The organism is Pseudogemmobacter faecipullorum (assembly GCF_020539525.1).
Taxonomy (GTDB): Bacteria; Pseudomonadota; Alphaproteobacteria; order Rhodobacterales; family Rhodobacteraceae; genus Pseudogemmobacter; species Pseudogemmobacter faecipullorum.
The window spans coordinates 54,818-111,717 of record NZ_JACDXX010000009.1; the positions used below are offsets into that span (position 1 = coordinate 54,818).

The following is a 56,900-nucleotide window of genomic DNA, read 5'->3' on the forward strand; positions in this document are numbered from 1 at the left end:
TGCGCGATCTGGCCGAGGCGGTTCTGGCCGATCTGAACGGCGAGCCTGAGCTGCTGCTGGATGCGCCGGGCGCGCATGATCTGGCCTGGCGTGACTGGGTTGATCCCGCCCCGGAGGAGGTGCGCGATGAGGCGGGATGTTTTGACGATGAGGGGGTCTCGGATCAGCTGGATGAGCTGCTGCTGCCGCGCGTCGGTCTGCCCGGCGGTGGTCATATGCAGATCGAGCCGACCCGTGCCCTGATCGCGATCGATATTAACACCGGCCCCGATACCTCACCCGCCGCCGCGCTGAAGGTGAATATCGCCGCCGCCCGTGAGCTGCCGCGCCAGCTGCGGCTGCGCGGTCTTGGGGGGCAGATCGTCATCGACTTCGCGCCGATGCCGAAACGCGACCGCAATATCCTCGAGCAGGTGATCAGGGCCGCGTTTAAATCCGGTGGCGAGAGCACGCTCTCGGGCTGGACCGGACTGGGTCTTTATGAGCTGACGCGCCGCCGCGACCGGCTGGCTCTGAGCAGGCTCTGGACATGAGCTGCCCGATCTGCGGCAAACCGGTGGAACAGGCCTGGCGGCCCTTCTGCTCAAAGCGCTGCGCCGATCTTGATCTGGCGCGGTGGCTGGGCGGGGGCTACCGGATTTCCTCGGGCGAGGACGAGGCGGAAAGCCTGCCAGATCAAGAGGATGGCGGAAAAAGAGACGAAAGCTGAAATTCATTCACTTTCCCTCTGGACACCCCCCACCACCCTCGCTAGAACGCCCTCATCGAAAGGCAAACGCCTGAAGATGAAAGTGCCCGGATAGCTCAGTTGGTAGAGCAGCGGATTGAAAATCCGCGTGTCGGCGGTTCAAATCCGTCTCCGGGCACCACTTTCTTCCAGAAAGTAATTCGCCAGGCAGCCCGTCTCTGACGGGCTTTTTGCTGTCTGAAGCCCGGCAGTCACCGCGCTTTATTTTTGCCGGGTTTCTGCGCTGCAGGTGGGGGAAGCTGGGGGCAGGGCTGCGCTGCCCCGGCACCGGCGGCGGTCCCGGACCGAGGCTTTTCAGAATCACTTCGCAGAATCAGCATGATGGAGAGAATCGCTGATCCTGCGATGCTTTCGCAGTCTCGCAGCCGGGCGCAGCGTTTCAGGTGCCCGGCCGGAAGTTCCTGTTCAGAGGCCCGGTTGCAGATCCTGTTTCAGCGCGCCCGTCGCATCGAAGATCAGCAGCCGGCCGCTTTCGGTGACCACTGCCGTCCAGCCTTTGCCAAAGGTCACAGCCCCGGCCTTCTCGCCTTCGGGCAGGCGCAGCGCGGCGGGCAGCTCCGGCAGGGCTGTGCCTGGCGCGTTCAGTCGGGTGACAAGCAGCACGGTCACCGCTATGACACCGGCGATCATGCTGAGCATCAGCACGATCACCAGACCTTTCAGAAAACGCAGCGAAGGCGGCAGCGCCATGTCTTCGGGAACCTCGGCCATGATGGATGAACCTTTCGATGACGACAGCGCCGGTGGCGCAGCAGGGGAGGTGATCCGCATCACCCTTGAGGATGACACGCCTGCGCGTCTTGATAAGGCGCTGACCCTTGCAGTGCCAGAGGAGGCGGCTTTGTCGCGCTCGCGTCTGGCAAGGCTGATCGAGGCCGGTGCGGTGTCGCGTGGCGGTGTGGTGATCACTGATCAGAAGGCCAAAGTCACCCCGGGCGAGATCTGGGAAATCCGGCTGGGCCCGGCTGAGCCGGTCGAGACCCTGGCCGAAAATATTCCGCTCGATGTCATCTATGAGGATGACGATCTGATCGTCATCAACAAACCGGCCGGCATGGTGGTGCATCCCGCGCCCGGCACGCCCTCGGGCACGCTGGTCAATGCCTTGCTCTACCATTGCGGCGAGACCCTCTCGGGGATCGGCGGCGAGCGGCGCCCGGGCATTGTGCACCGGATCGATAAAGAGACCTCGGGTCTGCTGGTGGCGGCGAAATCCGACCGCGCCCATCACGGCCTTGCGGCGCAGTTTGAGGCGCATAGCGTGACCCGGCATTATCTGGCGATCTGCCATGGCGTGCCCGAAGGCTCTGACCCGCGGCTGCGCGGCACGCGCGGTGTCAGCTTTGAGGCTGCCGGGGTGATCCGCGTGGCGACCAACCTGGCGCGCCACCGCACCGACCGGCAGAAACAGGCGGTCTGCTGGCCGCCTGAGGGCCGTCATGCCGTGACCCGGGCCCATGTGGTCGAGCGGTTCCAGGGCCAGGCGGCGCTGATTGACTGCTGGCTGGAGACCGGGCGCACCCATCAGATCCGCGTGCATCTGGCCTGGGCCGGGCATGGGCTGCTGGGCGATCCGACCTATGGCGGGCGGCGTAAGCTCTCGGAAAAGCTGGTCGGGGCCGGAGCCCAGGCGGCGGCGGATTTCCCGCGCCAGGCTTTGCATGCGGCCAGCCTGGGCTTTATCCATCCGGTGACCGGGGCGCAGATGGAATTTGAAAGCGATCTGCCTGAGGATATGGCGGCCTTGCTTGCGGCTCTGCGTCAGGGCGTTTCCAGCTGAGTTTTTCAGGCGGCTGCCGGGGAAAAGCCCGGTTGCCGCTGACATTGCTGTGATTTTCCGTAACAACCTCTTTTCTCAGGGAACAACCGCCCCCATCTCGCGTTGGTATGCCATCAGTCCCGCCCTGTGACGGGGGATTGGTGGATGAGATTGCCAGACGAAATTGAGACGGTCCGCCGGGGGCTTAAAGCACCGGCAAGGAACAGGGGGCAGATCATGAGCACCTATACCAACCTTCCCGCACCGAGCCCCGAGCAGGGGCTCAACCGTTATCTGCAGGAAATCCGCAAATTCCCGCTGCTTGAGCCGGAACAGGAATATATGCTGGCCAAGGCCTGGGTCGAACGCCAGGACAGCCAAGCCGCGCATCAGCTGGTCACCTCGCATCTGCGGCTCGCGGCGAAAATCGCCATGGGTTATCGCGGCTATGGGCTGCCGCAGGCTGAGGTGATTTCCGAGGCCAATGTCGGCCTGATGCAGGCGGTCAAACGCTTTGATCCGGAAAAAGGCTTCCGCCTTGCGACCTATGCAATGTGGTGGATCCGCGCCTCGATCCAGGAATATATCCTGCGGTCCTGGAGCCTGGTGAAAATGGGCACCACCTCGGCGCAGAAGAAGCTGTTCTTCAATCTGCGCAAGGCCAAGGCAAAGCTCGGCGCGCTGGAGGAGGGCGACCTTCGTCCGGAAAACGTCGCGCAGATCGCCAAAGATCTTTCGGTCACTGAAAGTGAAGTGATCGAGATGAACCGCCGTCTGGCGGGCTCGGATGCCTCGCTGAACGTTTCGGTTGGTTCGGACGGCGATAGTTCCAGCCAGTGGCAGGACTGGCTCGAGGATGAGAACAGCGATCAGGCCGGCGCCTATGCCGAAAAGGATGAGCTGGATGCGCGGCGTGAAATGCTGGTCAGCGCCATGTCGGTGCTGAACGAGCGCGAGAAAGACATTCTGATGCAGCGCCGCCTTTCGGAAGAGCCGGTGACGCTGGAGGAGCTGTCGGAAAGCTATAAGGTCTCGCGCGAACGGATCCGCCAGATCGAGGTCCGGGCTTTTGAAAAACTACAGGCGCGGATGCGCGAGCTGGCCCGGAGCAAGGGCATGACCATCCCGGCCTGATTTTAGCGCATGACCCCGCCAGAGTTTCTGGCGGGGTTTTTAAATCTGCCGCTCCCGGCCGGCGGCCCGACCTGGCGCTGCTGCGCCTCTCGCACGCCAGAGGGCGGGGAGAGGCCGGGCGGGGCGGAGCCTCTTTCCTTCTGTTGCCGCAAGCCTCGGCAGGGTTTAGGAGAGGGGGCAAGAAAACCCGCCTGTGAGGAAAATCCATGCGAATGATCGACACTTTCGTTAAGCCGATGCATCGCGAGGGCATCCCCTTCGTTGCGATTTTCGCCGCCATCACCCTGGTGCTGTTCCTGGTCTGGGAGCCGCTGGGCTGGATTGGTGCCGGTCTGACGGTCTGGTGCTATTATTTTTTCCGCGACCCCAAACGCGCGGTGCCGGAAAACAAGGGCCTGCTGGTCAGCCCGGCCGATGGTATTGTCTCGATGATCACCAAAGCCGTGCCGCCGGTCGAGCTGGGCCTTGGCCCGGAAGCCCTGACCCGGGTTTCGGTTTTCATGTCGGTGTTTAACTGCCATGTGAACCGCGCGCCGATTTCCGGCAAGGTCACGGCTGTTGCTTACCGCTCGGGTAAATTCCTCAATGCCTCGCTCGACAAGGCCTCGGTCGATAATGAGCGCAATGCTCTGGCGATTGAGCTGGAGGATGGCCGTCATATCGCCGTGGTGCAGATTGCCGGTCTTGTAGCCCGCCGCATCGTCTGCTGGTCGCGCCCGGGCAGCTATCTGCGCACGGGTGAGCGTTTTGGTCTGATTCGTTTCGGCTCGCGCCTTGATGTCTATCTGCCCGAAGGGGTCGAGCCCCAGGTTGCGCTTGGTCAGACTGCGGTTGCCGGGGAAACCGTTCTGGCGGTGATCGGTGAAACGGTTCCGGCCCGTCACGCCCGGATGGAGTGAACATGAGCTCTGGCCCCGATATGCCTGAGGCGGAAGGCGATCTGGCCGCTCCGCCGGCCGCGCCGCCGCCGGGCCGTGAGCCCGAGCGTCAGTTGCTGCTGATCCGGCTGTTGCCGAATCTCGTCTCGATCCTCTCGCTCTGTGCCGGTCTGACGGCGGTGCGCTTTGCGATTTCGGGCCATATCAGCACCGCGGTGCTGCTGATCGTGCTGGCGGCCTGTCTCGACGGGCTCGACGGGCGGCTGGCGCGGATGCTGCATTCGGAAAGCGCCATCGGGGCCGAACTCGACAGCCTTTGCGATTTCGTGAATTTCGGCGTGGTGCCGGCGCTGGTGCTCTATTCCTGGGGGCTGCGCACCGATGCCTCGATGGGCTGGATCGCGGTGCTGATCTATGCGGTCTGCTGTATGCTGCGCCTCGCGCGGTTCAATGTGGGCTCGCGCGCGGCGGTCCCGGCCGAGAAGACCGGTTTTCTCGGTGTGCCCTCGCCCGCGGGGGCGATGCTGGCGCTGACGCCGATCTATTTCTCGCAGGTCACGCAAAGTTTCCTGCCGCCGGGCATCACCTCTTTCTGGATGGTGGGCGTGGGAGCGATGATGATTTCGCGGCTGCCGACCCCCAGTCTGAAGCGGGTGCGCATCCCGGCTTCGGCGGCCCCCTTCGTTCTGGTGGCGGCGGTGGCCGGGGTGGCGCTGGTGATCACCTGGCCCTGGTGGACACTTCTGTTGTTCTCGCTGTGCTATTCCTCCATGCTGGTCTGGTACATTTTGCGCTGGCTGCGCCAGCGTGGTACCGGGGCGGCCTGAACGGTTCTCCCCGGCCTGAACGTCAGGGAGTAAACCATGAATACGATCAACTGGGGCATCATCGGCGCGTCGCGCTTCGCGCGTGAGCATATGGGCCCGGCCATCCATGCGGCAGAGGGGGCGCGGCTTTGCGCCCTTGCCAGCTCTGATCCGGCGAAAGCTGCCGGGTTTCAGGCCTTTTGTCCCGATCTGCAGCTGGTGCAGGGCTATGAGGCCCTGCTAGCCGATCCCGGCATCGACGCGATCTATATTCCTTTGCCCAATCACCTGCATGTCGAGGCCAGCCTGCAAGCGGCAGCGGCGGGCAAACATGTGCTGTGCGAAAAGCCGATGGGGCTGACGGTCGGGGATTATGACCGGCTGATCGCGGCACGCGATGGCGCGGCACTGCAGATGGCCGAGGCCTTTATGATCCTGCATCATCCGCAATGGCATCAGGTGCGCGACTGGATCCGGGCCGGCGAGATCGGCGAGATTATCCATGCCGATGCCGCCTTCAGCTTCCGGCTCGAGGACAGCGGCAATATCCGCATGCGGCCCGAAACCGCGGGCGGCTCGCTGCGCGATATCGGGGTCTATACCTTTGGCGCTCTGCGCTATGCCACCGGGGCTGAGGTCGATCCGGCAGGCCTTGTGGCGCGGCTGGGGCTTGAGAATGGCGTCGATACTTTTGCCCATGTCTTTGGCGAAATGGCGGGGCCGGGGCGGCGCTTTACCTTTGCCTCGACCACCTCGATGCGGGCGGCCAAGCGCCAGACCGTGGTGATCCAGGGCACGAAGGGGCTGATCCGGGTCGATGGCGGCGCGTTCAATGCCAATGTGCATGATCTGGCGCGGGTCGAGCTGCAGCAGGGCAGCCGTACAATCAGCGAACGCTATCCGGCGGTGAATCAGTACCGCCTGCAGGTAGAGGCCTTTGGCCGCGCCATCCGGGGCGAGGCTGACTATCCGGTGCCGCTCGAATTCTCGCGCGGCACCCAGGCGGCGCTGGATGCGGTGTTCCGCATCGCAGGCTGAAAAAATGCCTGCCCGGGGTAAATCCGGGCAGGCCCCGGCTCAGGCCAGTCTGCGCCAGAACAGAATGGCTGTGGCCCCACAGAGGCCGACAGCCGCGAAGACATAGAAGCCCCAGGGATAGGCAATGCCCCAGGTGACCAGGGTGCCGCCGACCAGCGGCCCCATGATGGCGCCGACGCGGCCGATCCCGGCCGAAAGGCCAAGCGCGGTGGCGCGCACGCCCGGCGGATGGCTGGCGGCGGTATAGGCATAGACCAGCACCTGGGCCGAGAAGACGAAGCAGCCGGTGATGAAGACTGCCGGATAAAGCAGCAGGGGCGGCATACGGAACGACAGCAGCGCCAGCAGGAGCCCACCGATAAAGAACCACAGCAGGGCGGCGTTTTTCAGCCCGATCCGGTCCCCGATCCGGCCGGCAAAGACCAGGCCGGTGATCGCGCCCGCATTGAGCAGCAACAGCAGCCACAGCCCGCCGGTCAGCTCATATCCGGCCGAGACCATCAGCTTCGGCAGCCAGGTGTTCAGCCCGTAGACCAGGATCAGCCCCATGAAGGAGGCGGCCCAGATCCCCAGCGAATTGCGCAGCCAGGGGGCGCGAAACAGCTCTCTCGCCGAGATCTGCGGCGCTTCGGCCCGGGGCTCGGGCAGGGTAAGACCGTAAGCATGGGCGATGGCTTCGGCCTCGGCCCGGCGGCCTTTTGACAGCAGGAAAGCCGGGGATTCGGGCAGCCAGACAAACATCGCCGGGGCAAGGATCAGCCCCGGAATGGCCCCGGCGAAGAACAGCGAGGCCCAGCCATATTCGGCGAGAAACACCAGCGCCAGCAGCGCGGTGCTGACCGCGCCGACATGATAGCCGGTCATCACCGTGGTGGTGGCCTTGCCGGACTGGCCGCGCGAGAATTCATTGACCATGGCAATCGCGGTGGGCAGGCAGCCGCCGAGGCCAAAGCCTGCGATAAAGCGCCAGAGGGCAAGGGTGCCGGCGCCGCTGCTCAGCCCGCAGGCGAGGGTGGCGAGCGAAAAGCCGAAGACTGACCAGATCATCACTTTGCGCCGGCCCAGATAGTCGGTGGCCAGGCCAATGCTCAGCGCCCCGAGCGTCATGCCGACGAGGCCAATGGTGGAAACGAATGTGGCTTCGGCCGGGGTCATCCAGGGGCTGTCGCCGCCGGTCAGGGTGGGGATCAGCGCCCCGAGCACCACCAGATCAAAGCCGTCAAGCACGACGGCGATCCAGCACATCACCAGAACCGCAACCGCTGAACGCGAGGCCGCCGGCCCTGCGGATAAGAACTTATTCACCATGGTTTCTCCTTCACGGGATCGCCACGATGCTCCTCACCATGCGTCCCGAGCCTCTCAGAACGGCGCGATAAGAAGGGAGTGAGATAGATGTTTCAAGACATAATGACGCAGCATTATGATGCATTTGGTTATATTTAAGGCGTAATTCATAACATAATCAGGCGGTAGCATATTTAAAAAGTTATGAATAATGCCCTCTGGCCGATCTGCAGGAGCTGCTGGCCAGGGGCTCTGCCGTTTCGTGTCAGGCGGCCAGAGCGGGGTCCGGATGCAAAAGGCCGGCAGAACAGATCTGCCGGCCTTTTCAGGTGCATCGCAGTGGGGCGTGATTACTCCATCGCCTCCAGCTCATCGATAAAGCCCGCGATCATTTCGAGGCCTTTGTCCCAGAATTTCGGGTCCGAGGCGTCAAGGCCGAAGGGCGCGAGCAGCTCTTTATGATGTTTCGAGCCACCGGCTTTCAGCAGCTCGAAATATTTCTCCTCAAAGCCGGGCAGGCCATCGGCATAGGCCGCGTAAAGCGCATTCACCAGCCCGTCGCCGAAAGCATAGGCATAGACGTAGAAGGGCGAATGGATGAAATGCGGGATATAGGCCCAGAAGGTCTCATATCCATCCATAAAATCGAAGATCGGGCCGAGGCTTTCGGATTGCACCGACATCCACAAAGCATTGATCCCGTCCGGGGTCAGCTCGCCATCCTGGCGCGCGGCATGCAGTTTGCACTCAAAATCATAAAAGGCGATCTGGCGCACCACGGTGTTGATCATATCCTCGACCTTGCCGGCGAGCAGGGTCTTTTTCTCGGCCGGGGTCTTTGCCTCGTCGAGCAGTTTGCGGAAGGTCAGCATCTCGCCAAACACGCTGGCGGTCTCGGCCAGGGTCAGCGGGGTGGAGGAGAGCAGTTCCCCCTGGCCCGCCGCCAGCACCTGATGCACGCCGTGCCCCAGCTCATGCGCCAGCGTCATCACATCGCGCTGTTTGCCCAGATAGTTCAGCATCACATAGGGGTGAACCGTGGTCACGGTCGGATGGGCAAAGGCTCCGGGCGCCTTGCCCGGTTTCACACCGGCATCGATCCAGCCCTTTTTGAAGAAGGGCTCGGCCAGTTTCGCCAGCTCGGGGTGGAAGGCGGCATAGGCTTCGGTCACGGTTTTTTCGGCCGTGGCCCAGTCGATCACCTTCGGCGTTTCGAGCGGCAGGGGCGCGTTGCGGTCCCAGACCTGCAGCCGCTCCAGCCCCATCCATTTCGCCTTCAGCGCGTAGTAGCGGTGCGAGAGTTTCGGATAGGCGGCGACGACCGCATTGCGCAGCGCTTCGACCACTTCGGGCTCGACATGGTTCGAGAGGTGACGCCCGGTCTGGGGCGTGGGCATTTTGCGCCAGCGATCCTCGATCTCTTTCTCTTTGGCGAGCGTGTTATGCACCCGGGCGAAGAGTTTGATATTCTTGTCAAACACCAGCGCCAGCGCTTTGGCCGCCGCCTCGCGCTTCTCGCGCAGGGGATCGGTCAGCAGGTTCAGCGTTGCCTCAAGGTTCAGCTCTTCCTCTTCGCCCTCGACCCTGAACATCAGCCCGGCCATGGTCTCATCGAACAGCTTATTCCAGGCCGATGCGCCGACAACCGACTGATCGTGCAGGAATTTTTCCATCTCATCGGAAAGCTGATGCGGCCGCATGGCGCGCATGCGCTCAAACACCGGACGGTAGCGCGCCAGATCAGCATTCCCGGCCAGAAGCGTTTCGAGATGGCTGTCTTCCAGCCGGTTGAACTCAAGGCTGAAGAAGACCAGCGCCGTGGTGGCATCGGTCACCTCATCCTGGGCATCCGACATGAATTTCGCGCGCTCGGAATCCATGGTGTTCTGGTAGTAGCGCAGACCGGCATAGGACATGATCCGCCCGGCGGTCACGTCGATCGCCTCATAGTCCTGCACGCAGCCCAGCAGCCCGGCGGCAGAGAGGCTGGCCAGTTTACCCTCATATTTCGCGGCGAAATCGGCGCAGGCCTGGATCAGCCAGTCCATATCGCGCTCATATTCCGGTGCATCCGGGCCGGGATAAAGATCGCTCAGATCCCAGTCCGGCAGCGAGCCGAGGCCTTTGCCTGAGGCGCCGCCAGCGGCGGCATTGGCATCAAACAGCGGGCGAGGCGGGGAAAAACGCATCCGGACATCCTGTGATTAATCTGCCCGGGGTCGCGGGGATGCGGGCCTCAGGCTCTGACTGATATCTAGGCGCGACCAGGGGCAGGCTGCAAGGGGCGCAGCCCGGGTCGGACCCGGCAGGCCTGATGTGGCGGGCTGTCTCTTTGCCGGTACCAGCTCTTATAAGATGCCAGCGGCCTGGCCGATGCGGCGGCCCATGCCGGGGGCGGGGATCCATATCGATGGCCCCGGCCGGGTTGATTCTTATGTCGCCAGTGGCTGCTGCCCGGATGAGCGCTCTATTCGGCTGGGCATGGCCTTGACGCCGGTGATACCGCGCCGATCTGCGGGGGTTGCGCGGGGCGGAATTCGGGGGGCAGCTGCGCAAACCCTGGATGTCGCGGTTGCGATCCTTGCGGCCGGTCACTAGGCTCGCCGCATATGCTGACTGGTGATCGATGACATATTGCGTAGGCCTGCTGCTGAAGGACGGGATGGTTTGCCTGTCGGATACCCGGACCAATGCCGGGCTCGATAATATTTCCACCTATCGCAAAATGTTCACTTTTGAAGTGCCGGGGGAGCGCGTCATTCTGATCATGACGGCAGGCAGCCTTTCGGTGACCCAGACCACCATCGCCCGGCTGCATGAGGCGATGGATCAGGAGCCGACGCCGGAAAGCTCGATCATGCTGGCGCCGAGTATGTTGAAAGTGGCGGGGATCATCGGCAATACCCTGGCCCAGGTGCGCCTTGAGATCGATGAGAAACTGTCGATGAGCCAGGGCGCCTCGGCCTCTATGATTGTGGCGGGCCAGCGCCGGGGTGGCGGGATGCGGATGTTCCTGATCTATCCCGAGGGCAATTTCATCGAGGCCACCGAAGACACGCCCTTCCTGCAGATCGGTGAACATAAATATGGCAAGCCCATTCTCGACCGGGTGGTGCAGCGTGAAACCTCGCTCAGTGACGGGCAGAAGGCGGTTCTGCTGTCGATGGATTCGACCTTGCGCTCGAACCTCTCGGTCGGCATGCCGCTGGATCTGGCGGTGATCGCCAGGGATGCGCTGCAGGTGAGCAGCTCGCGCCGGATCGAGGCCGGGGATGAGGGGTTTCGCGCCATGAGCGAGGCCTGGTCGGTGGCTCTGCGCGACGGCTTTGGCCGCATCACCCTCTGAACGCCCGCTGAGCGCCGCCGGACCGGACCCTTTCGCGCTGTCCGGCAGATCTGCATCTTCACCCGCCAGGCCCCGTTCCGGGAACCCTCCTGCTGCTCTGTCGTTCAACCCAAGGGGGCATGGTCTCTTGCCGGCGGATTGGCCGGCAGCTTTGCCCTGCGGAAGGCCTGCCCTGTTCTGTGCCGGGGTGGCGGTGTTTAGAGACGGGTGTGCCTATGGAACTTCAACTGATCCGCAGCTTTCTGGAAGTAGCAGAAAGCGGCTCTTTCGCGGCGGCCTCGGACCGGCTGTTCGTGACCCAGTCTGCGGTATCACTGCGTATCCAGCGGCTTGAGGATCAGCTGGGCCAGCCGCTGTTCAGCCGCTCGAATGACGGGGTGGCGCTGACGACGGCGGGGCGCGAGTTTCGCGGCTATGCCGAAACCATCCTCGGCCACTGGGAACAGGCCCGGCAACGGGTTTCGGCCACCGGTGAGGCGCGCCAGAAGCTGGCAATCGGCGCGAAATCAGAACTCTGGAGCGGGCTGGGCTTTCGCTGGCTCGATCTGCTCGGCGCGGCGCGGCCCGATCTGCAGATCGAGGCGCTGAGCGACCGCAGCGAGGCCCTGGCCCAGGCTTTGCTCAGTGATATGCTGCAGGTCATCCTCAGCTATACGCCGCTGACGCGGGCAGGGGTGAGCAGCCTGCCGCTGTTTGAAGAAAAGATGATCCTCGTCTCGACCGAGAAAGGCATCAGCGCCGCTGCGCCGGGCGAGGGCTATATCCGGGTTGAGGCAGGCGAGGATTTTGCCCGCTTTCATCAGGAAGAACTGCCGCATCTGCAAAATCCCTCCCTTGTTATGGCACTGGGCGGACTCACCCGGGGGTTTTTGCTCAGCCGCAGCGCGAGTGCCTATCTTCCGGAACGTGAGGTGCATGACGATCTGCGCCAGGGCCGGCTGTACCGGGTCGCACAGGCCCCGGTTTTCACCCGCCAGACCTGGGTGATCTGGCGCGAAAGCATGGACCAGAAGATCAGAAATGTTGCTGAAGCGACACTGAACACTGCTCTGGAAGACATGAAAACAACCGCAGACCGCCACTGACTCGGCGCGGGATCACCCCTGAAATGAGCTGTAGTTGTAGCCGTAACTCATTGAGTTGCGGCTATTTTTTTTTATTACTATGCCGGATGGAACAGGGGGGTGACGCAATCCGCTTCTGGTTCCTTGAGTAATACTGGAGGCGGCATCAAGTTTCGCAAATGTTTTGGATTCCTGCTCCAGGCCCCAGATCACTCTCATGCGGACAGGGAGGGATGAACCTGAACTGTCTGGCAGGTGTGAAAAGGAGTAGGTATGAAAAAGGTTGCACTTCTGGCCTCGGCCTCGGCCCTCAGCTGCGCCATGGCGGCGCCGCTTTTCGCCCAGGACCTCTATGGCACCACCGCGCTTGATGACCGTATTGAAGATATCGAGCGTGATGTGAACCGTGATTTTGAGCGTGCTGAGGATTCGGCTCGTTTCGGCTCGCCGGAAGGCCGTCAGGGCCTGTCGGGTTCGGCCTCGCTGGGTTTCTCGGGTAAAACCGGTAATAACGAATCGCAGGACCTCTCGGTTGGTCTGCGCATCCGTCACGCCGAGGGTCCGTTCCAGCAGACCATCGGTGCCGTGCTTGATTATTCGGAATCGGATAACAGCTCGACCAAAGAAGATGTCTTCGTCGTCTATGACGCGAACTACTATTTCAATGACAACTTCTACGGCTTCATCCTCGGCCGCGCCCAGTCGGACGGCCTGGCTGATGAGCTGACCGCTTCTGAAACTGCCAATGGCGTGACCGTTGCTGAAAAGGTCAAGCGCGATGGCTTCCTTGGCTTTGGTCCGGGTTACCGCGTGGTGAACACCCCCGATATGGCATGGCGCGTCCAGGCCGGTGTGGGTATCAGCTACCTTGAATATGGCGATGGCCGTTCGGTCACCGAAGAAGCCGCGATCGCTTCGTCGCGCTTCTACTACAAATTCTCGGATAATGTGTTCCTGACCAACGACACCGACGTGCTGAACTCGTCGGAAGCGCTGCGTGCGAACAACGATTTCGGTGTGAACTTCAAGATCACCGATGCGATGTCGACCCGCGTCAGCTACCTGTCGGAATATAACGAAAGCCGCGCGATCCGCACGGATAACAAACTGGGCGTCTCGATCGTCTTCGGCTTCTGAGCCAGAGATTTTCAGACCAGCAGTACGGAAAGGGGCGGAGCAATCCGCCCCTTTTTGCCGTCGCCCGGATCTGCAGTACAGATCGGCCACAGGCGCCGCCTGCGCGGCGACACATCTGTCCGAAAAATTCAGGGGGAGAAGGTGGCGGGCCCGCAGCGACCGTGGGCGGTCGGGGATTCCCGAGAGCCAGAGGTCTCAGGGGGGCACCAGATAACCGGACCAGGATCCGGCCAGAGCCAGCACCCTTTCAAGTGCTTATAGGCCAGTGGGAAAAGGACCCCACACGTGAAGAGCAGCACCCGCCGGGATCCAATTTAGGGCCGCGGGCGCGGCTGCGCAAGATCTGCCGGTGGCCGCATCGCTCTGAGGCAGCCTTCTGGTCTGTTTCATCTGTCCTGAAATATCCCCGCCGGAGGCATAAACCGCTGCCACCGGGCCGCTGGCTTGCACAGCGCCGCGCAAGTTGCGAGAACATGGGCCATGGACCTTTTCGAAGACAGCCCCGCCCCTACCACCGGCAACAGCCCTGAATTCACCGTCTCCGAGCTTTCGGGCGCGGTGAAGCGGGTGATTGAGGGCGAATTTGGCCTGGTGCGGGTCAGGGGCGAGATCGGAAGGGTGTCGCGTCCGGCCTCGGGCCATCTCTATTATGATCTGAAAGATGACCGCTCGGTCATTGCCGCCATCACCTGGAAGGGCCAGGCTGCAAGGCTGAGCGTGCGTCCCGAAGAGGGGATGGAGGTGGTGGCCACCGGGCGGATGACCACTTTCCCCGGCCAGTCGAAATATCAGCTGATCATCGATGATATCGCCCCGGCGGGGGCAGGCGCGCTGATGGCGATGCTCGAGCGCCGCCGCGCCGCCTTGCAGGCCGAGGGGCTGTTTGACCCGGCGCGTAAACAGCCGATCCCCTGGCTGCCGAAGGTGATCGGCGTCATCACCTCGCCCTCGGGTGCGGTGATCCGCGATATTCTGCACCGGCTGCGCGACCGTTTCCCGCGCCCGGTGCTGATCTGGCCGGTGCCGGTTCAGGGCGAGCGCTGCGCGCCGGAAGTGGCGGCGGCGATCCGTGGCTTCAATGCTTTGCCGCAGGATGGCCCGATCCCGCGCCCGGATCTGCTGATCGTCGCACGCGGCGGCGGCTCGCTTGAGGATCTCTGGGGCTTTAACGAAGAGATTGTGGTCAGGGCGGCGGCAGAAAGCCGGATCCCGCTGATTTCGGCGGTGGGCCATGAGACCGATACCACGCTGCTGGATTTCGCCGCAGATCTGCGCGCGCCGACGCCGACGGCGGCGGCCGAGCTGGCGGTGCCGGTGCGCCTTGAGCTTCTGGCAGGGCTTGAGGGTCTGTCGGGGCGGCTCTTGCATGCGGTGGTGCAGCGCGGTCAGCGCCAGCGCCAGCGGCTGAGTGATCTGTCGCGCGCCTTGCCCCGGCCCGAGACCCTGACCGGCCAGGCGGCCCAGCGGCTTGATCATGCGGCGGGGCGTCTGGGCGGCGGGCTCGGGCTGATGGCGGCGCGCAAACGCTCAGAATTTGAGCGGGTCGCGGGCCAGATGCGGGCCGGGCTGCTGCTGAGCCTCGTCTCGCGCCGCGGCGACGCGCTGGAAAAGCGCGAAGAGGCGATGGCGATGCGCTTTGAGCGCCGGCTGGAGCGGGCGCGGGATGGCTTCCAGGCCTGGTCTTCGCGGCTGGCACCGGCGCTCGGGCGGGTGATTGCCCAGAGCAGCCGCCAGGCCGGGCTGGACCGCCTCCGGCTGCAGACCGCCGCTGCGCGGCTGGATCAGGCTTTGCTGGCGCAGCATCAGCGGCTTACGGCGTGGATCAGCGGCTTTGAGCGCGTGCTCGAGACGCTGAACTACCAAAAAACCCTGGAGCGTGGCTTTGCCGTGGTCCGGGCCCGGGGCGAGGGCGGGGGCGAGGTGATCACCTCGCTCGCCGGGGCCGCCGGGGCTGGGCTGATGGAGATCCAGTTTGCCGATGGCCGGGTTGAGGTTCAGCCCGCCGGCAGCCCCCCCGCCGCTGCGCCCACAGGTGCAGCACCCAGAGCAGCGGCACCCGGAGCAGCTGCAGCTGCGGCCAAAGCCGCGCCTGCCGCAAAGCCGACCGCGCGCAAGGGGGGCAGCGCTGATGAGGGCGGGCAGGGCAGCCTGTTCTGAACGCTCCGCCCGGGGCGCCGCGCCCTGACCCGCATCAGCGGGCGTCAGGGCGGGCCTATGCGCCGATAAATCCGTCACAGACCAGCGGCCCCTGGGCGGGGTAGAGCATGATCGGCACGCTGTCGCGCCGCCCCTCGTAAAAGCCCATCAGCCAGCCGCCGCGATCATGATAGGTCCAGCAGACCGGGCGCCCGGGGTTATCCTCATAGAGAAAGCAGATCTGCTCGCCGACCTGCTCCCAGCTGCCATGCATGCAGCGCTCAGCATCGCGCCAGATCACCCTTTTGCCCGAAAGAAAGGTCTCAACCCCGTAAAGCCCGATATCGGCATCATGGGTATCCATGGTCCGGCCCCGGGTCAGCGCGTCAAATTCCGCCGCAGTCAGCGGCGGATCACTGGCCGCGTCACCGGGTCCGGGTGGGGTCACAGGCGGGCTTTCAGCCCGCGCCGGGCTGGCGATGGCAAGGCAGAGCAGGAGGGTCAGGCTCAGTCGTTTCACAGTTACACTCCGACATCCGGGGCCGGGCAGTCGAGGCCGCGCGGGCTCTGATCCACCTCGGTCAGCGCCGTCTCGGGGGCGGCACCCTCGGCCAGGGCCTTCAGCACATCCCCCTCGCGCCAGAAGCTCCAGCAATGTTCTTCAGGGTTGTATTCATAGACGAAACAGATCAGCGCGCCCTTCTGAAACCAGCTGCCATACTGACATTCGCCGGGCGAGGTCATCCAGCGCACTTTACGCCCCGGCAGATATTCCTCAATGCCAAAGCCCTGGCCATACTGGTTGTAGGTCAGGGTTTTGCCGCTGACATAGGCCTCAAATTCCGCGGCCGAAAGCGGCTCTGGGGTCGCGCCGGGGGCCGGGGTCGCCAGCCAGAGACTGATGAGCGCGGCAGGCATGAGCCGCAGGTTGGGGCCGGGCAGGGGAAAACGCATGGGACACCTGTTTACTTAAAGGGGGTACTGTCAGTCGCGGCCCGGGAGGAGATCGCCGGGAAAGCCTGGCAGAGCGGCGAGGCTCTGACCAGTCAGCTCTGCCTGACCTGCGGCGAAGCGGGACCGGGCGAAGCGGGACCGGGCGGGGCGGTGCCACTGGCCTGCCAGCGCCGCAGATGCGGGCGCATCAGCCGCCGCCAGGGGCCGGGCAGGAAGGCCAGACAGCAGGCCAGGGGCAGGGGCCAGGGCAGGCGCGGCGCGATATCCCCGGCGGGCAGGCGCAAAGCCGGATAGGGCCGCGAGGGGTGGCTGTGATGATCCGAATGGCGCGGCGCATTCAGCATCAGCGCCGAGGAAGCCCAATGCGCGGTATTCCAGGAATGCTGCGGCCCGACCGGCTCGAGCCTGCCATTTTCCAGCCGCGCCCGGCGCAGCCCGTAATGCTGCACATAATCCGAGACCAGCACCTGCATCTGAGCGTAAAGGCCGAGCAGGATCCAGATCACCAGGCCATAAACCCCGCCGGTCACGAGCGCGAGCCCAAGGCAGAGCGCACCGCCCGCCAGATAGACCGCATAGGGATGCAGCCCCGGCCTGCCCCGGGCGCGGGCGCGCAGATCCGTCTCGGCCCGCCAGCCCATCTTCCAGGAGCCGATCCAGGCCCGGCGGGCGAAATGATAAAAGCTCTCGCCCTCGCGGGCGGTATTCGGGTCGCAATCCGAGGCGACATAGCGGTGATGCACCAGCCGGTGCGCCGAGGCATGCTGGCCAAACAGGATCGCGATGTAAAAGGCCTGGCCCAGCCGGAACAGCAGGCGGTTGCCGCGATGGATCAGCTCATGCGCCGCCGGATGGCCGACCTGACCCAGCCAGAGGCCGGTGGCACAGAACAGCAGGATCTTCTGTCCGGAAGAGCGCCCGGAAGGCGCGGCAATCGTCCAGCTGACCACGAGAAGCAGCGCCATGGCCGAGAGCGCCAGCCCGGCGAGCAGCAGATCCGCACCGGGAAATTCCTGGCCCTCAGCCGCATCGCCGGCGACATATGGGATCAGCTGATCGAGCAGAACCGAAAGCAGCGCCATATAAAGAAACCCGGCCCAGAGCCAGGCCCCGCCCGCCAGTGCCCCAAGCCCGATCAGCGGCACCGGGGTCAGCGCTGCCAGGGCGAAAACCGGCATCGGCAGGGGAGGGGGGCGGCGGTGAGGCAGAGGCGGCGGCGGGGGATTTTGCATGATGCTGGCAGGGAAGCATGTTTGCCCGCCGCAAGGAAGCCCGCCGCAGGGAAGCCTGCCGCCGAAGCGGCCCGCGCAGCGCAGGCCTTTACATCAGGGGCTGAAATGACCAGGTAAAACCTCGTAACAAAGGGTCGGCGCCATGTCCTTCTTTAAAAAACTCAAAGACCGGATGTTCCGCTCGTCTGATAAGATCGGCGAGGGGCTGGATGCACTGGTCAGCGAAGCGCCGGAAGGTGCTGCAGCGCCCGAAGAGCTGCCGGTCGCAGAGCCGCCTGCCGCTGCTGCTGCCGCGCCGCTCGAAGCGCCTGCTGCAAAGCCCGAGGCCGGGCCTGCCGCGAGGCCCCTGGCCTCTGAGGCGGCAGAGCCTGCCGGATCCGCTCCGGCAGCGCCTGCAGCGCCCGCAAACCCCGCAGCACCGCCCGCCGCTGTGGGCGCGCCTGTGCCCGCCTCTGTGGCAGCTGCCCCCCCCGGGCCCGAGGCAAAGCCCGGGCTGATCGGCCGTCTCTTTGGCCGCAGCGAAGCGGCCGAGCCGCGCCGGGTGCTCGATGATCAGATGCTCGAAAGCCTCGAGGAGCTGCTGATCCAGACCGATCTGGGCGTCGAGACCGCTGTGCGCGTCACCGCCAATATCGCCGAGGGCCGCTTTGGCCGTAAAGTCTCGACCCGCGAGCTGAAAGAGGCGCTGGCCTCGGAAGTGGCGCGGATCATGACCCCGGTCGCGCGCCCGATGCCGATCTATCCGAAAAAGCCCCAGGTGGTGCTGGTCGTGGGCGTCAATGGCTCGGGCAAGACCACCACCATCGGCAAGCTGGCCGCGCAGTTCCGCGCCGCCGGTAAAACCGTGATGATCGCCGCCGGGGACACTTTCCGCGCCGCCGCGGTGGAGCAGCTGAAAGTCTGGGGCGAGCGCGCCGGGGTGCCGGTCATGATCGCGCCGGAAGGCTCGGATCCGGCCAGCCTCGCCTATGATGCTTTGAGCAAGGCCCAGGAGGAAGGCACCGATCTTCTGCTGATCGACACGGCGGGTCGGTTGCAGAACCGTCAGGATCTGATGGAAGAGCTGGCCAAGATCGTCCGCGTCATCCGCAAGAAAGACGAGACCGCGCCGCATAACACCTTGCTGGTGCTCGATGCGACCACCGGCCAGAATGCGGTGACCCAGGTCGGGATCTTCCGCAAAATCGCCGATGTTTCCGGCCTGGTGATGACCAAGCTCGACGGCACCGCCAAAGGCGGCGTGCTGGTGGCGCTGGCTGATAAATACGGCCTGCCGATCCATGCGATTGGCATTGGCGAGCAGATTGATGATCTCTCGCCCTTTGATCCTGATGAATTTGCCGGCGCGCTGGTCGGTCTGGAAGATCGCCGCTGAGCGCGCGTGGGAGAGACAGTATTATGGCACAACAACAGATCAATCCGGTGCTGAAACAGGTACTTGAGCTGGGCCCGACCCTGGCCTTCTTCGCGCTTTATATGTGGATCAAGGACGAGACTTTCGTCTTCGCCGGCACGGAATATTCCGGCTTTATCGCCTCGGCAGTGTTCTTCATCCCGATCCTGCTGGCCTCGATCGCGGCTTTGTGGTTTCTGACCGGCGAGCTGTCGCGCATGCAGGTCTTCACCGGCTTTATGGTGATTTTCTTCGGCGGCCTGACCGCCTGGTTCAATGATGCGAGCTTCTTCAAAATGAAGACGACGCTGGTCTATGGCACTTTTGCGGCGCTGCTCGGCATTGGTCTGTTGCGCGGCCAGAGCTGGCTGCAATGGGTGCTGGGGGCGGCTTTGCCGATGCAGCAGGAGGGCTGGATGATCCTGACCCGCCGTCTTTGTGTGCTCTTCGTCATCCTCGCCATCGCCAATGAGCTGATCTGGCGCAATATGTCAGAGGCGACCTGGGTCACGCTTGAGACCTTTGCCTTCCCGGTGGCGCTGATGGCCTTCCTGGTGATCCAGATCACTCTGCTGGGCAAATATGTGATCGAGCCGGAGAAAGACCAGCAGCCGAAGTGAAACGGCCTGTCGGATAGAGCTGTCGGATAAAAAAGGGGCCCTGCAGGGCCCCTTTTTACATTTCAGCGCTTATAGAGATTCTCAATCGCGGTTTTGTCGAGCGTGGCGGGCCGTGCCTCAGCGGCAAGGCTGACGCCCCGGATAAAGGCCGGACGGGCGGCGAGGCGGTCAAGCCAGGCGGCGAAATGCGGCTTGTCGCTGATATCCTGCTGCTGCTTTTCCCAGGCCCGGGCCCAGGGCCAGATCGCAATATCGGCAATCGACAGGTTTTCGCCCGCCACATAGGTCCGCCCGGCCAGACGACGGTCGAGCACGCCGTAAAGCCGGTTCACCTCGCGGCGGTAGCGGTCCTGGGCATAGGGCAGCACCTGGGGCGGATCCATCTCGGGCGCATAGCGCAGGAAGTGATTGGCCTGACCCGCCATCGGCCCTAAGCCCCCCATCTGCCACATCAGCCATTCCTCAACCTCGATCCGCTCGCGCTCATTCGCGCCGCCGAGCCGGCCGGTTTTGCGCGCCAGATATTGCAGGATCGCCCCGGATTCAAAGACCGAGACCGGCTCGCCGCCCGGGCCTTCGGCATCGGTTAGCGCCGGAATGCGGTTGTTCGGGGCAATGGCGAGGAAATCCGGCTCAAACTGCTGGCCGGTGCCGATATTCACCAGCTGCACCTCATAGGGCAGGCCCAGCTCTTCCAGCGCGATGGCGATCTTATGGCCGTTCGGCGTGGGCCAGTAATAAAGGCGGATCGGGGCGGTCATGGTCTTCTCCTGTCAGATGGCGGCGATCATGGCCAAAGCGCGGGGCAGGGGCAAGCTATGGGCGGAAGGCGCGGGCGCGCGGGGATGGGGCGAGCGGGTAGTGCCGAGCGGGTAGTGCCATGACAAAGGCCCGCAAAGGATGCGGGCCTTTTTTGAAAATGCGGTTCTGCGAGGCTGAGGCTCAGAACACCTGGTCCAGCGCGCGTTTGAGCCGCTTTACCGTGCCCTCGACATCTTTGAGCTTATCAAGGCCAAACAGCCCAAGGCGGAAGCTGCGGAAGGCCTCGCCCTCGCCGATCTGCAAAGGCACCCCCGCCGCGATCTGGGTACCGATCTCGCGGAATTTCGAGCCGTTCTGCACCGCCGGATCATCGGTATAGCTGACCACCACGCCCGGGGCCTCAAAGCCCTCGGCGGCGACAGAGAGAATGCCGCGCGCCTTCAGCTCATCGCGCACCGCCCGGCCAAGCGCCTGCTGCGCCGCTTTGGCCGCGGCAAAGCCCATATCGCGGGTTTCAAACATCGCATCACGCATGCCCTGAATAGCATCAGTCGGCATGGTGGCGTGATAGGCATGGCCGCCGTCCTCATAGGCCTTCATCATCGCGCGCCATTTCTTCAGATCGAGGGCAAAGCTGTTCGAGGTGCTGGCCTCCAGCCGCTCGGCCGCGCGCTTTCCCATCACCACGATGCCGGCGGCGGGCGAGGCCGACCAGCCTTTCTGCGGCGCCGAGATCAGCACATCGACATTATTTTCTACCATATCGACCCAGATCGTGCCCGAGGCGATGCAGTCGAGCACGAAAAGCGCGCCGACCTCACGCGCGGCCTCACCAATGGCGCGGATATAATCATCGGGCAGGATGATGCCCGAAGCGGTCTCGACATGCGGCGCAAAAACCGCATCGGGCTTTGTCTCGCGGATTTTCGCCACCACCTCGGCTATGGGCGGCGGGGCGAAAGGGGCGCGGGGCTGATTGCCGCTGGCCCGGGCCATCACCACATCGACGCTTTCGGCAAAGCCGCCCATGTCGAAAATCTGGCTCCAGCGGAAGGAGAAGAAACCGTTGCGGATCACCAGCGCCCGGCCGCGGCCAAACTGCCGGGCCACTGATTCCATCGCATAGCTGCCGCCACCGGGCACCAGAGCCACTGCCTCGCCATTATAGACCTCGCGCAAGAGGCCCGAGACATCGCGCATCACCTGCTGAAAACGCGCCGACATATGGTTGAGCGAGCGGTCGGTGAAGACGACCGAGAATTCCTCAAGGCCCTCGGGGTCGATGTGATCATGTGGCAGTTTCATTCTTTTCCTCCCGTAACATGGCGGAAGCCTAGCCGCGGCAATGCCGCCTCGCCAGTACATGCGCGACCTGCGGGAAAGAATATTTCACAGGCGGAAGCCCTGTGGGGCGGGGGATCAGCCGAGCGGGCCGGGGCGGCGTTCTTCGGTCAGCACCACATTGGCCTCGACATTGCCCACTCCGGGCAGGGTCATCACCCTGCGGCGCAAGACGCGCTCAAAATCGGCCAGATCGCGGGCGACGACGCGCAGCCGGTAGTCAAACAGCCCCAGCACATGCTGCACCACCTGAACCTCAGGGATGGCGCGGGCGGCGCGCTCAAAATCCTCAAAGCTGATCCGGCCCTTGGTGGCGAGCCGCACGCCCAGAAACACGGTGACGCCAAAGCCAAGCGCGGCGCGGTCGACCTCAATGCGGCGGCCGCGCAGAATGCCCGCCTCCTCCAGCCGCTTCACCCGCCGCCAGGCCGCGGGTTGCGACAGGCCAAGCCTGCGGCCCAGTTCTCCGGCGCCGAGGCTGGCATCGCTGACCAGCTCGCGCAGGATGGCACGGTCGGTTTCATCAAGATCATTCAGGCTCACAGCGGCAGCCCTGCCTCATCCTTGAGGGTGGAAATCAGCATCAGCGCATCCACCTCGGCAATATGGGGCAGGGTGAGGATGCGTTCACGGTAGATCCGGGTCCAGTGCGTCATATCGCGGGCAATGGCATTCAGCCGCACATCGACCTGGCCGAGAAAAGTCTCAATCGAGGTCACTTCGGGCACCTGCCGTGCGGCTTCGATAAATTCGTCAAAGGCGCGGGGATTGGTCTTATCGAGGGTGAAGCGCAGGCTCACCTCCAGCTCATAGCCAAGTGCGCGCCAGTCGATGATCATGCTCTCGCCCCGGATCGCGCCGCTTTCGCGCAGGCGCTCGATCCGGCGCCAGAGCGTGGCAAGGGTCACCCCGGCGCGCTCGGCCAGTTCGGCCCGGGGCAGGTCAGGCTCGCTCAGCCAGTGGCGCAGAATGCGGCGGTCGGTATCATCCATTGCATGATTATCTCATCATTTTATAAAAATGAGAATGATAATTCAGAATTATCCATAAAATTCGTGATAAATGCACTCTCCTGCGCGAAGAATCTTTCTATTCTGCCGCCATCTTCAGCAAAGGAGTGCTGTTATGCGCGTTTACTACGATCGCGATTGCGATGTTAACCTGATCAAAGAAGCCAAAGTCGCGATCCTCGGCTATGGCAGCCAGGGCCATGCCCATGCGCTGAACCTGCGCGATTCGGGTGCGAAAAACCTCGTCGTCGCGCTGCGTGAAGGCAGCCCCTCGGCAAAGAAAGCCGAAGCTGAAGGCCTGAAGGTCATGGGCATTGCCGAGGCCGCGGCCTGGGCTGATGTGATCATGTTCACCATGCCCGACGAACTGCAGGCCGAGACCTATAAGAAATACGTCCATGACAATATCCGTGAAGGCGCAGCGATTGCTTTCGCCCATGGTCTGAACGTGCATTTCGGCCTGATCGAGCCGAAAGCCGGCGTCGATGTCATCATGATGGCACCGAAAGGCCCGGGCCATACCGTGCGCGGCGAATATACCAAAGGCGGCGGCGTGCCCTGCCTGGTGGCGGTCCATACCAATGCTTCGGGCAAGGCGCTTGAAGTCGGTCTGAGCTATTGCTCGGCCATCGGTGGCGGCCGTTCGGGCATCATTGAGACCAACTTCCGCGAAGAATGCGAAACCGACCTGTTCGGCGAGCAGGCCGTGCTCTGCGGCGGTCTGGTTGAGCTGATCCGCTGCGGTTTCGAGACCCTGGTCGAAGCTGGCTATGCGCCGGAAATGGCCTATTTCGAATGCCTGCACGAAGTGAAGCTGATCGTGGACCTGATCTATGAAGGCGGTATCGCCAATATGGATTACTCGATCTCGAACACTGCAGAATACGGCCAGTATGTCACCGGCCCGCGCATTCTGAAATATGAAGAGACCAAGGCCCGCATGAAAGAAGTGCTGACCGACATCCAGCAGGGCAAGTTCGTGCGCGACTTCATGCTGGAAAATGCGGTTGGCCAGCCGACCCTGAAAGCCTCGCGCCGCGCCAATGACGAGCATCAGATCGAGCAGGTCGGTGCGAAACTGCGCGACATGATGCCCTGGATCTCCAAAGGCAAAATGGTCGACAAGGCCCGCAACTGATCTGTCATCTGACAGGTGAAGCGAAAAGACAGGGGGCAGAGCGCAAGCTCTGCCCCTTACCTTTTCAGCAGTCAGTCCCGGGGCGGCCTGGCTTCCAGGTTTCTGCGGTCAGAGGCTGCTTTGGCGGGACTTTATTGAAGAAGTGCATCTGGCCTTTTTGTCGTGCCGCAGCCTTCCAGTGCTTTTTGCGGGCATCCGGCGGCTCGAGCGCCGCATATCTGCCGCCCGAGAATTTTGGCCAGTCCAGCGCATGTCCGCTGCGCACCATTTCAGCGCTTAAATCCCGGCCGTCCGGCAGATAGCAGGTGGCAACCAGCCTGTCATAGGACATCTCAGGGCTGATCTCGGCGGTAACAACCTGGCCTTTGCACAGCCTCATCAGGGCAAATTTTGCCTGGTTGCCCCAGGGATGCTCCAGCTCAGGGGCGTCAATGCCCGCGAGACGAAACCTGGTTTCTTTGATCTGAATCGTATCGCCGTCGATCACATAGCATTTGCCGCTGATCCGGGCGGGCAGGGGCCGCTCAGGCACAATGCCGACCACATCAGCCGGGCGGATTGGCGGAGTGAACCCTGTTCTGACAGTCCCCGGGCCGGAGGGAAACCGGTTCTCCCGGATCCCGGATGCTCTCGGCGCGGCCTTTGGCTTACGATAGGGAATGCGGGGCGGACGCAGCCCCGGCAGCCGGAGCCCGAGAAGGCGAAGCAATAAACGAAGCAATTTTAGCTCATTAATCAGATGAAATATTGCCCCATTCTTAGCAGACAGGATGCGGAGCCATAGCAGGAAATCGCTTGCTGCCACACATCACGATGCCTGCATTACGCCCCTGTGCGGAAGCGGTCCCGGGCTTTGTGCTGGCCCGGCCGAGGCCAGGGCACTGCGCGGAAATCCGCAATCAGCTATGCGCAGGGGGTATTTCTGCCAGGCCTCTGCGCTTTAACACTTCCGGCTGGCTGCGGAACGCTGTACCCGCGAGGAGTGAAAGTCCGGTTGCGTAAATCGTGCCAACTTTGAAATAAAATTACTCTGGATCTGTGTTATGTCTCAACCCACCCCCGCAGGCGGTAAGGCGGTGAATTCGCCGGCCCGTGTGCTGACCGCCAGCCTCGTTGGCACCACGATCGAATTCTTCGACTTCTATGTCTATGCCACCGCGGCAGTGCTGGTCTTCCCGGCTTTGTTCTTCCCGCAGGGCAATGATACGGCGGCGCTGCTGGCCTCTTTCGCCACTTTCTCGATCGCTTTCTTCGCCCGCCCCTTCGGCGCGCTGGTCTTTGGCCATTACGGCGATAAAATCGGCCGTAAGGTGACGCTGATCGCGGCTTTGCTGACCATGGGCATCTCGACCGTGATCATCGGCCTTTTGCCGACCTATGATCAGATCGGTCTGGCGGCGCCGCTGCTGCTGGCCTTGTGCCGCTTTGGTCAGGGCTTTGGTCTGGGCGGTGAATGGGGCGGCGCGGTGCTGCTGGCCACCGAGAATGCACCGCCGGGCAAGAAAAGCTGGTATGGTATGTTCCCGCAGCTTGGCGCCCCGGTGGGCCTGTTCCTGTCTTCGGGCTTTTTCTGGCTGCTGCTGCATTACATCAGCACCGAGGACTTCATGTCCTGGGGCTGGCGTCTGCCCTTCCTCGCGTCAGTTCTGCTGATCGCCATCGGTCTGTGGGTGCGTCTTGCTATCACCGAGACCCCGGAATTCGCCGAGGCGCTGAAAAAGAAACAGGCGGTCAAGGTTCCGGCTCTCGAAGTCTTCCGCAATTTCAAGCTTTCGCTCTTCCTTGGCACTTTCGTGGCTCTGGTCACTTTCGTGCTGTTCTACATCTGCACCGCATGGCTTTTGTCTTATAATACCAAGACTTTGGGCATGCCGCTGGTCGATGCGCTGCTGTTGCAGATCTATGGTTCGGTGATTTTCGGCATTTCGATTGTGATCGCGGGCAAGCTCGGCGACTGGATGGGGCGCTATATCTTCCTGATCCTGGTCACCCTGGCGATTGCGGTGTTTTCGTTCTTCCTCGCGCCGCTGATGACCCAGGGTATGACGAAGCTTTATATCTTCGTCACCATCGGCATGCTGCTGATGGGGCAGACCTATGGGGTGATCGGGGCGGCGCTTGCCGCACCTTTCCCGCCGGCGGTGCGCTATACCGGCTCGTCGCTGACCTTTAACTTTGCCTCGATCTTCGGGGCCTCGCTGGCCCCCTATGCCGCCACCTGGCTGCAGGCGAACCATGGCATGGAATCGGTTGGCTATTATCTCCTGGCTTCGGCCGTGATCACCCTGGTGTGTATCATCGCCACCGGACGCAAAGCGGTCTGAGAGGCCACAGGAAATGACAAAGGGCCGGAGCATCGCTCCGGCCCTTTTGTTTGTGATCAGCCCGCGCCGCTGAAGATTCGGGCGGCTTCCAGCTGGACCCATTCGGGCCAGTCGGCCCGCTCATAGGGCCAGGACAGGGGCTCCTCATCCTCTGGCCCCATCCATAAGGCCACCGCCTGCTGCCTGGCCGGATCAATCCAGAGCCAGGCCCGTTCGGCGTCGCAGTTGAGCTTGACGCAGGCCGAACCGCTATAGCCGTTTTCACCCAGATCCCCCGAGCCGAGACCTGAGAGAATAGCGATATAGCTTTCCCAGTCCTCGGGGCTCATCGATTGCGAGAGCAGGCTGTAGACCGGGCCGAAACTCATCGCCTCAATCGGATGTTTGCCCGCAAGGCCGGAGAAATCGGTCCAGGTCTCGCTGGCATCGGGGCTGAAACCCTCGGCCTGATCCGGGCGCAGTCCTTCGGAGGGGCTCCAGTGCCAGATCTCGGCAGGGCTGCCGGGCAGGGCGGCGCTGGCAAAGACCAGACGGTCGCCCCGGACCTCGGTCTCAAAATACGAGCAGGAGTCGATCGGACCGGCGATCTGCGGCACGCCTTTCTGCAGCCAGACCACAAAGGGCGTGGCATTGCAGGCATTGCCCCCGGCTCCGGCCACGCCGGTCACCAGGCTGACGCCCCCGAGCTCCAGCGCCTGGTCGAGCAGCACCAGCCCGTCCTCGGCCAGGACTTTGCCATCGACCAGCAGCTGGCGGTTGAAATCGCCGGTCTCAACCACGCTGGCCTCATAGGGGCCGAGCGGCAGGCGATCGGGCGGGGTCTGGGCCAGCAGCGCGGCCGGTGCGGCGCAGCTGAGGATCAGCGCGAGGCTGAGGCGGGAAGCGGGCAGGGGCAGCGACAAGGGAAACCTCCGGTCTTACAAAGCGACAGAACAGCCAGATCCGAGACTGCACATTCTGCCGAGGATGACCAGTAAGGCAATCCGGCGGGCCGGGGCCGGGGCTTAAAAAAACCAGGCGGGGCGCATCTGGCCCCGCCTGGTTCAGAGTGTCTCAGATCCGGGCCTGTCAGCCTGCGGCGGCGACCGCCTCGACGATCTCATCCACCACATCAAGCAAAAGCGCCTCATCCTCGCATTCCGCCATGACCCGGATCAGCGGCTCGGTGCCGGATTTGCGGATCAGGATGCGGCCCTTGCCAGCGATACGCGCCTCATTGGCGGCGATGACCTGCTGCACTTTAGCGGCGGCAAGCGGCTGCGCCCCGGCCTGATAGCGCACGTTTTTCAGCAGCTGCGGCACGGTTTCAAACTGGCGCGTGAGCGTGCTGGCCTTCTCGCCGGTGCGTGCCATTTCGGCAAGGAACTGCAAAGCCGCCGCGAGGCCGTCGCCGGTGGTGGCATAATCGGTCATCACGATATGGCCCGATTGCTCACCGCCCAAGTTGAAGCCGTTTTTGCGCATTTCCTCAACGACATAGCGGTCGCCGACGGCGGTGCGCTTCAGATGCAGGCCCCTGGTCTTCAGGAAGGTCTCAAGGCCAAGGTTCGACATCACCGTCGCAACCAGCGTATCACCCTTCAGCCGGCCCTCGGCGCCCCAGCGGGCTGCGAACAAAGCCATGATCTGATCGCCATCGGCGACTTTGCCGGTCTCATCAATGATCATCACCCGGTCGGCATCGCCGTCGAGGGCAATGCCGACATGCGCGCCATGGGTGATCACGGCCTCGGCGGCGGTTTCGGTATGGGTCGAGCCGCAGCGGTCGTTGATATTGGTGCCATTGGGCGCAGTGCCGAGCGGGATCACCGTCGCCCCCAGCTCCCACAACACTTCCGGCGCGGCGCGGTAGGCGGCGCCATGGGCGCAGTCGATCACCACTTTCAGCCCCTCAAGGCTGAGGCCGGTCGGGAAAGAGGTCTTCACGAATTCCTGATAACGGCCGCGCCCGTCATCGATCCGTTTGACCCGGCCGATATTCGAGGCAGGGGCCAGCGGCAGATCGGCCTCCAGCATGGCCTCAATCTCGGCCTCGGCCTGATCCGAGAGTTTAAAGCCGTCGGGGCCGAAGAATTTGATGCCATTATCCTCATGCGGATTATGGCTGGCCGAGATCATCACGCCCAGATCGGCCCGCATCGAGCGGGTGAGAAAGCCCACCGCCGGGGTCGGCACCGGGCCGACGAGGAGCACATTCATGCCAGTCGAGGCGAGGCCCGCAGTCAGCGCATTTTCCAGCATATAGCCCGAGAGCCGGGTGTCCTTGCCGATCACCACCCGATGCGCGGCGCTGTCATCGCGGCGGAAGAAATGGCCCGCCGCCGCGCCCAGTTTCAGCGCAACCTCGGCGGTCATCGGCCAGCTGTTGGCGCGTCCGCGGACGCCGTCGGTTCCAAATAGTTTTCTCGACATGCAATGTCCTGAGGGTCACGGGCGCAGACGCGCCCTGTTACAACGTGTTCTGTGGGCTGGTTCCGGCGATGGCCTGCCAGATCTGCAGCGCCTGCCGGGTCTCTTTGGTGTCATGCACCCGCAGGATCTGGGCCCCGGCAGCGGCCCCCTGCAAAGCAACGGCGACCGAGCCCGAGACCCGCTCGGCGGGGGTTTCGGTGCCGGTCAGGGCGCCGATAAACTTCTTGCGTGAGGCACCGAGCAGCAGCGGCAGGCCAAAGTCGTGGAAAGCCGCCAGTTGGCGCAGCAGCAAAAGGTCATGCGCCGTGGTCTTGCCAAAGCCGATGCCGGGATCAAGGATCAGCTGTTCGGCCCGCAGCCCCGCCGCCAGCGCCGCTTCCACCCGCGCATAGAGGTGATCACGCACCGCGGTGACCACATTGTCATATTGCGCATGGCGCTGCATGGTCTCGGGCGTGGCGATGGAATGCATCAGCACCACCGGCACGCCGCGTTCGGCGGCAAGCCGGGCCATTGCGGGGTCAAAACGCAGGGCGGTCACGTCATTGATGATATCGGCCCCGGCGTCGAGCGCGGCCTCGGCAACCCTGGCCTTGCGGGTATCGATCGAGACCGGCAGGCGGATCCCGGCCTGGCGCAGGGCGCGGATCACCGGCGCGGTGCGGCGGATTTCCTCATCCGTGTCGACCTCGGCGGCCCCGGGGCGGGTGCTTTCACCGCCGATATCAAGAATATCGGCCTCGCGCGCCATGATGGAAGCGCGCTCGAGGGCCTGATCGAGGCCGTTGTGGCGGCCCCCGTCCGAGAAACTGTCGGGGGTGAGGTTGAGAATGCCCATGATCCGGGGCCGCTCCAGCGTCAGGCCGCAAAGATCGGGACGCGGTGCCGAGAGGGCGCGGCTCAGCGCGGCGGGCAGTTCAGAGGGGCTGCGGCCCGGCATCCCGCCCCGGGCGGCGGTCTCTGACCACCAGACATGGCAGCTGCCGCCAAGCGGGCGGGCATCGCGACCCTCATAGCCCTCGCCGCTGCGCGCGAGCGGCAGAGTCAGCTCCGCACGCCCGGGCAGGGCAAAAGCAAAGCATTTCGCTTCGCCGCAAGGAGAATGGCTGGTCAGCTGGTCCGGGGTCATGATTCAGTTCGTTACTTCAGGCAGATCTTCGCCCGGGCTTGGGGCGTGGCAAAGTCGGGCGGGGCCTGCGCGGGGGCAGGCCGGGCCGGACGGGCTCTGCTGGCTATCTGTCCCCCCGGCCGGGGGTTTGGCAAGGGGGGGAATTTCAGGCGCGGCGGACCGGCATACGACTGCCTGGCGGCAGCGAAGTCTCGCCATAAAGGATCAGCTCAGCCGCGGCCATTTCTTCGGCCAGCCAGAGCGCCAGCGCCACCGGATCGCGGCTTTGCGGCCCGTCGACGGCATCGAGCACCAGTTTCGAGGGCGCCCAGACCACCGAGCGGCCGCGTTTGATCGCCCAGTCGATCTCGGTGCGCGAGGCAACCACCACGCAGCGCGAATCGCGCGCCGCCAGCATCCAGGCATTCTGTTCAATCGCCAGCAGGTCGACCCGGCGCTGGGTCGGGCCATGACCGGTGCGGGGCCGGGGCAGATCGGGCGCGCTGACGCAGAAAATCGCCGGGGTGCCGGGCGCGAGCAGAGCATCGATCCTTGCGCTCAGATCCGGGGCGGCGAGGGTGGCATTATCGAACCAGACCACCAGCGGATGGACCGCCTCCTCGCTTTCCTCATCTTTGCGCACCGGCAGTTCAGCCCGCGAGCGCACGATCTCAACCCCCAGCGCATAGGGGCCGATATCGAGCTTTTCGATGCGCACAAACACCCGCATTGCCTGATCTTCGGCCAGCAGATGCTCGGCGATATTCTCGGCAAGGGTTTCGAGCAGGTTCAGCCGCTCATGCGCCAGTTCGGCCGCGATCACCTCGGTGATGCGGTCATAGGACAGGATGCGGTCGACATCATCGGCGAGGGGCTGCACCGGCGGGCGCACCTCGATCACCACATTGAAGCGCAGGCGCTGCTTATTGCCGCGCTCTTTCTGGAACGCCCCGATATCCGCCTCGACGATATGATCGCGCAGCATCAGCCGGTCACGGGGATCAGCCGAGGCTGAGGCGGCGGCACGAGCTTCAGGATGCGCGAAGGCAAGCTGAATATCGCTGGTATTCTCGGCGTTCATATTCCCTCCCGTCGGGCGGATTGCCCCGGGTCTCAGCACTGGGCTGCGCCCGGCCCTCTGCACACGCGATGCGGGCAAAGGGCCGGGCGCAGGACCCCCTTGCAGGATCCCTAACAGCCCTTTGCGCCAATCCCAAGCCTGATGTCGGCATATAGCGGGATCATTGCGACCTGGAGGAAAGGCTCAGCCCCGCCCGCCTGGCTGGCGGTAGAAGTTATGCGCCCCGATCACCGTGGTGCGGGCAAAACGCCGCGACCAGGAGGGATTTACTGCATGGGTGTGGAAATGCGTCGCGCCATTGGTCAGACCGCGCTCGGCGCCATCGAGCATGACATCGGCGATACGCCCGGCAATTTCACGCGCATAGCGGTCGCGCATCTTGGTGGAATTGCCATTGCAGGAATAAGAGAACTGGCAGGCGCCACCGCCGCGCTGGTTCACCACACCGCAGACCGTGCGCGGATAAAGCCCGCTGTCGACCCGGTTCAGGATGACCTCGGCCACGGCGAACTGGCCTTTCAGGCTTTCGCCGCGGGCCTCAAAATAGATGGCCTCGGTCAGGCATTCCCATTGTTTGCCGCCCTCGGGGGCGGGCTGGGCCATCAGCCAGCCGGCATCATAGCGCAGCTGCGGCATCGCCAGCGAGCCCTCAGCCGGGGCGCTGGCCCCGGCCTTTGCCGTGGCCTCTTTCTCATCGGTGGTTTTGCGGCCGAAAGTCACCCGCCTGATCTTCTTTTCCGCGGCGGGGGCTTCTGCGGCTGCAGCCGCCGTCTCCGCCGTAGCATCACGATTGTTCGCCGAGCGGCCGATCACCCGGCCATTGGTCTTTTCTTCGGCTTTGGCTGCCATCACCACCGGAGCGGCAGGTTTTGCGGCAGGCTTTGCATCCGGCGCTGCGGCGGTTTCACCGGCTGCGGCTTTCACCGCTTCGGGGCCGGCAGCAATCGAGACAAGCTCGGCACCGGCAAAGGTGTTCAGACGTGACTTTTCGCTGCCGAGCAGCGAGCCCATTTCATCGGCCAGTACAGTACCGGCAATATTCTTGTCACTGCGTGTGACATCGGCATGGGCAGCCTGGGTGAGGACGGAGACGACTGCGAAGGTCGCAGCGGCCAGCGTATTCCCTGGACTTATCATAATCGGGTTCCTGGATTGTTACCCCCTACGCGACGGAGCCGCCGCGCAAAACGAACGCAGGGTTTGTCGAATCAAACCGGAGGGGTCCAGTCTTGTGACTTAATGGCCACAAGATCCCGTGGAATCCAGGCGAAAAACCGCCTGGATAGTTAAAGTGATAGATAAAGAGCCCGTGACAACCACATGATATTGTGGATTGATTTTAAATCTCCGGATTCTCCTTCAATGCCAGATGGGCCGCGGCCAGACGGGCCATTGGCACCCGATAAGGGCTGCAGGAGACGTAATCGAATCCGGCGCGGCGGCAAAAAGCGATCGAATCCGGGTCGCCGCCATGCTCGCCACAGATCGACAGACGCAGATCGGCGCGGGTCTGCCGGCCGCGTTCCGCCCCCATCAGCAGCAATTCGCCCACCCCGTCAGTGTCGAGAATATGGAACGGATCCTCGGGGAAAACGCCCTGCTGCACATAGGTATTCATGAAGCGCCCGGCATCGTCGCGCGACAGCCCATAGGTCATCTGCGTCAGGTCATTGGTGCCAAAGGACAGGAAGGCGGCATGCTGGGCGATCTCGCCGGCCCGCAGACAGGCGCGCGGCGTCTCGACCATCACCCCGAGGCGATAGTCGAAAGCGGCTTTGCTGCGGCTGCGCAGGGTCGCGGCCAGGGCATCGATGCGGGTCTTGACCAGCTCGACCTCGCGCCGGGCCGAGACCAGCGGGATCATCACCTCCGGCACCACCGGCGTGCCGCGCGCGGCGGCGTCAATCACCGCCTCAAAGATGGCCTGGGCCTGCATATCGTAGATTTCGGGCAGCACCACGCCAAGCCGCACCCCGCGCATCCCCAGCATCGGATTCACCTCGCGCAGCGCCTCGGCCCGGCGCGTCACTTCCGAGAGCGGCTTGCCAAGCGCTTCGGCCAGCTCGCGCAGCCCCTCGCGGGTGGCGGGCAGGAATTCATGCAACGGCGGGTCAAACAGCCGGATGCAGACCGGCAGGCCCTGCATGATATCGAAAAGCTCGCTGAAATCGGCGCGCTGCATCGGCAAAAGCCGCGACAAAGCCGAGGCCCGGTCGGCCGGGGTATCGGCAAAGATCATCTCCCGCATCACGGTGAAACGGTCTTCCTCAAAGAACATATGTTCGGTGCGGCACAGGCCGATGCCCTCGGCCTCAAACCGCCGGGCATTGGCGGCATCAGCCGGGGTATCGGCATTGGCCCGCACCCCGATATCGCGAAAATCATCGGCCCAGGCCAGCAGCTGGCGGAAACTGTCATCCAGCGCCGGGGGCAGGGTTTCGGCCTGGCCGGCCAGAGCCTCGCCGCGCGAGCCGTCGAGTGTGATCAGATCGCCTTCGCTGAAAATACGGCCATCGCGGCTGGTCAGACGTTTTTCGCGCGGATTGATCCGCATATCCGAGGCCCCGACCACCGCCGGCAGGCCCAGCCCGCGGGCGATCACTGCCGCATGGCTGGTCATGCCGCCGCGCTCGGTCAGCACGCCGACCGCCGAATGCATACCGCGGATATCCTCAGGCGCGGTTTCGCGCCGCACCAGGATGCAGGGCTCGCCCCGCGCGGCCGAGGCCTGGGCGGCTTCGGGCGAGAACATCAGCCGTCCGGTGGCCGCCCCGGGCGAGGCGGCAATGCCGCTGGCGATCACATCGCGGGGCCCGCGCGGATCGACCTGGTGGTGCAGCAGCTCCGACAGAGCGCGCGGCTCGACCCGCAGCACCGCATCACGCGGGCTGATCACCCCATCCTCGGCCAGAGCGACGGCAATATGCAGCCCGGCCCGGACAGAGCGCGCCACTTTCACCGCATCAAGCACCGCCAGCACACCATCCTCGATGGTGAATTCGATCTGCATCTCCTCGCGCAGCCGGATCCGGCAGGAGGCGCCCATGCCGATCAGATCCTGCAGGATCGCCGGCGCGGTATCCTCGAGCGAGGGGCCGCGCTGATCACGGGTCAGATAGAGCGCCTCACGTGCGGCCAGGGCATCACGACCCTGGCTCTGGCCGAGATAGCGCCCGGTGATGCGCGCGCAGCCGGTGACGCTGTCGACGAACTGGATCACGCCCGAGCCGGAAATGCCCTGGCCGATGCCCTGGGCCATGCGCTGCACCACGAGGCCCAGACCGGCCTCTTCGGGCGCGCCTTTCGCCTGGCGCAGCAGCCGGGCCGAAGTGCCCTCCCAGGCGCGGGCCATTGAACGCAGAACTTCCGAGAGCTGGCGGGCCGGATCCTCGGGGAAGGGCTCATCGGTTTCATATTCATAGAGCCGCAGCACCTCGCGCAGCGCCTCGGGGCCGGGCGATACATCCTCAAACATATCCGGATCGAGCCTTGCGACATGGATCGCATAGCTCTGGACGAAGCGGGTATAGAGGGCATCGGCTGCCGCGCGGCCATGGCTCTGGCACAGCGCCGTATGGCGGGCGGCATTCAACCCGATATTGAGGATAGTGGCCGGGCCGCCCCAGTCGGGCCCGGCCGGAGAGGGGCGGACCGAGACCAGGCTGTCAGGGCCGAAATGCGACAAAATTGCCTTTGAATCAATGCTTTGACCCGAGGCTATCAGCCGGACCGTCCGGGCGGGCAAAGCCACGGTCGCGGGAACAGGCAGATCCATGCGGATCAGGCGCTGCAGGCATTTCGCCTTCCAGCCATGATCGGCCGTGGTGATTTTTGCCGAGGGGGTGATCTCGGAAAACTCGATAAAGGGCTCGTATTTCTGCACTGCAGCAACTCCTCGCGGCAGTTGCAGAATAGACAGATTGCCGCATGAGGCAAGCGTCACGCTCTGTGGCCCGAGGGGGGGGCTGCGGCCGAGAGCGGCTGCCCGGGGCGCGGCGGCGCGCTGTGGCAGGCCGGGCCGGGGGGCTGCCTGCCCCAGCACCCCCGGGGGATATTTTCAGACAGATGAAGCCGAGCAGAAAAAGGGGGCCGCAGCCCCCTGATCCTCAGCCTTCGATTCTGGTCAGATCGGCAGTGCCGGCGCAGATCGCCCGGATCCGGTGCAACAGGTTCAGACGGTTGCGGCGGATGATCGGATTGTCGCTGTTGATCTGCACGGCGGTGAAGAAAGCGTCAATCGGCGCGCGCAAAGCCGCCATGGCCTGCATCGCACGGGCGAAATCCTCGGCCGCCATGGCCGGGGTGATCTTTGCCTCAGCCGCGTCAAGCGCGGCGAAGAGCGCGCGCTCTTCCTCGCTTTCGGCCAGCTTTTCATCGGGGCCGAAGGAATATTCGACGCCGTCTTTCGCCTCGGCCTGGGTCAGGATGTTATTGGCGCGCTTATAGCCCTGCAGCAGGTTCGCCCCGTCCTCGGTCTTCAGCAGATCCGAGAGCGCCGTGGCGCGTTTGACCAGCAAAGCCAGATCGTCATTGCCAGGCATCGCGAGGCAGGCGTCGATCACATCATGGCGGATGCCCTGATCCTTGAGGAAGACCTTGAGACGGTCATGGAAGAAGGAGAGGAGATCGGCACCATTCGCAGCCGGATAGCCTTTGGCGATCAGCGAGAGCAGCGGCGCTTTCAGCCCGTTGCTCAGGATCAGCCGGATCACACCCAGCGCGGCGCGGCGCAAAGCGAAGGGGTCTTTCGATCCGGTCGGCTTTTCGTCAATCGCCCAGAAGCCGGTCAGCGTGTCGAGCTTATCAGCCAGCGCCACGGCGACCGAAACCGGCTCAACCGGCACCGCGTCCGAGGGGCCGAGCGGCGCATAATGGTCGCGCGCGGCATTGGCCACCGCCTCGGGCTCACCCGATTGCAGGGCGTAATAGCGGCCCATCACGCCCTGGAGCTCGGGGAATTCCCCGACCATTGCCGAGCGCAGATCAAGCTTGGCCAGCTTTGCAGCATGTTCAGCCTGATCCGCATCCGCCCCGGTCAGCGGCGCGATTTCGCGCGCCAGCGCCGCGATCCGGGCGATCCGGTCGGCCTGGCTGCCCAGTTTCGACTGGAAGGTCACGGCTTTCAGCCCCTCGACCCATTCGCCCATGCCGGCTTTGGCGATGCGCAGATCGTTTTCCCAGAAGAAGCGCGCATCCGAGAGCCGCGCGGTCAGCACTTTGAGATTGCCGGCAAGGATGGTCGCGCCATCATCGCGGGTCTCGATATTGGCGACGGTGACAAAGCCCTCGATCCGGCCCGATTTCGCGTCGCGGGCCGAGAAGAACTTCTGATGCTCTTTCATCGAGGTCTGCAGCACTTCGGCGGGCAGGGCGAGGAAGGCCTCGGGGATGCGGCCCATAAGCGGCACCGGCCATTCGACAAGGCCTGCGATCTCAGCCAGCAGGCCCTTATCCTCAACCAGTTCGAGGCCTGCCGCAAAGGCGAGGTTTTCCGCGCCCTGCAGGATCGCGGCCTCACGCTCGCTCTGATCCAGCATGACTTTGGCGCGGCGCAGTTTCACCGCGTAATCCTCAAACGAGGTTACGGCAAAGCGGCCCATCCCGCGGCCCATGAAACGGTGGCCCTCGGTGGTATCGCCCGAGCTGATGCCCTCGACGCTGAGCGGCACCACGCGGGCCCCGGCCTCATCATGCAAAATGCACAGGATCGAATGCAGCGGCCGGACCCAGCGCAGCGCGCCCGCGCCCCAGCGCATCGATTTCGGCCAGGGGAAGTTGCGGATCGCCGCTTCCAGCACCTCGCCGATGATCGCATCGGCCGGACGGCCGGGCTTTTCAACCACGGCGAAATAGACCTCGGCCTTTTTATCGGCGCGCTTTTCCAGCTGCTCCAGCGTCAGCCCGGTCGAGCGCAAAAAGCCCTCGATGGCCTGGGCGGGGGCATCGGTGCGCGGGCCTTTGCGCTCTTCGCGCACGGGTTTGCTTTCCGCCGTCAGCCCCTCAATCGCCAGCACAAGGCGGCGCGGCGTCGAGAAAGTGCCAGCCCCGGCATAGGTGAGGCCCGCCTCAACCAGACCATCGGTGACCATTTTTTTCAGCGCGTCGCGGGCCATGCCCTGCATACGGGCCGGGATTTCTTCAGAGAAGAGTTCGATCAGAAGGTCGGGCATCACTGGTCCTCGGAAACGGGCGGGCAACCGGCGGGCAGGTCGCGCTGATTAAACTGCGCATCGCCACAGGCATTGATCTGGTGCCAGGCAAAGGCCCGGCCATCGGGGAAGACGGCGACCACACGGTCAACGCCGGGGTGGATCTCGGCCTGGGAGAGGAAGGCCAGCGCCTCGCCTTTTTCCAGTGCGCCGTCGATCTCGCCGGCATTATAGCAGTCGAACCAGCCAGGGCCGTTCAGCGGCACCGGATCGGTATAGGGCTTATAGCTTTCGCTCAGCATCGACAGCGACAAAGGCGTGGTGAAGCAGGCGCGGAAGCGAATGGGTGAGCTGTCAGCATCAATGCCGGTGACATCATTGGCCACGATTGCCTCGGGCTGGTCTGAGGCGATCGGGGTGAGCAGGATCTCCTGGCCCGGGGGGAAGGCCACCGGCGCATAGAAAGCATAGACCTGCAGCCAGTACATCAGCGCGCCTGCGGCAACACCGGTCACGAGAATAGCTCCTGCAGCGATTTTACCGGCATTCACGCTTTGGCCTCCGCTTCGGGCGCATCACGGCCCGCTTCGGTCAGGCGGAAGGCATCGGCGCATTTCTTTGCCAGAGCGCGCACCCGGCCAATATAGGCCTGGCGCTCGGTGACCGAGATAACGCCGCGCGCATCGAGCAGGTTGAACAGATGCGAGGCCTTGATGGTCTGATCATAGGCGGGATGCGCCATGATGATGGTCTTGCCGGTCTTCGGATCCTCAGCCGGGAAATCCAGCAGATGCTGGCATTCGCGCTCGGCATCCTCAAAGTGGCGCAGCAGCATCTCGGTGGTGGCGCCGTCGAAATTATGGCGGCTGTATTCTTCCTCGGTCTGACGGAACACATCGCCATAGCTCAGCGGGATCGGCGCATTGGGGGCGTTGAAGGGCATGTCCATGACATGGGCCACATTCATCACATACATTGCGAGGCGTTCCAGACCATAGGTCAGCTCGCCCGAGACCGGCTTGCAGTCATGGCCGCCGACCTGCTGGAAATAGGTGAACTGGCTGACTTCCATCCCGTCGCACCAGACTTCCCAGCCCAGGCCCCAGGCGCCGAGCGTCGGGCTTTCCCAGTCATCCTCGACGAATCGGATATCATGCAGCGACAGATCAATGCCGATCGCCTCGAGCGAGCCCAGATAAAGGGCCTGCAGATCGGGGGGCGAGGGTTTGATGATGACCTGATACTGATAGTAATGCTGCAGCCGGTTCGGGTTTTCACCATAGCGGCCATCGGTCGGACGGCGCGAGGGCTGCACATAGGCCGCCGCCCAGGGCTTTGAGCCGAGCGAGCGCAAAGTTGTGGCCGGGTGGAAGGTGCCTGCGCCCACTTCCATATCATAGGGCTGCAGAATGGCGCAGCCTTTATCGGCCCAGTAATTCTGCAGCCGCAGGATGATCTCCTGGAAGCTTTTGGGAACCGTCATTTCCTGAGGCATGAGATTGCCCTTCCTTCGCCTGCATCGCCGGGACCGGCCCCGCAGATCCACCGCGCCCCCGCACGCGCTGCGCATGACGGGCGGGCCGGGAGCCGGGGCCCGGATTGGAGCTTTCCCTATCTACTGGGACAGGCCGGGTCAATTGCCTCAGGCGTGTAAGGCGGTCGCAGGAGCGCTCTCTGGCGGTATTGCTGTTTCGCGGCCCGGCGCAGGCCTGCGACGGGCGGAATTTTGCAGCAAAGCCTGGCAAAACCCGGCCCGGGGCTGCAGGCCGGCTCTTGTTCTTGGCCGGACGCCCGCTAATGTCGGCGCGCAAGTGACGGCCCTGGCAGGGGGTGCCTGCAGTCGGACCCGGCCCGGAACAGAGCCCGGAACAGAGCCCGGAACAGAGGATGTGACCGCCCGTATGACTGCCATGCGTCTTTATGTTTTCTTCGCTGCGGTAACGCTGTTCATTCTGCAGGGCCCGGCTGGTTTCGCCCAGGAGCGGCGCTGGATCCAGGTTGAGGCCCGCCCCAATATTGAGCTGGCGCGCGAGCGCGCCTTTGCCTTTTCGACCACCTTCACCGAGACATGGGGCTATGGCCTGCCTTCGGGCTGGTTTGCCATCGTGCTTGGCCCCTATTCCGGCGAGGAGGCCAGCCAGCGGATCGGCGATCTGAAGCTGCGCGGAGTGATCCCGGCGGACAGCTATCTGACCGATGGAAGCGAATTCCGCGATCAGTTCTGGCCCGAAGGTGGCGCGGCAGCCGGAATGCCCGGTCTGGCTTTGCCGGCTGAGGTCGAGGTCTCGGAGCTGCCCGGCAGTGATACGGGGGCGGATGAGGGCGCTGATCCGGAGGCCGAAGCCGCGCTCAGCCCGGCCGAAGCCGCCGCATCTGAGCCAGTGGTGGAACGTGACAACGAGAGCCCGGCCGAAGCCCGCGCCTCGGAAGCACTGATGAGCGAGGAGGAGCGCAAAGCGCTTCAGGCGGCGCTGCAATGGTTCGGGTTCTATGAGGGCGGGCTCGACGGTGCCTATGGCCCGGGCACGCGTAAGGCAATGGCGGCCTGGCAGCAGGCTTTTGCGCAGGAAGCGACCGGGGTTCTGACCTCGCGCCAGCGCGCCACGCTGATGGTCAGCCATCAGGCGGAAGTGGCCGAATATGGCTTTGCCCTGGTCGAAGAGCAGGAAAGCGGCATTGATGTCACCCTGCCTTTGTCCTTGGTGGAATTTGACCGCTACGAGCCGCCCTTCGTGCATTTTCGGGAAAAGAACGGCTCGGGCCTGTCGCTGGTGCTGATTTCGCAGCCAGGCGATCAGGGCAGCCTGAGCGGGCTTTACGATATTCTCAGCCAGCTTGAGGCCATGCCCGAAGGGATGGAGCGCCAGCTGAGCGAGACCGCCTTCAGCCTGCGCGGCCAGGATGCGAGCCGGGTCGCACGCGCTGCGGCAAAGCTTGATCAGGGGCTGATCAAGGGCTGGATGCTGCTGTCAGATCCTGCCAATGCCCTGCGCGACAGCCGGGCGATTGAGGTGATGGAGGCAAGCTTCCGCGCCGTGGGCGATACGGCGCTTGATCCCGGTCTTGTGCCGCTCGATGAGGCGGCGCGGCGTGGCCTCGTGGCCGGGCTCGAGGTGCAAAAGCCAAAGCTCAGCCGTTCGGGCTTTTATGTCAGTGCCGATGGCCAGGTGCTGACCGAGGCCGGGCTCCTGGCCTCCTGCGGGCGGATCACGCTCGACCACAGCACCGGGGCTGAGCTGGTGCTGAGCGATGCCAGCACAGGTCTGGCGCTGCTGAAGCCGAAAAAGCCGCTGGCCCCCCAGGCTTTCGCCGGCTTTGCCGCCGGAGAGACCCGGCCCGGCGCGCCGGTGGCGGTTTCGGGCTACCCCTGGGAAGGCCGTCTCAGCGCTCCGGTGCTGAGCCATGGCAGTTTTGAGGAGCCGGGCGGGCTGAATGGCGAGACCGGGGTGATCCGCATCGCCGCCGGGCTGCGCAGCGGCAATGCCGGTGGCCCGGTGCTCGATACGGCCGGGGCGGTGATCGGCATGGTGCTGCCGCCGGCGCAAAGCGGCCCCGCGCTGCCCGGGGATGTGGCCTTTGCCGCGGACAGCAAAGTGATTGCGGACTTTTTGTCCCGGGCCGGGCTGAAGCCGGCTGAGACCCTGTCTTCGGCGGCGCTGCCGCCCGAGACCCTGACCCGTCAGGCCAGTGCGATGACGGTTCTGGTCTCTTGCTGGCCCTGAGGGGCCAGGCCCGGTCTGGGTTAGGCCGAAAAGTCAAAGAATGGGGAAGGGGGCGCCGCCCGGGCGCCCTTTTTCATTTCAGCGCCGCCAGAATACCGGCAGCAGCAGTATCAGCATGGTCAGGATGCCAAGCCGGCCAATGATCATGGTCAGCGACAGCACGAAAATGGCTGCGGGCGGGAAATCAATAAAGGTGCCGGTGCGCGCCACCATCGGCCCGAAGCCATAGCCAATATTGCCAAGACAGGTCCAGGCCGCGAACAGCGCCGATTGCAGGTCGAGCCCGATCAGGGTCAGCGTAACCGAGACCAAGCCCAGCAGCAGAATATAGGTGGCGATATACATGGTGACGGCGCGGATCACATCCTCATCCACCGGCCGGGCCTGATAGCGGATCGGCGAGACCTGCGAGGGATGGAAGATCTGGCCGATCTGGCGGCGCAAAGCCGCCATGGCAATCTGCACCCGGAAGACCGAGAGCCCGGCCGCGGTCGAGCCCGAGCAGCCGCCGATAATGCCGATCAGCAGCGCCATCACCAGAGCAAAGCCGCCCCAGCCGGAGAAATCACCCGAGAAAGTGCCGGTCGAGGACATGATCGAGGTCATATTGAACAGGGCCTCGCGGAAGGTCGGCTCAAAGCTGGTGCCTTTGTCCAGCACCCGCCACAGCGTCACCATCAGCACCGCCGTCAGCAGCCAGATCAGATAGCTGCGGATCTGCTGATCGCGCCAGAACTGCATCGGCTGGCCATTGACCATCTGCACATAGCGCACGAAGGGCAGGCTGCCGAGAAACATGAACAGCGCGCCAAAATACTCGCCGGCACCGCGATAGCCGGAAAAGGAGGAATCGTAAGGCGAGAAGCCGCCGGTCGAGACCGCGCTCAGCCCATGGCTCACGGCAATAAAGGGCGGCATGCCGATGATCAGGAAGGTGATGATGCAGATAAAAGTCAGCACCACATAAATATAAAGCAGCTGGCGGGCGATATCGGCGGCGCGGGGCAGGGCCTTGCCGAGCGTGTCAAAGGCCTCGGTGCGGAAAAACTGCATGCCGCCGATGCGCATCAGCGGCAGGAAGATCATGGCGATAAAGGCAATGCCAAGGCCACCGAGCCAGTTGCACATCACCCGCCAGAGATTCATCCCCGCCGGCAGGTTATCGAGGCCCACAATCACCGTCGCCCCGGTGGTGGTCAGCCCCGAGACCGCCTCAAACCAGGCATAGGCCAGCGGCAGGCCAGGCGCGCCCAGCATCAGTGGCAAAGCGGCAAACAGCGGTGCGATGATCCAGATCGAGGCGGTCAGCAGATAGGCCTGGCGCACATCCAGCGAGCGCGCCCCGGTGTTTGAGGTGGCGAGCGCCACCGCCATGCCGGTGAAAAAGGTGATCAGCGCGGCGCGGAAGATGTCGAATCCATTGGGATCACCGGCCCGCCAGTCCAGCACCGCCGGGGCAAGCATCAACAGGGCGAGGACGATCAGAATTCGTCCCAGAACATAGGCCACAGGGCGCAGGTCGATCATGGGCTGAGGCTTAGGCCCAGTCCCGCCCGGCGTCAAACAAACTCCGGCCGGGCAGCATCAGCTGTCGAGCCGGCGCAGCTTTTCCAGCACAGCCGGGCTGAGACGGTAATGCCCGGTCATGGAAAATTCGTTCAGCCGGTCCTCGGCCCGGGTGCCGGCACCGATATTATGCAAGATCAGCGGGCGGTTGCCGTCGCGGCTGCGCTCCTGGGCCACCAGCATCAGATGCGCCAGATTGCCCGGAAGGGTGCAGGTCACCACATCACCGGGGCGGAAATCCGCCGGATCCGCGCCGGGGGGCAGATCAGCCTGCAGCCGCTCAAACAGCCGCCGCAGATTGGGCACGCGGCGGTGATCGATATTGGCATCGGGGCGCTTCAGGCCCCAGCTGGCCGGATAGGCGGCAAAATCGGCCTTCATATCGCGGTTGACCGCGCGCTGCAGATCGATGCCATGCGCCTCGCGCAAGGCGCGGATCAGCACATCGGTGCAGACGCCGCGCTCGGGCGCGACATCGCCGCCGGGAAAGTCGAGGCGGATATAGGCCGGATCATAAATCGTGACCCGGCCGATCTGTCCGGCCGCGGCCCGGGCGAGAGCCTCGCCCGGATCGGCCCCGGTCTCGCTTGCACCCCGGGCGAGGTGGGGCGCGAGCAGCAGCAAAGGCGCGGCCAGCAGCGTCCGGCGGCTGAGCGGCTCAGCCGACATGATAGAGCGAGGCAAAGAGTTTCGGATCAAGGCTGATCGCGGCGAAGGTCTCACCCTCGGTCAGCACCGAGACCGCATCATGGCTGTGCAGACTTTCCTGATGGCTGGCCACCACGCGGAAATCACCGACCCGTGGGTCTTCGCGCAGCACTTCACAGAACGAGCGTGCCGCATCCTCGACAAAGATCGGATTGGCGCCGTTCAGCTCTGCAAAGGCCTGTTCATCCTCACGCTTGACCATGACCTGGGTCTCGGTGACCACGGCCCTGCGCGCCAGATCAATCAGATCCTCAAACCACAGCCTTTCGCCGGTTTTCACCACCAGCGACAGCCGCGCGACCGAGCGCTGCGAATGCGGCGTGGCGAGCTGACCGCGCAGCCGGCGTGCATGTTCCGACAGCTCCAGCGAGCAGGGGCAGGTCGAGGAATAGAGGTAATCAAGATGCATGATCTTGAGCCGCTCGCCCGCCTTTTCCACCAGTTCGAGCGCGATATCGTAATATTGCCAGCCCGAGAGCCCCGAGCGCAGGCTCTCAACCCTGACCGGGAAGGAAAAGCGCATCTGGATCCGGGCGTCAAAGCTGCCGAGATCGCGTTTATAATCCTCAAGCGCGGCCTCGATCACCTCAAAGCTGAACAGGCTTTCGGAATAGGGGTAAAATGAGCGCATGATGCGGCTCATATTGATGCCCTTTTTTTCGGCATCGAGGCTGACCGAGCCGGTCACGCTGGTCTCAAGCGTGATCTCGCCGGCATCACGGGTGCGAAACCGGATCGGCAGGCGGAAATTGGAGATCCCGACATGCTGAATCGGGGCTTTCGCTCCGACGATCAGGCTCGAGGGGCCGTTCTGCAGATCGGGCATCGAGGCGCGGTACGCCTGGTCGGGTGCAAAATCCTCAGGATAGGCGCGGCGCAGCGCCGGATAGGCCTGATCGGGCAAAAGATGGCCCACCGAAGGGTCAAGCTCGGCCACCGCCGCTTCGCCTGCGCTTTCCGCCCAGCGACGCAGCAGCAAAAGCGCGGCCTCGGCCTCGGCGCGCGTCGGCAGGGCGCCGGGATTGCGGTTATGGAGGGTCATGGATCGATCCTTTCGGTTCCGGCCCGCCACCTGTTCCTGCAGGGGGGCCGTCAATTTCCGGATAAACCAGCGGGATGATAAATCGCCGGGACTTCAAACAGGTAAGGATCACAGCGGGGAAAGCAAGCCCTGATAATCATTGTTTTACGCCTTCGGCCAGGACTGGCCGGGCCAGGGGAGCTGCGCACCGGCTGGCTACAGGCGAGCGGCTGCGGGGCAATGAAAAAAGCGGGGCATTACTGCCCCGCCTTCCGCCTTTCCCGCCTTCCGCCTTTGCAGACCCGACGCGCCGTGCCCGGATCAGAGCTGCGCCAGCGCCTGTTCCAGATCGGCGATCAGATCGCCTGCATCCTCGAGCCCGACCGAGAAGCGGATCAGGCCGGGCTCAATCCCGGCTGCGGCCTTCTGCGCATCGGTGAGCCGCTGGTGGGTGGTGGTTGCCGGATGGGTCGAGATCGATTTGGCATCGCCGAGATTATTCGAGATCTTCGGGATCTCCATCGCATTCTGCAGCCGGAACGCGCCTTCCTTGCCGCCTCTGACCACGAAGCTGACGATGGTGCCGCCGGTGCCCATCTGCGCCATCGCCAGATCATGCTGCGGATGCGCCTTCAGGCCCGGATAGAGCACTTTCTCAATCTTCTCATGGGCTTCCAGATATTCGGCGATCTTCTGCGCCGAATCCGCCATGGCGCGACAGCGCAGGTCCAGCGTCGCCATGCCATTGAGCATGATCCAGGAGGTAAAGGGGCTCATCGCGCCGCCGGTATGTTTCATATAGGGCTGGACGATCTTCTGGATATAATCGGCCGTGCCGCAGATCACCCCGCCAAGGGCGCGGCCCTGGCCGTCGATATGTTTGGTGGCCGAATAGACCACCACATCCGCGCCCAGCTCAACCGCTCTGGAAAAGATCGGAGTGGCAAAGACATTGTCGCAGATCACCAGCGCGCCGTTGCGATGCGCAATTTCGGCAACGCCTTTGATATCAACGATATCGAGGGTGGGGTTGGCCATGCTTTCAAAGAACACGGCTTTGGTTTCGGGGGTGATCGCCGCCTCCCAGGCCTGCAGATCGCCGCCGTCAACGAATGTGACCTTCACACCGTAGCGGGTCAGCACATCCTCGAGGATATAGAGACAGGAGCCAAACAGCGCCGAGGCCGAGACCACGTGATCGCCGGCTTTCAGCAGCGAGGTCAGCGCGCCATTGACCGCGGCCATGCCGCTCGCGGTGGCAAAGGCGTCTTCGGTGCCTTCGAGGCCGGCGATCCGCTCTTCAAACATCCGGGTGGTCGGGTTGCCGTAGCGGGCATAGATGAACTCATCCTCGCCCGATCTGATGAAACGCTGTTCGGCGGTTTCGGCATCGGGATAGGCGAAGCCCTGGGTCAGGAAAATCGCTTCGGCCATCTCACCATACTGGCTGCGGCGGCTGCCCTCATGGACCAGTTTGGTGCGTGTCTTCCAGTTCGTCATTATGCCAGGCCTCCCGGGGCCACCTATCTGAGGACCGGGCGAGGGGCTCGGGTGGTCTTTGCACCCGGGACACCTCTTTAGCGGTTTGTTTAACGTGGCCCGCAATCCGGTCAACAAAGCGCCACGGACCTTGGCTTACGCCTCTCGCCGGGGCAGGTCAACGCCCGGCCAGAGCGTCAGAGGGGCCGGGCGGGCGCGCTCAGGACAGGCCGAGTCCGGCCTTCATCAGTCCCTGGCGTAGCGGATCAAGGCTGTAGAGCAGATCCAGTGCCCCGGCGCGCAGATCGCGCAGCCCCTGGGCCCCGGCCATTGAGGCGCGGTTCAGCAGATCAATGCCACCGACGCGCAGGCTGACGTCGCCATGCCGGCCCTGGTGATAGGCATCCAGCAGTGGCCTTGCGCCCGGATCGGCGGCGCTGCCGGTCAGTTTCAGCAGCAAGGCCAGATCCGCCAGCGACATATTCAGCCCCTGGGCGCCGATGGGCGGTACCACATGCGCGGCTTCGGCCATCAGCGCGACGCGCTCGCCGCTCATCTTGCTGGCGAGGCGCGAGATGATCGGCCAGACCAGCCGCCGGGTTGCCAGCCGCATCTCCCCCAGCACACCGCAGGAGCGCAGGTTCATCTCGGCCTCGAAGGCCTCTGCCGGCAAAGCGGCGAGGCGCGCGGCTTCCGGCCCGCGCTCCATCCAGACCACCGAAGAGGCGGGTTTGCCGTCACGATCGGGCAGGGGCACCATGGTGAAAGGGCCGCCCGACCGATGCACCTCGGTCGAGACATTTTCATGCGGGCGGCTGTGGGTGACCGAGAAGACCAGCGCTTTCTGGCCATAGCGCAGATCGCGGGTCGATATGCCCATAGCCTCGCGCACCGGCGAATTGCGGCCATCGGCACCGATGACCAGCCGCGCCGAGATCTTGCTGCCATCCGAGAGCGTCACCAGAGCCTCGCGCTCACGCGTCAGCAGGCCGGTGGTGGCAAGGCCGGGGCGGAAGGAAACATTGGGCAATTCGGTCAGACGGGCGGAAATCTCGCGCCGCAACAGCCAGTTGGGCAGGTTCCAGGCAAAGGGCTGATCCGAAATTTCCGAGGCGTTGAAATCCTTTACCAGCCGCGCCTCACCCGGCGCGCCACCCGAATCGACAATGCGCATCACCTGCAATGCCGCCGCATGCGGCGCCAGCCGCTGCCACAGGCCTGCCGCCTCGAGCACCGCGACCGAGGGCTGCAGAAAGGCGGTGGTGCGCAGATCGGCATCGCCTGCGCTCTCGCTGATGGCGGGGGGCGTCGGGTCGACGCAGATCACCTCAAACCCGGCAGTGCCTAAAGCTGCCGCCGCCGTCAGCCCGGCAATGCCGCCGCCTGAGATCAGAATGCCGGTGTCTTCGCGTGTCATCTCTGGCCCCCCATCCGGGGGCAAGCCCCGCTTTGGCCGCGAGTTTACCGGCGGCGCGGGCCGGGGGCCAGAGCCCGCAGCTCAGCCGCGCAACAGCTGGTCGAGAAAACGGGTCAGATCGGCGGTATGATGGTGAATATGCGGCTGGGCCTCAAGCGCCTCGGGCGCGACATGGACGGTGCGCATACCCAGATCATAGGGCTCAACCAGGTTGCGCGGATCATCCTCAAACATCGCGGCCCGCTCGGGCGCGAGCCCGTCGGTGGCAATGATCCTTTCAAAGGCATCACGGCCGGGTTTCGGCAGATATCCGGTATCCTCAACGCCGTAGATTGCATCAAACAGGCCCGAAAGCCCGCGCCGCTCGAGCACTTTGCAGGCGTAAAGCGTATCGGCATTGGTGAAGATGATCCGCCGCCCCGGCAGGTCGGCAATCCGCGCCGCCAGCGCCGGGTCGGGCGTCAGCGCCGAGAAATCAATATCATGCACATCATTGAGATAGGCGACCGGGTCGATCTGATGCTCGGCCATCAGCCCGGCGAGGGTGGTGCCGTAATGACGGTAATACTGATTGCGCATCAGATCGGCCGGAGCCTCCTCAAGCCCGAGGCTGCGCATAACCCATTGGGTCATCCGCCGCTCGATCTGGTCAAAAAGACGCACCTCGGGCGAGTAGAGCGTATTGTCGAGGTCGAAGACCCAGGTGGTGATATGATTGAAATCAGGGCTTTTCATGGTGTTTTCATAGCATGTCTCTGCGCCGGGGTCAGCCGCTCAGACCCCGGAAGCGCGAATTCTTTGTGACAGCGACACCAGGGCTGCGGCCAGCCATGCTTAAGGTGGGCTTGATCGCTCAGAAAGCGGCGACTAGGGTTCGCCACCCTGTCGCAAAAGGCATTTTCCGAAGCGGCAGGCAGGCACAGATCAGGCTCGCGGCAGCGGGCACCGGCCGCAGCCGGAAGATGTGCCAGGAGGCAAGGGAAGGGGGCAGAAGTTGCAGAAAGACGCCTATACGCTGATCGTCGAGGCGATCGAGGCCGGGGAATATAAGCCCGGCGACCGGCTGGTGGAAAGCGAGCTGGCCGAGAAATTCGGCGTGTCGCGCACCCCGGTACGCGAGGCTTTGCAACGGCTTGAGACCCAGACCATGCTGCGCCGCGATGGCCGCAGCCTGATCGTGGCGACGCTGGATCACAATCAGCTCTCGGAACTTTACGCGGTGCGCACCGAGCTTGAGGGGCTGGCGGCCCGGCTCGCGGCGCGCCATGCGACCGAGGAAGAAGTGCGGGTGCTCAAAAGCATGGTGGCCGAGGACCGTGCCCTTCTGGGCGGCGATCCATCGGCGCTGAGCCGGGCCAACCGCCGCTTCCATAAGCAGATCCATCTGGCCAGCCATAACCGCTTCCTGGTGCGCCAGCTCGACCTGGTGCATCGCTCGATGGCGCTGATGGCCCAGACCTCTTTCGCGGCAGAGGGCCGCGATGAGGTGGCGCTTGACGAGCATGATGCGATTGTGGCGGCGATTGCGGCGCGCGATGGCGATGCGGCCTGGGCGGCTTTGCGCACCCATATCAGCCAGGCCTTTGAAACCCGGCTCAGGGTTGAGGCGGGCGAGCTGAAAATGCGCTGAGGGAACAGGGCCGCCTCAGCTGGCCTTGTTGGCTGACCCGGCCCGGGGCCGGTTACGGCGGGCCGGCACTGTTTTCATCAAACAGGCCATGGCTGGTTTTATCCCAGTAAAACGGCCGGAAGATCATTTCCCACAACGCTTTCGCGGCGGCAAAACTGGCCAGGGCCTGATAAGGATAGAGCGTCAGCACCCAGAGCCGCGACAGTTTCTGGCCGCTCTGACGCAATGCGAGCAGCGCCAGCGTGGCATCGACAGCCGCACAGAGCAGGAAGGCCGCGATCATCAAAAAGCGCAGCGGCGGCGGCAGAGCGGTGGCAAGCGGATGCGGCAGGCCAAGGGCGAGCAGCCAGCAGCTCCAGAGCAGCGGGGCCAGCAGGCTTTGCAGCGCCGCGCCGAGAAACATCACCTGAAAGCCGAGAAAGGCGCGCCAGCCGATCTGGCGGCGCAGCTGTCCCGGCCGGCGCATATGCACCCCCCAGGTCATCATATGGCCCTTGATCCAGCGCGAGCGCTGGCGGATCCAGGGCCAGGCCCGGCAATTGGCCTCTTCACGGGTGACGGCGCGGCTGAGCCGGGTCTGATAGCCATGCCGGGCGAGGCGGATGCCCAGATCGGCATCCTCGGTGACATTATGCGAATCCCAGGCCCCCAGCGCCTCCAGCACCTCACGGCGGATGAACAGGCTGGTGCCCCCCAGCGGCACCATCAGCCCCATCCGGGCAATTCCGGGCAGGATGAGGCGAAACCAGGCGGCATATTCCAGGGTGAAACAACGCGACAGCCAGTTGGTCCCGGGGTTGTAGAAATCCAGAACTCCCTGAATACAGGCCAGATTTTCCGGGCCGTGATGAAGCTCGGCCATAATGCGGCGGATCTGATCCGGCTCGGGCGCGTCTTCGGCATCATAGATGCCGATCACCTCGCCATCGCTGTGATCGAGCGCGACATTCAGCGCCCTCGGCTTGGTCATCACCTGGCCGGGCGGCACCAGCACGATGCGCATCCAGCCCGGCAGATCGCTGCCGGCCAGGGCCTTGCGGGTCAGATCATCCCCGGCCTCGATCGCCAGCAGCACCTCCAGCCGGTCGCGCGGATAATCCAGCCGCGACAGCCGCCGCACCAGGCGTGGCGCGATATCGCTTTCGCGGCAGAGCGCCACCAGCAACGAGACTTTGGGCAAAGCGCGCCCGGGCAAAGGCGGTGCCGGGCGGGGCGGATGGCGCAGCGCCGTGAGCGCGGCGCAGAGCTTGAGCAGGGTTGTGCTGATCATGGCCAGCAGGGCAGTGGCCAGAAGGATCAGCCCGGACAGCAGCGGCGCCTGGAGCACTATCGCCGCGCTCAGGGCCAGCAGGGCAAGGCTGGCCGGGATCCGCCCCGCCCCGCCCCAGCCGCGACAGCTCTCCGCCACCGGGGGCCGGCTCTCGGCCCGGGCGGCGATGCGGGCGCCGCGGGTCAGATGCAGGGCCCGGGTGAGCGCTGCCGAGGGGGCAAGGGTCAGCTGCACCGGACCAAGCCGGGCCTCAACCCCGGGGCGCAGCCCGGCGAAGAGATGCGGGCGCGAGGTGGCGAGCAATACCGCCGCCCCGGTGCGGCGCAGCGGCAAAAGCCGGTGGCGCTGACAAAATTCTGCTCCGAGCTGGTCGATCAGCGCCGCCACCGGCAGCGGCTGGCAGGGATCGGTGTGGCTCAGCCCGTAATGCCGGGCGGCGGCCTGCAACAGCCCGGCCTCGGGCAGGCTGCTTTCCCAGGGCAGCTGATCGGTGGCAGGGGTCAGCGGATCCCCCCCGGCGGCGGTGCGCTGATCAGCCCGTAGCGCAGCAGGGCGAGAAAGAAACTGTCCTGCGCCAGCGCAGCGCGCGGCGCATCAGGCCCGGCTGCGCGCCGTGCCCGCTGAATAAAGATTGCCATGCCGATGCCCCCGGTCAAGCAGATCGGGCCAGTCTGCGATGCCCGGGGTTAAGCGCCGGTTAATCAGGCTATAGCGGGCACCTGGCCAGAAAGCGGGCCAGACATTCAGACACGGGACCAGACACCGGAGCGGACAGCGGGCAAAGCAAAACGCCGCAGACCCCGGGGGCTGCGGCGCTGATTGGTGTTGCGAGGCGCGTGATTTACTTCGCGCCGACCGCTTCGGCGAAGCGTGCGAACAGATAATGGCTGTCCTGCGGGCCGGGGCTGGCCTCGGGGTGGTATTGCACCGAGAACACCGGACGGTCTTTGAGCGCGATGCCGCAATTGGTGCCATCGAACAGCGAGACATGGGTCTCGACCACGCCTTCGGGCAGGCTTTCGCTGTCTACGGTGAAGCCATGGTTCATCGAGGTGATCTCGACGCGGCCGGTGGTCAGATCCTTGACCGGATGGTTCGCGCCATGATGGCCATGGTTCATCTTGCGGGTCTGCGCGCCGAGGGCGAGGGCCAGCATCTGATGGCCAAGGCAGATGCCGAAGACCGGCAGTTGTTTTTCCAGAACGCCTTTGATCATCGGCACGGCATATTCGCCGGTTGCCGCCGGATCGCCGGGGCCGTTCGAGAGGAAGACACCGGCCGGGTTATGGGCCAGCACCTCTTCCGCCGTGGCACTGGCGGGCAGAACCACAACATCACAGCCGGTGCTGGCGAGGCAGCGCAGGATATTGCGCTTGGCGCCGAAATCGATCGCGACCACTTTCGGAGCCGGGCCGGTGCGCTTCGTATAGCCCTCACCCCAGGCCCAGCTTTTCTCATCCCAGGTGTAGCTCTGGCTGCAGGTCACCTCTTTCGCCAGATCAAGGCCCACAAGGCCCTTCCAGTCGCGGGCTTTCGTCACCAGCTCTTCGGTGTTGAAATTACCCTCCGGGTCATGGGCCAGCGCAACATGTGGCGCGCCCTGCTGACGGATGGCACGGGTCAGGCGGCGGGTGTCGATGCCGCCAATGCCAATCCGGCCGATTTTGGTCAGCCAGCTGCGCAGATCGTTGGTGGCACGCCAGTTCGAGGGCTCGGTCGGATCCCATTTGACCACCATGCCAGCGGCGGCGGGCATCTGGGATTCATCATCTTCTGCGGTCACGCCGGTATTGCCGATATGCGGGAAGGTGAAGGTCACGACCTGACCGGCATAGGAGGGGTCAGTGATAATTTCCTGGTAGCCGGTCATTGCGGTGTTGAACACCAGCTCGGCAATGGTGACGCCGGTGGCGCCGAAACCATAGCCGTAAAACAGTGTGCCATCGGCGAGCGCCAGACAGGCAGTAGGACGGGGGGCTGCATGCGGCATGGGGGGCTCCGGTGGCTCTGGGATAAACGCGCGGAACCTATGCCCGCATGGCAGGAGGGTCAAGGGCCTGCGACATAAAGGATTTATCAATATAACACAATGACTTGCCCGGAAGTCGCCCGCTTGCTGAAAACCAGCCTGCGTGGCAAGCTGGCGATCTTACCAGATATGGAGGCCCTGATGAGTCTGCGCGAACGCCTGTCCGGGGCGCTGAAAGAGTCGATGAAGGCCCGTGAGGCCACCCGCACCTCAACCCTGCGGCTGATCAATGCCGCCATTCGCGACCGCGATATCGCCGCGCGCGGCGAAGGCAAGGGCGACGAGGGGGTGAGTGAGGCCGAGATCCTTGCCTTGCTGGGCAAGTTGGTCAAACAGCGCCAGGAATCGGCGCGGATCTATGAAGAGGCCGGGCGGCTTGAACTGGCCGAGCGCGAGCGGGCCGAGGTTGAGGTGATTGAGACCTTCCTGCCGCGCCAGCTCTCGGAGGCCGAGGTCTCGGCGGCGATCGAGGCCGAGATTGCCGCGCTTGGCGCCAGCTCGATCCGCGACATGGGCCGGGTGATGGCGGCGCTGAAAGCGCAATATACCGGCCAGATGGATTTCGCCGCCGCAGGCGCAGTGCTGAAAGCCCGCTTCGCCTGACGGGTTTTGCCCGAGGGCTCAGCCCGGGGGCGGGCGCGCGCGTAGTCGTCCCGGGCGCGTCTCACCCTGAGCGGCCTGGCGGTAAATGCAAAAGGCCCGGGCATATCCTGCCTGGGCCTTTCGTTTGCGGTCTGGTTTTTGCAGTTTCAGGGGGCGCAGCGCAGCTCTGCCAGGGCGAGGCGGATCTCGCCGGCCAGGGCTTTACGCTCCTCAGGCGTCAGAAAAGCGCCCAGTTCAACCTCGCGCCCCTCTCCCTTCAGCGTCAGATAATCCGGCACCGGCCCACCCTGCGGATAAAGCCGGACGCTGACCCAGTAGCTGTTCGCCTGCCATTCCTGCAGGCGCTGGCCGGGGCCGATGCGGCGCAGCCGGGCCTTATCGGGGCCGATCTCCAGCTCCTCACGCAGGCTGCGGTCGCGCCATGAGCGGCGCAGGGCGAACCAGATGGCCGCCAGCGCCCCGGCGATGAAGGGCAGAAGCCCCCAGAAAACCGGCGTCGCCAGCGCGGCCAGCAGCGGCAGGGCGATCAGCGCGGCAGTGGCGCCGATGAACCAGCGAAAGCCAGTCCGGCCAAGCGCCTGATAGGGCTCAAGTCGCACCTGGCGCAGTCTGGCCCGGGGGGCGGAGACAGGGGCAGGGTCGGTAAGCCAGCGATAGGGCATTGCAGCAGTCTTATCCTGAGTGACGGGGCCCTGGCGCGTTCTGGCAGCCACTGGCCCCGGGGTGCGAAAGCGAGGGGGGAGAAGAAATGCAAAAGGCCCCGGGCTGAACCCGGGGCCTTTCTTAAGCCTGATGCTTAGTGGCTGTGCGAACGATCCCAGTCTTCACGCTTGGGGAGCTGCTCGAAAGTATGCTCCGGCGGCGGGCAGGGCAGGGTCCATTCCAGCGTATCTGCATGCTCATTCCAGTAGTTGTTCTGGGTCACGCGGCGGCCTGCGAACAGGGTGTAGAGCACGACGCCGATGAAGAACAGGAACGAGGCGAAGGAGATGAAAGCACCGATCGACGAGATGTAGTTCCAGAAAGCAAAGGCTTCCGGATAGTCGATATAGCGGCGCGGCATCGCCTGACGGCCGAGGAAGTGCTGCGGGAAGAAGGTCAGGTTCGCCCCGATGAACATCGCCCAGAAGTGCAGCTGGCCAGCCCATTCCGGATACTGACGGCCCGACATTTTGCCGATCCAGAAGTAGATACCGGCGAAGATACCGAAGACCGCACCCAGCGACATCACATAGTGGAAATGCGCCACAACGTAATAGGTGTCATGGTAGCCACGGTCCAGCGGGGCCTGCGACAGAACCACACCGGTCACACCGCCAACGGTGAACAGGAACAGGAAGCCGAAGCAGAATAGCATCGGGGTTTTGAACTCAACCGAGCCGCCCCACATGGTCGCGATCCAGGAGAACACCTTAATGCCGGTCGGCACTGCGATGATCATGGTGGCGAGCATGAAATACTTCTGCTGCGACAGCGACATGCCGACGGTGTACATGTGGTGCGCCCAGACGACGAAGCCCAGAACACCGATACCGACCATAGCATAGACCATCGGCAGATAGCCGAAGATCGGCTTGCGCGAGAAGGTCGAGATCACCTGGCTGACGATGCCGAAGGCGGGCAGCACGATGATATAGACTTCCGGGTGGCCGAAGAACCACAGGATGTGCTGATAGAGGATCGGGTCGCCGCCACCGGCCGGGTTGAAGAAGTTGGTGGCGAAGTTCCGGTCGGTCAGCAGCATGGTGATAGCACCCGCCAGAACCGGCAGAGCCAGCAGGATCAGCCATGCGGTCACGAAGACAGACCAGGCGAACAGCGGCACTTTGTGCATGGTCATGCCCGGAGCGCGCATGTTCAGGAAGGTGGTGATGATATTGATCGCGCCAACGATCGAGGACATGCCCGAGAGGTGAACCGCGAAGATCGCGAGGTCCATCGAGAAGCCCGATTCAATATGCGACAGCGGCGGGTAGAGCACCCAGCCCACACCCGAGCCCAGCTGGCCGTCACCGCCCGGCGAGAAGACCGAAGCCACTGCCAGAGCCGTACCGGACACATAGAGCCAGTAGGACAGGTTGTTCATGCGCGGGAATGCCATGTCCGGCGCACCGAGCTGCAGCGGCATGAAATAGTTGCCAAAGCCGCCGAACAGCGCCGGAATCACCACGAAGAACATCATCAGGATGCCGTGGGCGGTAACGGTCACGTTCCAGAGGTGGCCATTCGGGGTACATTCGGTGGTGGCGGCTGCGGTCAGACGCATGCCTTCCATACACATGTACTGAACGCCGGGTTCCATCAGCTCCATCCGCATATAGACGGTGAAGATGACCGAGATCAGACCGACGATCGCCGAGGTGAAGAGGTAAAGGACCCCGATGTCTTTGTGGTTGGTGGACATGAACCACCGGGTGAAGAACCCCCGGTTGTCATCATGCCCGTGGATGGCTGCATCCGCCATAGGCGTCTCCCGCTATTGCACTTAGGGCCGCCAGCCCGAGGGCCGGGGCCACATTCCCTTGCTGACCTGTGTGTAGCCTTCAGGGAGGTTGCCCGCAACGGCGGATTTGATCTGCGTCATTATCCCACAGTTGCGCCAGCGGCGACAAAACCAGCCAGAGGCCAGGTAGCAGGGCGGGGAAAGCCGGGCCAGGGCGACGGGGCAGGGCAGCGCCCGGCGGCTGTCAGGCCCGGCCCCGGGGCTGATGCCGGGGGCAGGCCGTCAGGAGGGCGGGGTCTGATTTACTGGCCGGGCAAGTGAGAGGAGCGAAGAAAAGACAAGCGGATCTGCGGATCTGATCAGGTGATGATCCGGCGTATCATGCTGCTTTTATTGGGTTAATGCGGGGATTCTGCCAGCTGATGGCGTGACATTGGCAAAGCTCCCGGTTCGCTCTGGTGCAGCAGGCGACAGTTTTTGCTATGAAAGAAAGGGGGGGCTGGCCATTTGGGGAAAGGCTCAGCCCGCCGTCTCTTTTCCAGGGAGTGCAGCTGTCGCGGTCCCGCTGGCCGGGGCTTTGCTGCAGCCAGGCGCGGCGCTGGCCGGAGCAGGACTAAATGATGAGCGCGACATTGCGCTGCAGGCAGGTCAGCGCCGCTGCCGCCTCAGGCGCGCAGGCAGGCCGGGCCTTCGGCGAAAGACGGCTCAAAACGCGCCATCAGTGCCGCATCAAGCTCGGTCATGCCAACCGGCAGGCCCAGATCGACGAGGCTGGTAACACCATGATCGCGGATGCCGCAGGGAATAATGCCGCTGAAATGCGACAGATCGGGCTCAACATTGATGGAAATGCCGTGAAAGCTGATGCCGCGGCGGATTTTGATGCCGATGGCGGCAATCTTATCCTCGGCCGGGCTGCCATCGGCACTGGCCGGGCGGTCGGGACGGCTGACCCAGACCCCGACCCGGCCGGGGCGGATCTCGCCGCGGATGCCGAATTCCCCCAGGGTGCTGATCACCCAGTTCTCCAGCGCCCGCACGAAACAGCGCACATCGCCGCCGCGCGCTTTGACATCAAGCATGGTATAGATCACGCGCTGGCCCGGGCCGTGATAGGTATACTGGCCGCCGCGACCGGCGGGGAAGACCGGAAAGCGGTCGGGGGCCACCAGATCCTCGGGCTTTGCCGAGGTGCCTGAAGTATAGAGGGGCGGGTGTTCGAGCAGCCAGATCTGCTCATCCGCAGCGCCTGCCGCCATAAGCGCGACATGGGCCTCCATCGCGGCGAGGGTCTCACTATAGGGCGCAAGCCCCGGGATATGGCGCCATTCCACCTGTCACAGCCTTTCACGCAAAGGGCCCGGATGCATCGGCAGGCGCGGCTCTGGCCGCAGGCCGTATCGGGCTGATGGCTGAGATCTAGGCGGCACGGCTGGGAAGTTCAACGAATTCCGGGGCGGGAGAAGCGCCGGCGGCAGTCAGAAGGGGAATCGCACTGGAAGAATGCTGTCCAGGATGGGCCGTGATTCCCCGCCGTATCAGCGCCTTACCCTGGGGCAGAGCCCTGTCCGGGGGATAAAGGCGGGCCCTGAGCCGCGCAATTTCGCGCCGCTGCATTTTTTCCCTCGCGGGGGCTGAGCCGGGCCTGGCCCATAGCGGCTGCAGAAATTTCCTTAAATTTATGGCCCGGGCCGCGTCTGGGGTAAGCCCCGGTAATCGCTTAACAAACCCCGTGATGAAGAAAGTTACGGCTTTGGGTGAGAAAAGTTGAAATTACCCCTTTTCATCCCCGAACCGGAAGGCTAAACACCCCCTACCTGATCCGGTAAGTGCGGATGTGGCGGAATTGGTAGACGCGCAGCGTTGAGGTCGCTGTTCCTTAACCGGAGTGAAAGTTCGAGTCTTTTCATCCGCACCACCGGTCAGGCAAAACCCGCTCAGGTGGGTTTTTTGCTTTTTTGGCCCCCGGGAAATGCTGCGAGATGCTACGACAGTGCCCGGCCGGGCGCGCCGCTGCCCTTTCAGTTCAGCAGATAAAGCGCGGCATTGAGCAAAGTCGCAAAACTGACCCAGGCCAGATAGGGCAGGAACAGCCAGGCCGAGATGCGGTCAATCTGCAGCGCACGCAGCAGGAATGCGGCGATGCAGATCCACA

The 56,900-nt window shown here is 63.9% G+C and carries 51 protein-coding genes, 2 tRNA genes and 1 riboswitch (2 of these 54 running past the window's edge); of the genes, 20 read left to right on the plus strand and 33 right to left on the minus strand.

What is annotated here, in order from left to right:
- The 3 genes from H0485_RS11095 to H0485_RS11105 form a co-directional block, all read left to right on the plus strand.
- Window positions 1-533, plus strand: the 3' portion of a protein-coding gene (locus tag H0485_RS11095; RefSeq protein ID WP_226935541.1) for a ribonuclease E/G. The gene continues 508 nt to the left of window position 1, outside the view; only the last 533 of its 1,041 coding nucleotides appear in the window; its start codon lies off the left edge, out of view; the stop codon is at window positions 531-533.
- A complete protein-coding gene (locus H0485_RS11100) occupies window positions 530-709 on the plus strand; it encodes a DNA gyrase inhibitor YacG (RefSeq protein WP_226935543.1) in 180 nt (59 codons plus the stop codon). Before H0485_RS11095 ends, H0485_RS11100 begins: the two co-directional genes overlap by 4 nt.
- An 84-nt stretch (window positions 710-793) precedes the next feature.
- Window positions 794-869, plus strand: a tRNA-Phe gene (locus H0485_RS11105).
- A 284-nt stretch (window positions 870-1,153) separates the two neighbouring features.
- Here H0485_RS11105 and H0485_RS11110 read toward each other — a convergent pair.
- Complete coding sequence (locus H0485_RS11110) at window positions 1,154-1,459, minus strand: DUF6476 family protein (protein WP_226935545.1); 306 nt, start codon at window positions 1,457-1,459, stop codon at window positions 1,154-1,156.
- On the opposite strand from H0485_RS11110, the gene H0485_RS11115 reads away from it, so the two are divergent.
- The 5 genes from H0485_RS11115 (at window position 1,458) to H0485_RS11135 (ending at window position 6,363) form a co-directional block, all read left to right on the plus strand.
- Entirely contained in the window at window positions 1,458-2,528 is a 1,071-nt protein-coding gene (locus H0485_RS11115) for an RluA family pseudouridine synthase (RefSeq protein WP_435531494.1), read from the plus strand. The two genes, H0485_RS11110 and H0485_RS11115, sit on opposite strands and share 2 nt — an antisense overlap.
- 216 nt (window positions 2,529-2,744) lie before the next feature.
- Window positions 2,745-3,641, plus strand: a complete 897-nt coding sequence (gene rpoH, locus H0485_RS11120) for an RNA polymerase sigma factor RpoH (protein ID WP_226935547.1) — start codon at window positions 2,745-2,747, stop codon at window positions 3,639-3,641.
- 206 nt (window positions 3,642-3,847) lie between these two features.
- Window positions 3,848-4,540: a phosphatidylserine decarboxylase gene (locus H0485_RS11125; protein WP_226935548.1), complete on the plus strand. Its 693-nt coding sequence runs from the start codon at window positions 3,848-3,850 to the stop codon at window positions 4,538-4,540.
- Window positions 4,541-4,542: 2 nt separating this feature from the next.
- Window positions 4,543-5,346, plus strand: a complete 804-nt coding sequence (gene pssA / locus H0485_RS11130; RefSeq protein WP_226935549.1) for a CDP-diacylglycerol--serine O-phosphatidyltransferase — start codon at window positions 4,543-4,545, stop codon at window positions 5,344-5,346.
- Window positions 5,347-5,382: 36 nt separating this feature from the next.
- The gene (locus H0485_RS11135; protein WP_226935550.1) at window positions 5,383-6,363 is read left to right on the plus strand and encodes a Gfo/Idh/MocA family protein; all 981 of its coding nucleotides are present in this window, start codon (window positions 5,383-5,385) and stop codon (window positions 6,361-6,363) included.
- Between the two features lie 39 nt (window positions 6,364-6,402).
- Here H0485_RS11135 and H0485_RS11140 read toward each other — a convergent pair whose 3' ends face one another.
- Both H0485_RS11140 and H0485_RS11145 read right to left on the minus strand, forming a co-directional pair.
- A complete protein-coding gene (locus H0485_RS11140) occupies window positions 6,403-7,671 on the minus strand; it encodes an MFS transporter (protein ID WP_226935551.1) in 1,269 nt (422 codons plus the stop codon).
- Between the two features lie 329 nt (window positions 7,672-8,000).
- Complete coding sequence (locus H0485_RS11145) at window positions 8,001-9,839, minus strand: M3 family oligoendopeptidase (protein ID WP_226935552.1); 1,839 nt, start codon at window positions 9,837-9,839, stop codon at window positions 8,001-8,003.
- 437 nt (window positions 9,840-10,276) lie between these two features.
- On the opposite strand from H0485_RS11145, the gene H0485_RS11150 reads away from it, so the two are divergent.
- The 4 genes from H0485_RS11150 (at window position 10,277) to xseA (ending at window position 15,354) form a co-directional block, all read left to right on the plus strand.
- The gene (locus H0485_RS11150; protein WP_226935553.1) at window positions 10,277-10,996 is read left to right on the plus strand and encodes a proteasome-type protease; all 720 of its coding nucleotides are present in this window, start codon (window positions 10,277-10,279) and stop codon (window positions 10,994-10,996) included.
- A 215-nt stretch (window positions 10,997-11,211) separates the two neighbouring features.
- Window positions 11,212-12,081, plus strand: coding sequence for a LysR family transcriptional regulator (locus tag H0485_RS11155; RefSeq protein ID WP_226935554.1), 870 nt, complete (start codon window positions 11,212-11,214; stop codon window positions 12,079-12,081).
- A gap of 252 nt (window positions 12,082-12,333) precedes the next feature.
- Window positions 12,334-13,197 (plus strand): DUF481 domain-containing protein, encoded by an 864-nt coding sequence (locus tag H0485_RS11160; protein ID WP_226935555.1) that lies wholly within the window; start codon window positions 12,334-12,336, stop codon window positions 13,195-13,197.
- A 480-nt stretch (window positions 13,198-13,677) separates the two neighbouring features.
- Window positions 13,678-15,354, plus strand: a complete 1,677-nt coding sequence (gene xseA, locus H0485_RS11165) for an exodeoxyribonuclease VII large subunit (RefSeq protein ID WP_226935556.1) — start codon at window positions 13,678-13,680, stop codon at window positions 15,352-15,354.
- Window positions 15,355-15,409: 55 nt separating this feature from the next.
- On the opposite strand, the gene H0485_RS11170 is transcribed toward xseA, so the two are convergent.
- From H0485_RS11170 to H0485_RS11180, 3 genes are all read right to left on the minus strand, one after another.
- Entirely contained in the window at window positions 15,410-15,853 is a 444-nt protein-coding gene (locus tag H0485_RS11170) for a hypothetical protein (RefSeq protein ID WP_226935557.1), read from the minus strand.
- A 2-nt stretch (window positions 15,854-15,855) separates the two neighbouring features.
- Window positions 15,856-16,287 (minus strand): hypothetical protein, encoded by a 432-nt coding sequence (locus H0485_RS11175; protein WP_226935558.1) that lies wholly within the window; start codon window positions 16,285-16,287, stop codon window positions 15,856-15,858.
- 92 nt (window positions 16,288-16,379) lie between these two features.
- Window positions 16,380-17,465: an alkane 1-monooxygenase gene (locus tag H0485_RS11180; RefSeq protein ID WP_226935559.1), complete on the minus strand. Its 1,086-nt coding sequence runs from the start codon at window positions 17,463-17,465 to the stop codon at window positions 16,380-16,382.
- A gap of 196 nt (window positions 17,466-17,661) precedes the next feature.
- Between H0485_RS11180 and ftsY the strand changes: the two genes are divergently transcribed.
- Together ftsY and H0485_RS11190 are read left to right on the plus strand one after the other, a co-directional pair.
- Window positions 17,662-18,894 carry a signal recognition particle-docking protein FtsY gene (gene ftsY, locus H0485_RS11185; protein WP_226935560.1) on the plus strand — a complete coding sequence of 411 codons (1,233 nt, stop codon included), beginning with the start codon at window positions 17,662-17,664 and terminating at the stop codon, window positions 18,892-18,894.
- Window positions 18,895-18,917: 23 nt separating this feature from the next.
- Window positions 18,918-19,532, plus strand: a complete 615-nt coding sequence (locus H0485_RS11190; protein WP_226935561.1) for an inner membrane-spanning protein YciB — start codon at window positions 18,918-18,920, stop codon at window positions 19,530-19,532.
- A 62-nt stretch (window positions 19,533-19,594) separates the two neighbouring features.
- On the opposite strand, the gene H0485_RS11195 is transcribed toward H0485_RS11190, so the two are convergent.
- From H0485_RS11195 to H0485_RS11210, 4 genes are all read right to left on the minus strand, one after another.
- The gene (locus H0485_RS11195; protein WP_226935563.1) at window positions 19,595-20,293 is read right to left on the minus strand and encodes a glutathione binding-like protein; all 699 of its coding nucleotides are present in this window, start codon (window positions 20,291-20,293) and stop codon (window positions 19,595-19,597) included.
- 181 nt (window positions 20,294-20,474) lie between these two features.
- Window positions 20,475-21,599 carry an aminotransferase class V-fold PLP-dependent enzyme gene (locus H0485_RS11200; protein ID WP_226935565.1) on the minus strand — a complete coding sequence of 375 codons (1,125 nt, stop codon included), beginning with the start codon at window positions 21,597-21,599 and terminating at the stop codon, window positions 20,475-20,477.
- 114 nt (window positions 21,600-21,713) lie between these two features.
- On the minus strand, window positions 21,714-22,172 hold the full coding sequence (locus H0485_RS11205) for an Lrp/AsnC family transcriptional regulator (RefSeq protein ID WP_226935745.1): 459 nt from the start codon (window positions 22,170-22,172) through the stop codon (window positions 21,714-21,716).
- A 2-nt stretch (window positions 22,173-22,174) separates the two neighbouring features.
- Window positions 22,175-22,627, minus strand: a complete 453-nt coding sequence (locus tag H0485_RS11210) for an Lrp/AsnC family transcriptional regulator (RefSeq protein ID WP_226935567.1) — start codon at window positions 22,625-22,627, stop codon at window positions 22,175-22,177.
- A gap of 70 nt (window positions 22,628-22,697) precedes the next feature.
- Here H0485_RS11210 and ilvC point away from each other — a divergent pair, with 70 nt between their 5' ends.
- Window positions 22,698-23,783 (plus strand): ketol-acid reductoisomerase, encoded by a 1,086-nt coding sequence (gene ilvC / locus H0485_RS11215; RefSeq protein WP_354002444.1) that lies wholly within the window; start codon window positions 22,698-22,700, stop codon window positions 23,781-23,783.
- A 64-nt stretch (window positions 23,784-23,847) separates the two neighbouring features.
- Here ilvC and H0485_RS11220 read toward each other — a convergent pair whose 3' ends face one another.
- A complete protein-coding gene (locus H0485_RS11220; RefSeq protein ID WP_226935571.1) occupies window positions 23,848-24,315 on the minus strand; it encodes a thermonuclease family protein in 468 nt (155 codons plus the stop codon).
- A gap of 511 nt (window positions 24,316-24,826) precedes the next feature.
- Here H0485_RS11220 and H0485_RS11225 point away from each other — a divergent pair.
- Entirely contained in the window at window positions 24,827-26,107 is a 1,281-nt protein-coding gene (locus H0485_RS11225) for an MFS transporter (RefSeq protein ID WP_226935573.1), read from the plus strand.
- Window positions 26,108-26,163: 56 nt separating this feature from the next.
- Here the strand turns inward: H0485_RS11225 and H0485_RS11230 are convergent, their stop codons facing one another.
- The 9 genes from H0485_RS11230 to H0485_RS11270 all read right to left on the minus strand — a co-directional run bounded on the left by H0485_RS11230 (window position 26,164) and on the right by H0485_RS11270 (window position 38,340).
- Window positions 26,164-27,009, minus strand: coding sequence for an Ivy family c-type lysozyme inhibitor (locus H0485_RS11230; RefSeq protein WP_226935575.1), 846 nt, complete (start codon window positions 27,007-27,009; stop codon window positions 26,164-26,166).
- Between the two features lie 166 nt (window positions 27,010-27,175).
- On the minus strand, window positions 27,176-28,519 hold the full coding sequence (gene glmM / locus H0485_RS11235; RefSeq protein ID WP_226935577.1) for a phosphoglucosamine mutase: 1,344 nt from the start codon (window positions 28,517-28,519) through the stop codon (window positions 27,176-27,178).
- A 37-nt stretch (window positions 28,520-28,556) separates the two neighbouring features.
- Window positions 28,557-29,648: a dihydropteroate synthase gene (gene folP, locus H0485_RS11240; protein ID WP_226935579.1), complete on the minus strand. Its 1,092-nt coding sequence runs from the start codon at window positions 29,646-29,648 to the stop codon at window positions 28,557-28,559.
- A 145-nt stretch (window positions 29,649-29,793) separates the two neighbouring features.
- The gene (locus H0485_RS11245) at window positions 29,794-30,708 is read right to left on the minus strand and encodes a dihydroneopterin aldolase (RefSeq protein WP_226935581.1); all 915 of its coding nucleotides are present in this window, start codon (window positions 30,706-30,708) and stop codon (window positions 29,794-29,796) included.
- Between the two features lie 183 nt (window positions 30,709-30,891).
- Window positions 30,892-31,845, minus strand: a complete 954-nt coding sequence (locus tag H0485_RS21860; RefSeq protein WP_354002445.1) for a cell wall hydrolase — start codon at window positions 31,843-31,845, stop codon at window positions 30,892-30,894.
- A gap of 202 nt (window positions 31,846-32,047) precedes the next feature.
- Window positions 32,048-34,591, minus strand: coding sequence for a putative PEP-binding protein (locus H0485_RS11255; protein ID WP_226935583.1), 2,544 nt, complete (start codon window positions 34,589-34,591; stop codon window positions 32,048-32,050).
- Window positions 34,592-34,814: 223 nt separating this feature from the next.
- Window positions 34,815-36,878 carry a glycine--tRNA ligase subunit beta gene (gene glyS / locus H0485_RS11260; RefSeq protein ID WP_226935585.1) on the minus strand — a complete coding sequence of 688 codons (2,064 nt, stop codon included), beginning with the start codon at window positions 36,876-36,878 and terminating at the stop codon, window positions 34,815-34,817.
- Entirely contained in the window at window positions 36,878-37,345 is a 468-nt protein-coding gene (locus H0485_RS11265; RefSeq protein WP_226935747.1) for a DUF6446 family protein, read from the minus strand. Before H0485_RS11265 ends, glyS begins: the two co-directional genes overlap by 1 nt.
- Window positions 37,346-37,404: 59 nt before the next feature.
- A complete protein-coding gene (locus H0485_RS11270) occupies window positions 37,405-38,340 on the minus strand; it encodes a glycine--tRNA ligase subunit alpha (protein WP_226935586.1) in 936 nt (311 codons plus the stop codon).
- 406 nt (window positions 38,341-38,746) lie between these two features.
- Here H0485_RS11270 and H0485_RS11275 point away from each other — a divergent pair, with 406 nt between their 5' ends.
- The gene (locus H0485_RS11275; protein ID WP_226935588.1) at window positions 38,747-40,579 is read left to right on the plus strand and encodes a serine protease; all 1,833 of its coding nucleotides are present in this window, start codon (window positions 38,747-38,749) and stop codon (window positions 40,577-40,579) included.
- 78 nt (window positions 40,580-40,657) lie between these two features.
- Here H0485_RS11275 and H0485_RS11280 read toward each other — a convergent pair whose 3' ends face one another.
- The 6 genes from H0485_RS11280 to H0485_RS11305 form a co-directional block, all read right to left on the minus strand.
- A complete protein-coding gene (locus H0485_RS11280; RefSeq protein ID WP_226935590.1) occupies window positions 40,658-42,106 on the minus strand; it encodes a TrkH family potassium uptake protein in 1,449 nt (482 codons plus the stop codon).
- Between the two features lie 57 nt (window positions 42,107-42,163).
- Complete coding sequence (locus H0485_RS11285) at window positions 42,164-42,829, minus strand: DUF1287 domain-containing protein (RefSeq protein ID WP_226935592.1); 666 nt, start codon at window positions 42,827-42,829, stop codon at window positions 42,164-42,166.
- Window positions 42,804-43,895, minus strand: coding sequence for a GTP cyclohydrolase FolE2 (gene folE2 / locus H0485_RS11290; RefSeq protein WP_226935594.1), 1,092 nt, complete (start codon window positions 43,893-43,895; stop codon window positions 42,804-42,806). The genes H0485_RS11285 and folE2 overlap by 26 nt, the downstream gene beginning before the upstream one ends.
- Window positions 43,896-44,195: 300 nt before the next feature.
- A complete protein-coding gene (gene metZ, locus H0485_RS11295) occupies window positions 44,196-45,377 on the minus strand; it encodes an O-succinylhomoserine sulfhydrylase (protein ID WP_226935750.1) in 1,182 nt (393 codons plus the stop codon).
- A 49-nt stretch (window positions 45,378-45,426) separates the two neighbouring features.
- Window positions 45,427-45,509: riboswitch (SAM riboswitch) on the minus strand.
- Between the two features lie 64 nt (window positions 45,510-45,573).
- The gene (locus tag H0485_RS11300) at window positions 45,574-46,770 is read right to left on the minus strand and encodes a UbiH/UbiF family hydroxylase (RefSeq protein WP_226935596.1); all 1,197 of its coding nucleotides are present in this window, start codon (window positions 46,768-46,770) and stop codon (window positions 45,574-45,576) included.
- Between the two features lie 81 nt (window positions 46,771-46,851).
- Window positions 46,852-47,505, minus strand: a complete 654-nt coding sequence (locus H0485_RS11305) for a pyrimidine 5'-nucleotidase (protein WP_226935598.1) — start codon at window positions 47,503-47,505, stop codon at window positions 46,852-46,854.
- 259 nt (window positions 47,506-47,764) lie between these two features.
- Here H0485_RS11305 and H0485_RS11310 point away from each other — a divergent pair, with 259 nt between their 5' ends.
- Complete coding sequence (locus tag H0485_RS11310) at window positions 47,765-48,400, plus strand: GntR family transcriptional regulator (RefSeq protein ID WP_226935600.1); 636 nt, start codon at window positions 47,765-47,767, stop codon at window positions 48,398-48,400.
- A 52-nt stretch (window positions 48,401-48,452) separates the two neighbouring features.
- Here H0485_RS11310 and H0485_RS11315 read toward each other — a convergent pair whose 3' ends face one another.
- The 3 genes from H0485_RS11315 to carA form a co-directional block, all read right to left on the minus strand.
- On the minus strand, window positions 48,453-50,117 hold the full coding sequence (locus H0485_RS11315; RefSeq protein WP_226935602.1) for a glycosyltransferase family 2 protein: 1,665 nt from the start codon (window positions 50,115-50,117) through the stop codon (window positions 48,453-48,455).
- A 53-nt stretch (window positions 50,118-50,170) separates the two neighbouring features.
- A complete protein-coding gene (locus H0485_RS11320; protein WP_226935604.1) occupies window positions 50,171-50,308 on the minus strand; it encodes a hypothetical protein in 138 nt (45 codons plus the stop codon).
- A gap of 203 nt (window positions 50,309-50,511) precedes the next feature.
- Window positions 50,512-51,660 carry a glutamine-hydrolyzing carbamoyl-phosphate synthase small subunit gene (gene carA / locus H0485_RS11325; protein WP_226935606.1) on the minus strand — a complete coding sequence of 383 codons (1,149 nt, stop codon included), beginning with the start codon at window positions 51,658-51,660 and terminating at the stop codon, window positions 50,512-50,514.
- 180 nt (window positions 51,661-51,840) lie between these two features.
- On the opposite strand from carA, the gene H0485_RS11330 reads away from it, so the two are divergent.
- Complete coding sequence (locus H0485_RS11330) at window positions 51,841-52,302, plus strand: GatB/YqeY domain-containing protein (protein ID WP_226935608.1); 462 nt, start codon at window positions 51,841-51,843, stop codon at window positions 52,300-52,302.
- A gap of 146 nt (window positions 52,303-52,448) precedes the next feature.
- Here the strand turns inward: H0485_RS11330 and H0485_RS11335 are convergent, their stop codons facing one another.
- From H0485_RS11335 to lipB, 3 genes are all read right to left on the minus strand, one after another.
- Window positions 52,449-52,964: a DUF2244 domain-containing protein gene (locus H0485_RS11335; protein ID WP_226935610.1), complete on the minus strand. Its 516-nt coding sequence runs from the start codon at window positions 52,962-52,964 to the stop codon at window positions 52,449-52,451.
- 134 nt (window positions 52,965-53,098) lie between these two features.
- Complete coding sequence (gene ctaD, locus H0485_RS11340; protein ID WP_226935612.1) at window positions 53,099-54,766, minus strand: cytochrome c oxidase subunit I; 1,668 nt, start codon at window positions 54,764-54,766, stop codon at window positions 53,099-53,101.
- 644 nt (window positions 54,767-55,410) lie between these two features.
- A complete protein-coding gene (gene lipB, locus H0485_RS11345) occupies window positions 55,411-56,079 on the minus strand; it encodes a lipoyl(octanoyl) transferase LipB (protein WP_226935614.1) in 669 nt (222 codons plus the stop codon).
- Window positions 56,080-56,576: 497 nt separating this feature from the next.
- Here lipB and H0485_RS11350 point away from each other — a divergent pair.
- Window positions 56,577-56,663: transfer RNA gene (locus tag H0485_RS11350), tRNA-Leu, on the plus strand.
- A gap of 103 nt (window positions 56,664-56,766) precedes the next feature.
- On the opposite strand, the gene H0485_RS11355 is transcribed toward H0485_RS11350, so the two are convergent.
- Window positions 56,767-56,900, minus strand: partial view of a TspO/MBR family protein gene (locus H0485_RS11355; protein WP_226935616.1) — the 3' portion only. The gene runs 319 nt beyond the window's last position; the window shows 134 of its 453 coding nt (coding positions 320-453); its start codon lies off the right edge, out of view — the gene reads right to left on this strand; its stop codon occupies window positions 56,767-56,769.

Bases quoted from the DNA above. Each gene is read 5' to 3' on its own strand.
- H0485_RS11100 (WP_226935543.1), top strand. From the start codon at position 530: ATGAGCTGCCCGATCTGCGGCAAACCGGTGGAACAGGCCTGGCGGCCC.
- H0485_RS11115 (WP_435531494.1), top strand. From the start codon at position 1,458: ATGATGGATGAACCTTTCGATGACGACAGCGCCGGTGGCGCAGCAGGG.
- H0485_RS11110 (WP_226935545.1), bottom strand. From the start codon at position 1,459: ATGGCCGAGGTTCCCGAAGACATGGCGCTGCCGCCTTCGCTGCGTTTT.
- rpoH (WP_226935547.1), top strand. From the start codon at position 2,745: ATGAGCACCTATACCAACCTTCCCGCACCGAGCCCCGAGCAGGGGCTC.
- H0485_RS11125 (WP_226935548.1), top strand. From the start codon at position 3,848: ATGCGAATGATCGACACTTTCGTTAAGCCGATGCATCGCGAGGGCATC.
- pssA (WP_226935549.1), top strand. From the start codon at position 4,543: ATGAGCTCTGGCCCCGATATGCCTGAGGCGGAAGGCGATCTGGCCGCT.
- H0485_RS11135 (WP_226935550.1), top strand. From the start codon at position 5,383: ATGAATACGATCAACTGGGGCATCATCGGCGCGTCGCGCTTCGCGCGT.
- H0485_RS11140 (WP_226935551.1), bottom strand. From the start codon at position 7,671: ATGGTGAATAAGTTCTTATCCGCAGGGCCGGCGGCCTCGCGTTCAGCG.
- H0485_RS11145 (WP_226935552.1), bottom strand. From the start codon at position 9,839: ATGCGTTTTTCCCCGCCTCGCCCGCTGTTTGATGCCAATGCCGCCGCT.
- H0485_RS11150 (WP_226935553.1), top strand. From the start codon at position 10,277: ATGACATATTGCGTAGGCCTGCTGCTGAAGGACGGGATGGTTTGCCTG.
- H0485_RS11155 (WP_226935554.1), top strand. From the start codon at position 11,212: ATGGAACTTCAACTGATCCGCAGCTTTCTGGAAGTAGCAGAAAGCGGC.
- H0485_RS11160 (WP_226935555.1), top strand. From the start codon at position 12,334: ATGAAAAAGGTTGCACTTCTGGCCTCGGCCTCGGCCCTCAGCTGCGCC.
- xseA (WP_226935556.1), top strand. From the start codon at position 13,678: ATGGACCTTTTCGAAGACAGCCCCGCCCCTACCACCGGCAACAGCCCT.
- H0485_RS11175 (WP_226935558.1), bottom strand. From the start codon at position 16,287: ATGCGTTTTCCCCTGCCCGGCCCCAACCTGCGGCTCATGCCTGCCGCG.
- H0485_RS11180 (WP_226935559.1), bottom strand. From the start codon at position 17,465: ATGCCGGTTTTCGCCCTGGCAGCGCTGACCCCGGTGCCGCTGATCGGG.
- ftsY (WP_226935560.1), top strand. From the start codon at position 17,662: ATGTCCTTCTTTAAAAAACTCAAAGACCGGATGTTCCGCTCGTCTGAT.
- H0485_RS11190 (WP_226935561.1), top strand. From the start codon at position 18,918: ATGGCACAACAACAGATCAATCCGGTGCTGAAACAGGTACTTGAGCTG.
- H0485_RS11195 (WP_226935563.1), bottom strand. From the start codon at position 20,293: ATGACCGCCCCGATCCGCCTTTATTACTGGCCCACGCCGAACGGCCAT.
- H0485_RS11200 (WP_226935565.1), bottom strand. From the start codon at position 21,599: ATGAAACTGCCACATGATCACATCGACCCCGAGGGCCTTGAGGAATTC.
- H0485_RS11210 (WP_226935567.1), bottom strand. From the start codon at position 22,627: ATGGATGATACCGACCGCCGCATTCTGCGCCACTGGCTGAGCGAGCCT.
- ilvC (WP_354002444.1), top strand. From the start codon at position 22,698: ATGCACTCTCCTGCGCGAAGAATCTTTCTATTCTGCCGCCATCTTCAG.
- H0485_RS11225 (WP_226935573.1), top strand. From the start codon at position 24,827: ATGTCTCAACCCACCCCCGCAGGCGGTAAGGCGGTGAATTCGCCGGCC.
- glmM (WP_226935577.1), bottom strand. From the start codon at position 28,519: ATGTCGAGAAAACTATTTGGAACCGACGGCGTCCGCGGACGCGCCAAC.
- folP (WP_226935579.1), bottom strand. From the start codon at position 29,648: ATGACCCCGGACCAGCTGACCAGCCATTCTCCTTGCGGCGAAGCGAAA.
- H0485_RS11245 (WP_226935581.1), bottom strand. From the start codon at position 30,708: ATGAACGCCGAGAATACCAGCGATATTCAGCTTGCCTTCGCGCATCCT.
- H0485_RS21860 (WP_354002445.1), bottom strand. From the start codon at position 31,845: ATGATAAGTCCAGGGAATACGCTGGCCGCTGCGACCTTCGCAGTCGTC.
- glyS (WP_226935585.1), bottom strand. From the start codon at position 36,878: ATGCCCGACCTTCTGATCGAACTCTTCTCTGAAGAAATCCCGGCCCGT.
- H0485_RS11265 (WP_226935747.1), bottom strand. From the start codon at position 37,345: ATGTACTGGCTGCAGGTCTATGCTTTCTATGCGCCGGTGGCCTTCCCC.
- H0485_RS11270 (WP_226935586.1), bottom strand. From the start codon at position 38,340: ATGACGGTTCCCAAAAGCTTCCAGGAGATCATCCTGCGGCTGCAGAAT.
- H0485_RS11280 (WP_226935590.1), bottom strand. From the start codon at position 42,106: ATGATCGACCTGCGCCCTGTGGCCTATGTTCTGGGACGAATTCTGATC.
- folE2 (WP_226935594.1), bottom strand. From the start codon at position 43,895: ATGACCCTCCATAACCGCAATCCCGGCGCCCTGCCGACGCGCGCCGAG.
- H0485_RS11300 (WP_226935596.1), bottom strand. From the start codon at position 46,770: ATGACACGCGAAGACACCGGCATTCTGATCTCAGGCGGCGGCATTGCC.
- H0485_RS11305 (WP_226935598.1), bottom strand. From the start codon at position 47,505: ATGAAAAGCCCTGATTTCAATCATATCACCACCTGGGTCTTCGACCTC.
- H0485_RS11320 (WP_226935604.1), bottom strand. From the start codon at position 50,308: ATGGCAATCTTTATTCAGCGGGCACGGCGCGCAGCCGGGCCTGATGCG.
- carA (WP_226935606.1), bottom strand. From the start codon at position 51,660: ATGCCGCATGCAGCCCCCCGTCCTACTGCCTGTCTGGCGCTCGCCGAT.
- H0485_RS11330 (WP_226935608.1), top strand. From the start codon at position 51,841: ATGAGTCTGCGCGAACGCCTGTCCGGGGCGCTGAAAGAGTCGATGAAG.
- H0485_RS11335 (WP_226935610.1), bottom strand. From the start codon at position 52,964: ATGCCCTATCGCTGGCTTACCGACCCTGCCCCTGTCTCCGCCCCCCGG.
- ctaD (WP_226935612.1), bottom strand. From the start codon at position 54,766: ATGGCGGATGCAGCCATCCACGGGCATGATGACAACCGGGGGTTCTTC.